At 68.4% G+C, this 56,638-nt stretch carries 53 protein-coding genes, 2 tRNA genes and 2 pseudogenes; 39 read left to right on the top strand and 18 right to left on the bottom strand.

Annotated features, from left to right (window positions below; genetic code table 11):
• The first annotated feature begins 58 nt into the window (after positions 1–58).
• Positions 59–916 carry a DoxX family protein gene (locus NF20_RS11970; protein ID WP_009978246.1) on the top strand — a complete coding sequence of 286 codons (858 nt, stop codon included), beginning with the start codon at positions 59–61 and terminating at the stop codon, positions 914–916.
• Positions 917–934: 18 nt separating this feature from the next.
• On the opposite strand, the gene NF20_RS11965 is transcribed toward NF20_RS11970, so the two are convergent.
• Positions 935–1,294, bottom strand: coding sequence for a PH domain-containing protein (locus NF20_RS11965; RefSeq protein WP_009978245.1), 360 nt, complete (start codon positions 1,292–1,294; stop codon positions 935–937).
• Positions 1,295–1,608: 314 nt separating this feature from the next.
• Here NF20_RS11965 and NF20_RS11960 point away from each other — a divergent pair, with 314 nt between their 5' ends.
• The 3 genes from NF20_RS11960 (at position 1,609) to ilvC (ending at position 5,047) form a co-directional block, all read left to right on the top strand.
• On the top strand, positions 1,609–3,477 hold the full coding sequence (locus tag NF20_RS11960) for an acetolactate synthase large subunit (protein WP_009978243.1): 1,869 nt from the start codon (positions 1,609–1,611) through the stop codon (positions 3,475–3,477).
• Complete coding sequence (ilvN, locus tag NF20_RS11955) at positions 3,477–3,983, top strand: acetolactate synthase small subunit (protein ID WP_003878744.1); 507 nt, start codon at positions 3,477–3,479, stop codon at positions 3,981–3,983. The genes NF20_RS11960 and ilvN overlap by 1 nt, the downstream gene beginning before the upstream one ends.
• 62 nt (positions 3,984–4,045) lie before the next feature.
• On the top strand, positions 4,046–5,047 hold the full coding sequence (gene ilvC / locus NF20_RS11950; RefSeq protein WP_003878743.1) for a ketol-acid reductoisomerase: 1,002 nt from the start codon (positions 4,046–4,048) through the stop codon (positions 5,045–5,047).
• Between the two features lie 69 nt (positions 5,048–5,116).
• On the opposite strand, the gene wrbA is transcribed toward ilvC, so the two are convergent.
• A complete protein-coding gene (gene wrbA / locus NF20_RS11945) occupies positions 5,117–5,716 on the bottom strand; it encodes an NAD(P)H:quinone oxidoreductase (protein ID WP_003875007.1) in 600 nt (199 codons plus the stop codon).
• Complete coding sequence (locus NF20_RS11940; protein WP_009978241.1) at positions 5,713–7,140, bottom strand: phytoene desaturase family protein; 1,428 nt, start codon at positions 7,138–7,140, stop codon at positions 5,713–5,715. Before NF20_RS11940 ends, wrbA begins: the two co-directional genes overlap by 4 nt.
• Before the next feature lie 29 nt (positions 7,141–7,169).
• Here NF20_RS11940 and serA point away from each other — a divergent pair, with 29 nt between their 5' ends.
• Positions 7,170–8,756, top strand: coding sequence for a phosphoglycerate dehydrogenase (gene serA, locus NF20_RS11935; protein WP_009978240.1), 1,587 nt, complete (start codon positions 7,170–7,172; stop codon positions 8,754–8,756).
• Positions 8,757–8,805: 49 nt separating this feature from the next.
• Positions 8,806–9,816 carry a 3-isopropylmalate dehydrogenase gene (locus NF20_RS11930; RefSeq protein ID WP_009978239.1) on the top strand — a complete coding sequence of 337 codons (1,011 nt, stop codon included), beginning with the start codon at positions 8,806–8,808 and terminating at the stop codon, positions 9,814–9,816.
• Here NF20_RS11930 and NF20_RS11925 read toward each other — a convergent pair.
• Positions 9,716–11,020, bottom strand: a complete 1,305-nt coding sequence (locus NF20_RS11925) for an MFS transporter (RefSeq protein ID WP_024636799.1) — start codon at positions 11,018–11,020, stop codon at positions 9,716–9,718. The genes NF20_RS11930 and NF20_RS11925 overlap by 101 nt on opposite strands.
• 186 nt (positions 11,021–11,206) lie before the next feature.
• On the opposite strand from NF20_RS11925, the gene NF20_RS11920 reads away from it, so the two are divergent.
• From NF20_RS11920 to NF20_RS11905, 4 genes are all read left to right on the top strand, one after another.
• On the top strand, positions 11,207–12,013 hold the full coding sequence (locus NF20_RS11920) for a fumarylacetoacetate hydrolase family protein (protein WP_003878741.1): 807 nt from the start codon (positions 11,207–11,209) through the stop codon (positions 12,011–12,013).
• On the top strand, positions 12,010–13,488 hold the full coding sequence (gene gltX, locus NF20_RS11915) for a glutamate--tRNA ligase (RefSeq protein WP_023861067.1): 1,479 nt from the start codon (positions 12,010–12,012) through the stop codon (positions 13,486–13,488). The genes NF20_RS11920 and gltX overlap by 4 nt, the downstream gene beginning before the upstream one ends.
• 151 nt (positions 13,489–13,639) lie before the next feature.
• Positions 13,640–13,711, top strand: a tRNA-Gln gene (locus NF20_RS11910).
• Between the two features lie 83 nt (positions 13,712–13,794).
• A tRNA-Glu gene (locus NF20_RS11905) sits at positions 13,795–13,867 on the top strand.
• 17 nt (positions 13,868–13,884) lie between these two features.
• Here the strand turns inward: NF20_RS11905 and NF20_RS11900 are convergent.
• A complete protein-coding gene (locus NF20_RS11900) occupies positions 13,885–14,397 on the bottom strand; it encodes a pyridoxamine 5'-phosphate oxidase family protein (protein WP_003875014.1) in 513 nt (170 codons plus the stop codon).
• A gap of 103 nt (positions 14,398–14,500) precedes the next feature.
• The gene (locus NF20_RS11895) at positions 14,501–15,202 is read right to left on the bottom strand and encodes an IclR family transcriptional regulator (protein ID WP_003875015.1); all 702 of its coding nucleotides are present in this window, start codon (positions 15,200–15,202) and stop codon (positions 14,501–14,503) included.
• Positions 15,203–15,288: 86 nt separating this feature from the next.
• On the opposite strand from NF20_RS11895, the gene leuC reads away from it, so the two are divergent.
• The 3 genes from leuC to NF20_RS11880 all read left to right on the top strand — a co-directional run bounded on the left by leuC (position 15,289) and on the right by NF20_RS11880 (position 18,191).
• Positions 15,289–16,719, top strand: a complete 1,431-nt coding sequence (leuC, locus tag NF20_RS11890; RefSeq protein WP_019733041.1) for a 3-isopropylmalate dehydratase large subunit — start codon at positions 15,289–15,291, stop codon at positions 16,717–16,719.
• Positions 16,720–16,744: 25 nt separating this feature from the next.
• A complete protein-coding gene (gene leuD, locus NF20_RS11885) occupies positions 16,745–17,341 on the top strand; it encodes a 3-isopropylmalate dehydratase small subunit (protein WP_011725707.1) in 597 nt (198 codons plus the stop codon).
• A gap of 211 nt (positions 17,342–17,552) precedes the next feature.
• Positions 17,553–18,191, top strand: coding sequence for an HU family DNA-binding protein (locus NF20_RS11880; RefSeq protein ID WP_009978231.1), 639 nt, complete (start codon positions 17,553–17,555; stop codon positions 18,189–18,191).
• A 94-nt stretch (positions 18,192–18,285) separates the two neighbouring features.
• Here NF20_RS11880 and NF20_RS11875 read toward each other — a convergent pair whose 3' ends face one another.
• The 3 genes from NF20_RS11875 to cofC form a co-directional block, all read right to left on the bottom strand.
• Positions 18,286–19,233, bottom strand: coding sequence for an NUDIX hydrolase (locus NF20_RS11875; protein WP_019733493.1), 948 nt, complete (start codon positions 19,231–19,233; stop codon positions 18,286–18,288).
• A gap of 84 nt (positions 19,234–19,317) precedes the next feature.
• Positions 19,318–21,510 (bottom strand): RNA degradosome polyphosphate kinase, encoded by a 2,193-nt coding sequence (locus NF20_RS11870; protein ID WP_019733494.1) that lies wholly within the window; start codon positions 21,508–21,510, stop codon positions 19,318–19,320.
• A gap of 89 nt (positions 21,511–21,599) precedes the next feature.
• Positions 21,600–22,262 (bottom strand): 2-phospho-L-lactate guanylyltransferase, encoded by a 663-nt coding sequence (cofC, locus tag NF20_RS11865; protein WP_019733495.1) that lies wholly within the window; start codon positions 22,260–22,262, stop codon positions 21,600–21,602.
• A 125-nt stretch (positions 22,263–22,387) separates the two neighbouring features.
• Between cofC and NF20_RS11860 the strand changes: the two genes are divergently transcribed.
• Together NF20_RS11860 and NF20_RS11855 are read left to right on the top strand one after the other, a co-directional pair.
• The gene (locus NF20_RS11860) at positions 22,388–23,443 is read left to right on the top strand and encodes an NAD(P)H-dependent glycerol-3-phosphate dehydrogenase (protein WP_023865132.1); all 1,056 of its coding nucleotides are present in this window, start codon (positions 22,388–22,390) and stop codon (positions 23,441–23,443) included.
• 31 nt (positions 23,444–23,474) lie between these two features.
• A complete protein-coding gene (locus NF20_RS11855) occupies positions 23,475–24,584 on the top strand; it encodes a D-alanine--D-alanine ligase family protein (RefSeq protein ID WP_011725704.1) in 1,110 nt (369 codons plus the stop codon).
• On the opposite strand, the gene NF20_RS11850 is transcribed toward NF20_RS11855, so the two are convergent.
• Entirely contained in the window at positions 24,581–25,096 is a 516-nt protein-coding gene (locus NF20_RS11850; protein WP_224111125.1) for a DUF3515 domain-containing protein, read from the bottom strand. The genes NF20_RS11855 and NF20_RS11850 overlap by 4 nt on opposite strands.
• Before the next feature lie 141 nt (positions 25,097–25,237).
• Between NF20_RS11850 and NF20_RS11845 the strand changes: the two genes are divergently transcribed.
• Together NF20_RS11845 and NF20_RS11840 are read left to right on the top strand one after the other, a co-directional pair.
• Complete coding sequence (locus NF20_RS11845; protein ID WP_011725702.1) at positions 25,238–26,185, top strand: thiamine-phosphate kinase; 948 nt, start codon at positions 25,238–25,240, stop codon at positions 26,183–26,185.
• A 52-nt stretch (positions 26,186–26,237) separates the two neighbouring features.
• Positions 26,238–26,921, top strand: coding sequence for a uracil-DNA glycosylase (locus NF20_RS11840; RefSeq protein WP_011725701.1), 684 nt, complete (start codon positions 26,238–26,240; stop codon positions 26,919–26,921).
• A gap of 128 nt (positions 26,922–27,049) precedes the next feature.
• Here NF20_RS11840 and NF20_RS11835 read toward each other — a convergent pair whose 3' ends face one another.
• Genes NF20_RS11835 through NF20_RS11825 form a run of 4 tightly spaced genes read right to left on the bottom strand, consistent with a single transcriptional unit; the run spans position 27,050 to position 29,693 of the window.
• Positions 27,050–27,880: an oxidoreductase gene (locus NF20_RS11835; protein ID WP_011725700.1), complete on the bottom strand. Its 831-nt coding sequence runs from the start codon at positions 27,878–27,880 to the stop codon at positions 27,050–27,052.
• Between the two features lie 2 nt (positions 27,881–27,882).
• Positions 27,883–29,127, bottom strand: coding sequence for a DUF1214 domain-containing protein (locus NF20_RS11830; protein WP_009978216.1), 1,245 nt, complete (start codon positions 29,125–29,127; stop codon positions 27,883–27,885).
• Entirely contained in the window at positions 29,120–29,245 is a 126-nt protein-coding gene (locus NF20_RS28175) for a hypothetical protein (RefSeq protein ID WP_255250784.1), read from the bottom strand. The genes NF20_RS11830 and NF20_RS28175 overlap by 8 nt, the downstream gene beginning before the upstream one ends.
• Positions 29,246–29,249: 4 nt before the next feature.
• The gene (locus NF20_RS11825) at positions 29,250–29,693 is read right to left on the bottom strand and encodes a nuclear transport factor 2 family protein (protein ID WP_009978214.1); all 444 of its coding nucleotides are present in this window, start codon (positions 29,691–29,693) and stop codon (positions 29,250–29,252) included.
• Positions 29,694–29,777: 84 nt separating this feature from the next.
• Here NF20_RS11825 and NF20_RS11820 point away from each other — a divergent pair, with 84 nt between their 5' ends.
• On the top strand, positions 29,778–30,668 hold the full coding sequence (locus NF20_RS11820) for an SDR family NAD(P)-dependent oxidoreductase (protein ID WP_011725698.1): 891 nt from the start codon (positions 29,778–29,780) through the stop codon (positions 30,666–30,668).
• 11 nt (positions 30,669–30,679) lie between these two features.
• Complete coding sequence (locus tag NF20_RS11815; protein WP_033712642.1) at positions 30,680–31,498, top strand: mycofactocin-coupled SDR family oxidoreductase; 819 nt, start codon at positions 30,680–30,682, stop codon at positions 31,496–31,498.
• Positions 31,499–31,511: 13 nt separating this feature from the next.
• Here the strand turns inward: NF20_RS11815 and rpmB are convergent, their stop codons facing one another.
• On the bottom strand, positions 31,512–31,706 hold the full coding sequence (gene rpmB, locus NF20_RS11810; protein ID WP_003875033.1) for a 50S ribosomal protein L28: 195 nt from the start codon (positions 31,704–31,706) through the stop codon (positions 31,512–31,514).
• A gap of 475 nt (positions 31,707–32,181) precedes the next feature.
• On the opposite strand from rpmB, the gene NF20_RS11805 reads away from it, so the two are divergent.
• The 4 genes from NF20_RS11805 (at position 32,182) to NF20_RS11790 (ending at position 37,591) form a co-directional block, all read left to right on the top strand.
• Complete coding sequence (locus NF20_RS11805; protein WP_003875034.1) at positions 32,182–32,844, top strand: transglycosylase SLT domain-containing protein; 663 nt, start codon at positions 32,182–32,184, stop codon at positions 32,842–32,844.
• A gap of 87 nt (positions 32,845–32,931) precedes the next feature.
• Positions 32,932–34,659, top strand: coding sequence for a DAK2 domain-containing protein (locus NF20_RS11800; RefSeq protein ID WP_011725695.1), 1,728 nt, complete (start codon positions 32,932–32,934; stop codon positions 34,657–34,659).
• A gap of 2 nt (positions 34,660–34,661) precedes the next feature.
• Complete coding sequence (gene recG, locus NF20_RS11795) at positions 34,662–36,878, top strand: ATP-dependent DNA helicase RecG (RefSeq protein ID WP_011725694.1); 2,217 nt, start codon at positions 34,662–34,664, stop codon at positions 36,876–36,878.
• The gene (locus tag NF20_RS11790) at positions 36,875–37,591 is read left to right on the top strand and encodes an HNH endonuclease family protein (RefSeq protein WP_023896292.1); all 717 of its coding nucleotides are present in this window, start codon (positions 36,875–36,877) and stop codon (positions 37,589–37,591) included. Before recG ends, NF20_RS11790 begins: the two co-directional genes overlap by 4 nt.
• Positions 37,592–37,594: 3 nt before the next feature.
• Here the strand turns inward: NF20_RS11790 and NF20_RS11785 are convergent, their stop codons facing one another.
• A complete protein-coding gene (locus NF20_RS11785; protein WP_162096997.1) occupies positions 37,595–38,440 on the bottom strand; it encodes an aldo/keto reductase in 846 nt (281 codons plus the stop codon).
• Between the two features lie 332 nt (positions 38,441–38,772).
• Here NF20_RS11785 and NF20_RS11780 point away from each other — a divergent pair, with 332 nt between their 5' ends.
• The 5 genes from NF20_RS11780 to coaD all read left to right on the top strand — a co-directional run bounded on the left by NF20_RS11780 (position 38,773) and on the right by coaD (position 42,558).
• Positions 38,773–39,894, top strand: coding sequence for an alpha/beta hydrolase (locus NF20_RS11780; RefSeq protein ID WP_011725692.1), 1,122 nt, complete (start codon positions 38,773–38,775; stop codon positions 39,892–39,894).
• Positions 39,895–39,989: 95 nt separating this feature from the next.
• Positions 39,990–40,757 (top strand): DsbA family protein, encoded by a 768-nt coding sequence (locus tag NF20_RS11775; protein ID WP_003875040.1) that lies wholly within the window; start codon positions 39,990–39,992, stop codon positions 40,755–40,757.
• Positions 40,754–41,389, top strand: a complete 636-nt coding sequence (locus NF20_RS11770; protein ID WP_011725691.1) for a vitamin K epoxide reductase family protein — start codon at positions 40,754–40,756, stop codon at positions 41,387–41,389. Before NF20_RS11775 ends, NF20_RS11770 begins: the two co-directional genes overlap by 4 nt.
• Before the next feature lie 10 nt (positions 41,390–41,399).
• A complete protein-coding gene (gene rsmD / locus NF20_RS11765; protein WP_033710562.1) occupies positions 41,400–41,954 on the top strand; it encodes a 16S rRNA (guanine(966)-N(2))-methyltransferase RsmD in 555 nt (184 codons plus the stop codon).
• Between the two features lie 121 nt (positions 41,955–42,075).
• Positions 42,076–42,558, top strand: coding sequence for a pantetheine-phosphate adenylyltransferase (coaD, locus tag NF20_RS11760; RefSeq protein WP_003875043.1), 483 nt, complete (start codon positions 42,076–42,078; stop codon positions 42,556–42,558).
• A gap of 60 nt (positions 42,559–42,618) precedes the next feature.
• Here coaD and NF20_RS27665 read toward each other — a convergent pair.
• Positions 42,619–42,870: pseudogene (locus NF20_RS27665) on the bottom strand (hypothetical protein); the annotation flags it as partial.
• A 323-nt stretch (positions 42,871–43,193) separates the two neighbouring features.
• Between NF20_RS27665 and NF20_RS11755 the strand changes: the two are divergent.
• Genes NF20_RS11755 through dszC form a run of 5 tightly spaced genes read left to right on the top strand, consistent with a single transcriptional unit; the run spans position 43,194 to position 49,134 of the window.
• A complete protein-coding gene (locus NF20_RS11755) occupies positions 43,194–44,555 on the top strand; it encodes a Mu transposase domain-containing protein (RefSeq protein ID WP_033717302.1) in 1,362 nt (453 codons plus the stop codon).
• Entirely contained in the window at positions 44,552–45,403 is an 852-nt protein-coding gene (gene istB / locus NF20_RS11750) for an IS21-like element helper ATPase IstB (protein WP_033717233.1), read from the top strand. The genes NF20_RS11755 and istB overlap by 4 nt, the downstream gene beginning before the upstream one ends.
• 58 nt (positions 45,404–45,461) lie before the next feature.
• The gene (locus NF20_RS11745) at positions 45,462–46,820 is read left to right on the top strand and encodes an LLM class flavin-dependent oxidoreductase (protein ID WP_033710402.1); all 1,359 of its coding nucleotides are present in this window, start codon (positions 45,462–45,464) and stop codon (positions 46,818–46,820) included.
• Positions 46,820–47,890, top strand: a complete 1,071-nt coding sequence (locus NF20_RS11740) for an ABC transporter substrate-binding protein (protein WP_023900526.1) — start codon at positions 46,820–46,822, stop codon at positions 47,888–47,890. The genes NF20_RS11745 and NF20_RS11740 overlap by 1 nt, the downstream gene beginning before the upstream one ends.
• Positions 47,887–49,134, top strand: a complete 1,248-nt coding sequence (gene dszC / locus NF20_RS11735; protein WP_023882538.1) for a dibenzothiophene monooxygenase — start codon at positions 47,887–47,889, stop codon at positions 49,132–49,134. The genes NF20_RS11740 and dszC overlap by 4 nt, the downstream gene beginning before the upstream one ends.
• Before the next feature lie 180 nt (positions 49,135–49,314).
• On the opposite strand, the gene NF20_RS11730 is transcribed toward dszC, so the two are convergent.
• Positions 49,315–49,983, bottom strand: a complete 669-nt coding sequence (locus NF20_RS11730) for a TetR/AcrR family transcriptional regulator (protein WP_011725686.1) — start codon at positions 49,981–49,983, stop codon at positions 49,315–49,317.
• A gap of 145 nt (positions 49,984–50,128) precedes the next feature.
• Between NF20_RS11730 and NF20_RS11725 the strand changes: the two genes are divergently transcribed.
• From NF20_RS11725 to NF20_RS11700, 6 genes and pseudogenes are all read left to right on the top strand, one after another.
• Complete coding sequence (locus NF20_RS11725) at positions 50,129–50,641, top strand: PaaI family thioesterase (protein WP_031344738.1); 513 nt, start codon at positions 50,129–50,131, stop codon at positions 50,639–50,641.
• Positions 50,642–50,700: 59 nt separating this feature from the next.
• Entirely contained in the window at positions 50,701–51,261 is a 561-nt protein-coding gene (locus NF20_RS11720; protein WP_005099718.1) for a TetR family transcriptional regulator, read from the top strand.
• Positions 51,262–51,335: 74 nt separating this feature from the next.
• Positions 51,336–51,761, top strand: a complete 426-nt coding sequence (locus NF20_RS11715; RefSeq protein WP_003882618.1) for a DUF6188 family protein — start codon at positions 51,336–51,338, stop codon at positions 51,759–51,761.
• 123 nt (positions 51,762–51,884) lie between these two features.
• A complete protein-coding gene (locus tag NF20_RS11710) occupies positions 51,885–55,112 on the top strand; it encodes an RND family transporter (protein WP_024455269.1) in 3,228 nt (1,075 codons plus the stop codon).
• Complete coding sequence (locus NF20_RS11705; RefSeq protein ID WP_019732906.1) at positions 55,112–55,708, top strand: TetR/AcrR family transcriptional regulator; 597 nt, start codon at positions 55,112–55,114, stop codon at positions 55,706–55,708. The genes NF20_RS11710 and NF20_RS11705 overlap by 1 nt, the downstream gene beginning before the upstream one ends.
• A gap of 198 nt (positions 55,709–55,906) precedes the next feature.
• Positions 55,907–56,638, top strand: a pseudogene (locus tag NF20_RS11700) (IS256-like element IS666 family transposase); the annotation flags it as partial.

Here is a 56,638-nt window from a genome sequence, read left to right as displayed (position 1 = left end):
CTGGCGAAAGCGCCGCTCAAATCCCCAATTCGGGGCCAACTGCCTTACCCTGACACCCGTGACCAGTCAACCGAATGACGCACATTGGCAGCGGCCCGGCGAATCCCCGGAGCCAACCCCGGGACGCCCCGCCTCGGCACGGCTGGTCGATCCCGAAGATGACCTGACCCCGGTCGGATACCCCGGCGACTTCAATCCGTCCACCGGGACCACCACCGTCATCCCCTACGGCGGCGCCGCAGCGGTCGCCGGCTCCGGGGCCGCGGGCTACCACCTGCTCGAACAGCAGGAGCCGTTGCCCTACGTCCAGCCGCATTCGGCGGCCCGGCACGCGGCCCCCGAGCCCACCGACGACGACGACGAGCACCACGACCGGTTGCTCGACGTCGGCCGGCGCGGAACCCAGCACCTGGGTTTGCTGGTGTTGCGGGCCGGGCTGGGCGTGGTGCTGGGCGCCCACGGGCTGCAGAAGCTGTTCGGCTGGTGGGGCGGCTCGGGCGTGACGGGACTCCGGAACTCACTGTCCGACGTCGGCTACCAGCACGCCGACATCCTGGCCTACGTCAGTGCCGGCGGCGAGCTGGTGGCCGGGGTGCTGCTGGTGCTGGGCCTGTTCACCCCGCTGGCCGCGGCGGGCGCGCTGGCGTTCTTGATCAACGGCCTGTTGGCGACGATCTCGGCGCGGCCGCACGCGCACACCTTCTCGTTCTTCCTGCCCCAGGGGCACGAATACCAGATCACCCTCATCGTGATGGCGACCGCGGTCATCCTGTGCGGACCGGGCCGCTACGGCCTGGACGCGCGGCGCGGCTGGGCGCACCGGCCCTTCATCGGGTCGTTCGTCGCCCTGCTGGCCGGCATCGCCGCCGGTGTCGGGGTGTGGGTGGCGCTCAACGGCGTGAATCCGATCGGCTGAGCGGCGTTTTCACCGGTTTCACTGGTACGGGTTGGGCACCCGGCCGGCGCTGGCCCGGGTCAGCTCCGGCAGCGTCGCGAACGTGACCGCCGGCAGGCGCAGCTCGTCGCCGCTTTTCAGGCGGGCGCGCGCCCAGGAACCACGATGGAAACGCAGCCCGTCGATGTCGTCCCAGCGCACCGTCCGGCTGTCCAGCAGCGTGCGCACGGTCACGCCGTGATCGTCGGCGACGGTCCGCAACCGCACGATCAGCGCCGAAAGCAGCACCGGCAGCAGCAGCAACGGCGCCGACGGCGGCCAGAGCATCACCGGTATCAGCAGGCCCAAGGTCAAAAACCCGACGGCCAGGTGCGCGACGGGTGACACCTTGATCACCACCGGGGCCGCAGCGGGCGGTGGGGACGGTACTGGGGACGACGAACCACGGGCCACCCGACCATCATTTCACCCTGAGCAGCGGGGCGCCCACGGCCACGGATTTGACTGCTGAGCTGTGCGAAGACTACCGTCGAGCGCTATGGATACCGCCGGAAAGCCCGGGATGCTCGTAGTAATTAGGCGCGTTGGTGCCTGAGTTGCCCGTCAGCATGTGAAGCAATCCAGCACCAACGCGCAACCCTCGTGCAGCACAAGCTGTCGGGGGTTTTTTGTTGCCCCGCGAGACTCCCAGAGTGAATAAGGACTGATCGACAGTGAGCGCTCCCACCAGGCGGCCCGCCCCCGACGCACCCGGCGCTGCCGGCATCGCCCCGGCCCCGCCGGCCCCGGCCGCGAAGCCTGCCGCCGGCAAGCCGAAACGCATTGGGCCCGAACAAGTTACTGGTGCACAATCGGTGATCCGATCGCTGGAGGAGCTCGGCGTCGAGGTGATCTTCGGCATTCCCGGCGGCGCGGTGCTGCCGGTCTATGACCCGCTGTTCGACTCCAAGAAGCTGCGGCACGTGCTGGTCCGCCACGAGCAGGGTGCCGGTCACGCCGCCAGCGGCTACGCGCACGCCACCGGCAAGGTCGGTGTCTGCATGGCCACCTCCGGTCCGGGCGCCACCAACCTGGTCACCGCGCTGGCCGACGCCCAGATGGACTCGATCCCCGTCGTCGCCGTCACCGGCCAGGTGGGACGCACGCTGATCGGCACCGACGCCTTCCAGGAGGCCGACATCTCCGGCATCACCATGCCGATCACCAAGCACAACTTCCTGGTCCGCTCCGGCAACGAAATCCCGCAGGTGCTTGCCGAGGCGTTCCACATCGCCGCCTCCGGCCGCCCCGGCGCGGTGCTCGTCGACATCCCCAAGGACGTGCTGCAGGGCCAGTGCACGTTCAGCTGGCCGCCGCGCATCCACCTGCCCGGGTACAAGCCGACCACCAAACCGCACAGCCGGCAGATCCGCGAAGCCGCCAAGCTGATCGCGGCCGCGCGCAAACCGGTGCTGTACGTAGGCGGCGGTGTCATCCGCGGGGAGGCCAGCGAGCAGCTGCGCGAACTGGCCGAGCTGACCGGCATCCCGGTGGTGACCACGCTGATGGCCCGCGGCGCGTTCCCGGACAGCCACCGCCAGCACCTGGGCATGCCCGGGATGCACGGCACCGTCGCGGCGGTGGCGGCCCTGCAGCGCAGCGACCTGCTGATCGCGCTGGGTACGCGGTTCGATGACCGGGTGACCGGCAAGCTGGACACCTTCGCCCCGGAAGCCAAGGTCATCCACGCCGACATCGACCCGGCCGAGATCGGCAAGAACCGGCATGCCGACGTGCCGATCGTCGGCGACGTCAAGGCCGTCATCGCCGAACTGGTCGAGATGCTGCGCCACGACGGGGCGCCCGGCAATCTCGACATCGCCGACTGGTGGGCCTACCTCGACGACGTCCAGTCCACCTATCCGCTGAGCTACGGGCCGCAGAGCGACGGCAGCCTCGGGCCCGAGTACGTCATCGAGAAGCTGGGCCAGATCGCCGGGCCGGACGCCCTGTACGTGGCGGGCGTGGGTCAGCATCAGATGTGGGCGGCCCAATTCATCTCCTACGAGAAGCCGCGCACCTGGCTCAATTCCGGCGGCCTGGGCACCATGGGGTTCGCCATTCCGGCCGCGATGGGCGCCAAGATGGGCCGTCCGGAGGCCGAGGTGTGGGCGATCGACGGCGACGGTTGTTTCCAGATGACCAACCAGGAGCTGGCCACCTGCGCCGTCGAGGGCATCCCGATCAAGGTGGCGCTGATCAACAACGGCAACCTGGGCATGGTGCGCCAGTGGCAGACCCTGTTCTACGAAGAGCGGTATTCGCAAACGGATCTGGCCACCCACTCGCACCGCATCCCGGACTTCGTCAAGCTCGCCGAGGCGCTGGGCTGCGTCGGATTGCGTTGCGAGCGTGAGGAAGACGTCGTCGACGTGATCAACGCTGCCCGGGCGATCAACGACCGGCCGGTGGTGATCGACTTCATCGTCGGCGCCGACGCGCAGGTGTGGCCGATGGTGGCCGCCGGCACCAGCAACGACGAGATCCAGGCCGCCCGCGGGATCCGCCCGCTGTTCGACGACGAGACCGAAGGGCACGCCTGATGAGTCCGCAGACGCACACGCTGTCGGTGCTGGTCGAAGACAAACCGGGTGTGCTCGCCCGGGTGGCGGCGCTGTTCAGCCGGCGCGGTTTCAACATCGAATCGCTTGCGGTCGGTGCCACCGAGCAGAAGGACATGTCGCGGATGACGATCGTGGTGTCCGCCGAGGAGACCCCGCTCGAGCAGATCACCAAGCAGCTCAACAAGCTGATCAACGTCATCAAGATCGTTGAGCTGGAGGACGGCAACTCGGTGTCGCGGGAATTGGCGTTGATCAAGGTGCGCGCCGACGCCGGCACCCGCAGTCAGGTCATCGAGGCGGTGAACCTGTTCCGCGCCAAGGTGATTGACGTTTCGCCGGAGGCGCTGACGATCGAGGCCACCGGTGACCGCGGCAAGATCGAGGCGCTGCTGCGGGTGCTGGAGCCCTTCGGTATCCGTGAGATCGTCCAATCGGGAGTGGTGTCGTTGTCCCGCGGTCCGCGCGGAATCGGCACGGCCAAGTAAGTTTTCAGCTGCAACGAGAAGGAGATAGTGAAGTGGCTAACCCGTCCGGGGAGACATTGCCGATGTTCTACGACGACGATGCGGACCTGACCATCATCCAGGGTCGCAAGGTCGGCGTCATCGGATACGGCAGCCAGGGGCATGCGCACTCGCTGAGCCTGCGCGACTCCGGCGTGCAGGTGAAGGTGGGCCTGAAGGAGGGTTCGAAGTCGCGCGCCAAGGTTTCCGAGCAGGGCCTCGACGTCGACACCCCGGCCGCGGTGGCCAAGTGGGCCGACGTCATCATGCTGCTGGCCCCCGACACCGCGCAGGCCGACATCTTCAAAAACGACATCGAGCCGAACCTGTCGGACGGCGACGCATTGTTTTTCGGTCACGGGCTCAACATCCACTTCGGCCTGATCAAGCCGCCCGCCGAGGTCACCGTCGCGATGGTCGCCCCCAAGGGGCCCGGCCACCTGGTGCGCCGCCAGTTCGTCGACGGCAAGGGCGTGCCCTGCCTGATCGCCGTCGACCAGGACCCGACCGGCAAGGGCGAGGCGCTGGCGCTGTCCTACGCCAAGGCCATCGGCGGCACCCGGGCCGGCGTCATCAAGACCACCTTCAAGGACGAGACCGAGACCGACCTGTTCGGTGAGCAGGCCGTGTTGTGCGGTGGCACAGAGGAATTGGTGAAGGCCGGTTTCGACGTGATGGTCGAGGCGGGCTACCCGCCGGAGATGGCGTACTTCGAGGTGCTGCACGAGCTCAAGCTGATCGTCGACCTGATGTACGAGGGCGGCATCGCGCGGATGAACTACTCGGTGTCCGACACCGCGGAGTTCGGTGGCTATCTGTCCGGGCCCCGCGTCATCGACGCCGGGACCAAGGACCGGATGCGGGAGATCCTGCGCGACATCCAGAACGGCGACTTCGTCAAGAAGCTGGTCGCCAACGTCGAGGGCGGCAACAAGCAACTCGAGCAGCTGCGCAAGGAGAACGCCGAGCACCCGATCGAGGTGGTCGGCAAGCGGCTGCGCGACCTGATGAGCTGGGTCGACCGGCCGATCACCGAGACGGCCTAGCGCTTTCGTCGACCGTCACGCTGGCGTGACACTCGGTCACCGGTGTCACGCTGGCGTGACGTTCGTCAGCTAGGAAGCCAGCCGTCCCGCCGTCTCGACCACCCGGCGGGCCAGATGGTCGAGGGCGTTCGCGGTGGGCTCGTCGAACTCGTGGATGTTGTCGTGGGTGGTGACCAGGCTTGCCCCGTACGGGTTGCCGTCGACGAACTTGGACGGATCGGTGTAGCCCGGCGCCACGATGATGCCCCCGAAATGCATCAGCGTGATGTACAGCGACAGCAGCGTGGTTTCCTGGCCGCCGTGCAGGGTGTTGGACGAGGTGAACGCCGCATACACCTTGTCGGCGAGCTTGCCTTGCGCCCACAGTCCGCCCAGCGAGTCGAGAAACGCGCGCAGTTGCGCGGCGGGCGAGCCGAAGCGGGTCGGGGAGCCGAAGATCACCGCGTCGGCCCAGACGATGTCGTCGCCGGTGGCCGCCGGAAGGTCTTTCGTCGCTTGGTAATTGGCCGTCCAGGCCGGATTGTGGGCGAACGATTCCGGGTCCTGGGTTTCGGCGACGTGCCGCAGCCGGACCTGCGCCCCGGCCGACTCGGCGGCCGCGGCGACGCGTCGCGCCATCGTGGTGCCATGTCCGGTGGCCGAGTAGTAGATGATCGCGAGTTTGGTCATGGAGCCAGCCTAGGCATGTCGAGGCCGAACTCGCGGCGCAACAGCGTGCGGGCGGCGTAGTAGCCGGCCATGCCGTGCACGCCCCCGCCGGGCGGGGTGGCCGCGGAGCACAGATACACCTTGGGAATCGGTGTGCTCCAAGGGTTTACCCGTGGCGTGGGCCCCGCGATCGCCCGCCACGCGGAGTTGCCGCCGATCCCGATGTCGCCGCCCACGTAGTTGGCGTTGTGATCGCACAACCGGGCGGCCGGTATCGCGCGCGCCGCGACCACGACGTCGTGGAAACCGGGCGCGAACCGCTCGACCACCGCGGTGACGGCCTCGGTGGCGTCGAGTGTGGACCCCGCCGGCACGTGGGCGTAGGTCCAGAACGGGCGACGGCCGGCGGCGTCGATGCGGCCGGGGTCGGCGACGTGCGGGGAGGCGGCCAGCACCATCGGCCACTGCGCGTGCCGGCCGGCGGCGATGTCGGCTTCGGCGCGGGCCATCTGCTCCCGGGTGCCGCCCAGGTGCAGGGTGGGGGCCTGCCGCAGCCGCGGGTCCGACCACGGGATCTCGTCGGAAAGCACGAAGTCGACCTTCGCGACGCCGGGCCCAAAGGTGTAGCGCTGCAACGCTTTCGCGTACCGGGGTGGCAGAGCGTCACCGTAGATCCGCAGCAGGGCGGTCGGCGCTGTGTCGTAGGCGACCACACCGCCCGGAGGTTTGGTGACCTCGGCGCCCGCGGTGAGTTCGCCGCCGTGCGCGCGCAGGTCGGCGATCAGCGCGTCGGTGATCGCCTGGCTGCCGCCGACCGGGATCGGCCAGCCGACCGAATGCGCCAGCGTGGCCAGCATCAACCCGGCGCCGGCCGCCGTCAACGACGGCATCCGCGAAATGATATGGGCGGCAACGCCGGTGAACAGCGCGCGGGCGTCCTCGCCGGCCAGCGTCCCCCAGGCGGGCGTGCCCTGGGCGAGCATCCGCAGCCCGAGCCGCAACGCCGACGTCGGCGAGTTCGGCAGCGAACGCTTGTCGCCCAGCAGCAGGGCCACCACGTCCTCGGAGCGGGCGACCAACGGGCCGAGCAACCGCCGGAAGGACGCGCCGTGCTCCAGTTCGGCGCAGGTGCGGTCCAGATCGCGGTAGGCGATCGCCGCCGGGCGGCCCGGCAGCGGGTTGGCGTAGGAGATCTCCGGCACCGCCAGTTGCACGCCGCGGGCGGGCAGGTCGAACTCGGCGAAGAACGGCGAGGCCAGTGCCAGCGGATGCACCGCCGAGCAGATGTCGTGCAAAACTCCCGCTGAGTCGGGGTCGGCCGCGGTGCGCGCGCCGCCACCGAAGGTCGGTTGAGCTTCCACGACCTGCACTTTCAGGCCGGCCCGGGCGCAGATGAGCGCAGCGGTCAGCCCGTTGGGTCCGCTGCCGACGATGGTGACGTCCACCCGTCAATTACAGCCGATAGGCTGGCCGGGTGAATCTGCCAGTTGTACTCATTGCCGACAAACTCGCCGAATCAACCGTCGCGGCCCTGGGTGACCAGGTCGAAGTGCGCTGGGTAGACGGGCCCGACCGGGAGAAGCTGCTGGCGGCCGTGCCGGAGGCCGACGCGCTGCTGGTGCGCTCGGCCACCACCGTCGACGCCGAGGTGCTGGCGGCCGCGCCCAAGCTGAAGATCGTCGCGCGCGCCGGGGTGGGCCTGGACAACGTCGACGTGGACGCCGCCACCGAGCGCGGGGTGCTGGTGGTCAACGCGCCGACCTCGAACATCCACAGCGCCGCCGAGCACGCGCTGGCGCTGCTGCTGGCCGCCGCGCGCGAGATCCCGGCGGCCGACGCCTCGCTGCGCGAGCACACCTGGAAGCGGTCGTCCTTCTCGGGCACCGAGATCTTCGGCAAGACGGTCGGCGTCGTCGGGCTGGGCCGGATCGGGCAGCTGGTTGCCCAGCGGCTCAGCGCCTTCGGCACTCACCTCATCGCCTACGACCCGTACGTGTCGCCGGCCCGCGCCGCGCAGCTGGGTATCGAGCTGTTGTCGTTGGACGAGCTGCTGGCCCGCGCCGACTTCATCTCCGTGCACCTGCCCAAGACCCCCGAGACGGCGGGGCTGATCGACAAGGACGCGCTGGCCAAGACCAAGCCGGGCGTCATCATCGTCAACGCCGCCCGCGGTGGCCTGGTCGACGAGGCGGCGCTGGCCGACGCGGTGCGCAGCGGCCACGTGCGCGCGGCCGGCCTGGACGTGTTCTCCAAGGAGCCGTGCACCGACAGCCCGCTGTTCGAGCTGCCGCAGGTGGTGGTCACGCCGCATCTGGGTGCGTCCACCACCGAGGCGCAGGATCGGGCGGGCACCGACGTCGCCGCGAGCGTAAAGCTCGCTCTGGCCGGGGAATTCGTTCCCGACGCGGTCAACGTCGCCGGGGGCACGGTGAACGAGGAGGTGGCGCCCTGGCTGGACCTGGTGCGCAAGCTCGGCCTGCTGGCCGCCACGCTGTCCGACGGCCCGCCGGTGTCGCTGTCGGTGCAGGTGCGCGGCGAGTTGGCGTCGGAAGACGTTGAGGTGCTGAAACTTTCGGCTCTGCGGGGGTTGTTCTCCGCCGTCGTGGAGGGGCCCGTGACGTTCGTGAACGCGCCGGCGCTGGCCGAAGAGCGCGGCGTCACCGCCGAGATCAGCACCGCCTCGGAAAGCCCCAACCACCGCAGCGTGGTCGACGTCCGCGCGGTGTCGCACGACGGCACCGTCGTCAACGTCGCGGGAACGCTGTCCGGGCCGCAGCTGGTCGAGAAGATCGTGCAGATCAACGGCCGCAACTTCGACCTGCGCGCCCGCGGCATCAACCTGGTGATCAACTATGTCGACCAGCCCGGTGCGCTGGGCAAGATCGGCACCCTGTTGGGCTCGGCCGGGGTGAACATCCAAGCCGCGCAGCTGTCCGAGGACGCCGAGGGCCCAGGCGCGACGATTCTGCTGCGGCTGGATCAAGACGTGCCGGCCGATGTGCGGTCGGCCATCGGCGCGGCGGTCGGCGCGAACAAGCTTGAGGTGGTTGATCTCTCGTGAACCGCCCCGGCGACGATGCAGAGGGTAGCGATGAGGAGGAGCGGCGCCGATGAAACTCGCGGTGATCGGCGGCGACGGGATCGGCCCGGAGGTGACGGCCGAGGCGCTCAAGGTGCTCGACGCGGTGCTGCCCGGTGTGGACAAGACCGAATACGACCTGGGCGCAAGGCGTTACCACGCCACCGGTGAGCTGCTGCCGGACTCGGTGATCGACGAGTTGCGCGCGCATGACGCGATCCTGCTCGGCGCCATCGGCGATCCGTCGGTGCCCAGCGGCGTGCTGGAGCGAGGTCTGTTGCTGCGCTTGCGTTTTGAGCTGGACCATCACATCAACTTGCGACCCGGCCGGCTGTATCCGGGAGTGAGCAGCCCACTGGCCGGAAACCCCGACATCGATTTCGTGGTGGTGCGCGAGGGCACCGAAGGCCCCTACACGGGGACCGGCGGCGCCATCCGCGTCGGCACGCCCAACGAAGTCGCGACCGAGGTCAGTCAGAACACCGCTTTCGGGGTGCGCCGGGTGGTCGTTGACGCCTTCGAGCGCGCCCGGCGGCGCCGCAAGCATTTGACGCTGGTGCACAAGACGAACGTGCTGACCTTCGCCGGCAAGTTGTGGTCACGCATCGTGGCCGAGGTCGGCCGGGACTACCCCGATGTCGAGGTGGCATATCAGCACATCGACGCCGCCACCATCTTCATGGTCACCGATCCGGGCCGCTTCGACGTGATCGTCACCGACAACCTGTTCGGCGACATCATCACCGACCTGTCGGCCGCGGTGTGCGGCGGAATTGGCTTGGCCGCCAGTGGAAATATCGACGGCACCCGGACCAATCCGTCGATGTTCGAGCCCGTGCACGGCAGCGCGCCCGACATCGCCGGCCAAGGCGTCGCCGATCCCACGGCCGCGATCATGTCGGTGGCGCTGCTGCTCGCCCACCTCGGCGAGGACGCCGCCGCTACCCGGGTTGACCGGGCCGTCGAACGATATCTGGCAACGCGTGGGAACGAACGGCCCGCCACCACCGAAGTCGGCGAACGGATTGCCGCCGCGCTCTAGTTTCCAAGCCGGGCGGCAGCAGCCGCGTCGGCACCAGCGGCATCGCCGCCAAGGGGAACAACGCGCACAACAGCCATGCCGGTGGATATTTCGCGGCCGAAATCAACGCGCCGAACAACGGCGGACCGGCGGCCGCCATCATCCGCTGGGTGGTGTTCTGGATGCCCAGGGCGCGTCCACTCCAATACGGCCCGGCGAATTCGGTGATCGCGGTGGCCTCCAGCCCGTTGTCGAGCACCGCGATCACCGAGATGGCCACCATCAGGCCGGCCTGCCACCGCGAATTGAGGTAGTCGGCCCAGGCCAACAGCAGCAGAACCAGCACCGCCGCGGCCGCGATGTAGCGGACGGGCCGCATCCGCGAGCCGAGCCGGTCCGACCAGCGACCCACCGCGACCCGGCCGAGCGCACCGAGCAGCTGGGAGAGCGTCACCAATGCGCCGGCGGCCGCGACGGACCAGTGCAGGTTCCGGATCAACCACACCAGCATGAACGTCACCGTCACCGTCTGCGGCATCATCATCAGGCCCGCCACCGCGTGAATTCGCCACAGCGTCAACGACCCTCGATACGGGCTGGCGAGTTCCTGATCGCTGGCGCTGGCGCGGGGCTTGCGCGGCGGGTCGACGATACCGATCACGCTGGCGACCGCGCCGAACACGCATGCCAGCGCGGTGAAGCGCAGTCCCGCCTGCGGACCGTGTTCGGCCAGCTCGGGAATGACCATGGCGCCCAACGCGATTCCCAACGGTTGCGCGGTTTGGCGGATGCCCATCGCCAGCCCGCGCTGGTGCGGGGGGAACCAGGCCGACACCAGTCGGCCGCCGGCCGTGTTGCAGCTGGCCGCCGCCATGCCGCCGAGAAACAGGTACACCGCGATCAGTACCATGGAGTGTGCCGACGACGCGGCGTAGGCGGCCAGTGCGGTCAGCGCCGAGCCGGTGGTCATCACCACCCGCTCGCCGACCCGGTCCAGCACGTAGCCCCACGCCACGAGCGTGACCACCATTCCCCAGCTGGGCATCGAGGCCAGCAGACCGGCTTCGTCGAGCCGAATCCCGCGCGCGCCTTGCAGCGACGGGATCAAGAATGCGACGCCGTTGATGAACAGAAAGGAACTCGCCGTCGCCAGCAGCGAAACGACCATGATCGACCAGCGGGTGCCGGCGCCGACGTCGGGCGTGGCGACGGGGTCGGTCTGCATTCCCCATGCTTGCATACCGCCGGGATATTTAGGGGTAGGACGTGTGCCGTTGCCGGTCATCGGTGCTTGGGGTCGACGGCCCGCCACGCCCGGCTACGCCGCGCTCGCGGCCGTCACGGGGCTCGATGGTGACGGCCCGCCACGCCCGGCTACGCCGCGCTCGCGGCCCTCACTAGGCTGAGCCAAATGCGCCTTGGTCGAATCGCCAGCCCCGACGGTGTCGCCTTCGTCAGTATCGAGGGCGAACTCGACAACCCCGCCGAGATGATCGCCCGCGAAATCGCCGAGCATCCATTCGGCACCCCCAACTTCACCGGCCGGTCGTGGCCGCTCGCCGACGTCCGGCTGCTCGCCCCGATACTGGCCAGCAAGGTGGTGTGCGTCGGCAAGAACTACGCCGACCACATCGCCGAGATGGGCGAGGCGACCGGCCCCGTGCCGGCCGACCCGGTGATCTTCCTCAAACCCAACACCGCCATCATCGGACCGAACGTGCCGATTCGGTTGCCGGCCAACGCATCACCCGTGCACTTCGAGGGCGAGCTGGCGGTGGTGATCGGCCGGCCCTGCAAGGACGTCTCGGCCGCCCAGGCCGCCGAGAACATCCTCGGCTACACCATCGGCAACGACGTGTCGGCGCGCGACCAACAACGATCCGATGGTCAGTGGACGCGGGCCAAGGGCCATGACACCTTCTGCCCGGTCGGGCCGTGGATCGTCACTGACCTCAATCCGCTGGACCCGGGCGACCTGGAATTGCGCACCGAGGTCAACGGCGAGGTCAAACAACGCAGCCGCACGTCGCTGCTGATCCACGACATCGGCTCCATCGTCGAATGGATCTCGGCCGTGATGACCCTGCTGCCCGGTGATCTCATCCTCACCGGAACACCGGCGGGCGTGGGTCCCATCGAGGACGGCGACACCGTCTCCATCACCATCGAGGGCATCGGTACCCTGACCAATCCCGTGGTCCGCAAAGGAAAATCGTGACTGCACCCGCAAACGTCCGGGTCCGATTCTGCCCGTCGCCCACCGGCACCCCGCACGTCGGCATGGTCCGCACGGCGCTGTTCAACTGGGCATACGCCCGACACACCGGCGGCACCTTCGTGTTTCGCATCGAGGACACCGACGCGGCGCGCGACAGCGAGGAAAGCTACTTGGCGCTGCTGGACGCGCTGCGCTGGCTCGGCCTGGACTGGGACGAGGGGCCGGAGGTGGGCGGCCCGTACGGCCCCTACCGGCAGTCACAGCGCGGCGAGATCTACCGCGACGTGGTGGCCAAACTGGTCGAGGCGGGCGAGGCGTATTACGCCTTCTCCACCCCGGAGGAGGTCGAGGCGCGGCACATCGCCGCCGGCCGTAATCCCAAGCTGGGCTACGACAACTTCGATCGCCACCTCACCGATTCGCAGCGCGCCGCCTTCCTGGCGGAGGGCCGCCAACCGGTGGTGCGGCTGCGGATGCCCGACGAAGATCTCGGCTGGGACGACCTGGTCCGCGGCAGCACCGTCTTCGCCGCCGGCTCCGTGCCCGACTTCGCGTTGACCCGCGCCAACGGGGATCCCTTGTACACGTTGGTCAACCCGTGCGACGACGCGCTGATGAAGATCACCCACGTGCTGCGCGGCGAGGACCTGCTGCCCTCGACACCGCGTCAGCTCGCGCTGTATCAGGCGCTGATCCGGATCGGAGTGGCCGAGCGCATCCCGCAGTTCGCCCACCTGCCAACGGTATTGGGGGAGGGCACCAAAAAGCTCTCCAAGCGCGACCCACAGTCCAACCTGTTCGCCCACCGCGACCGCGGCTTCATCCCCGAAGGGCTGCTCAATTACCTTGCGCTGCTGGGCTGGGCCATCGCCGACGACCGCGACGTGTTCAGCCTGGACGAGATGGTGGCCGCCTTCGACGTCGTCGACGTCAACTCCAATCCGGCCCGCTTCGACCAGAAGAAGGCCGACGCGCTCAACGCCGAGCACATCCGGATGCTGACCGCCGCGGACTTCGCCGCCAGGCTGCGCGACTACCTCGACGTCCACGGGCATCGCCTCGCGCTCGACGACGCGGCGTTCGCCACCGCCGCCGAGTTGGTGCAGACCCGCATCGTGGTGCTCGGCGACGCGTGGGACCTGTTGAAGTTCCTCAACGACGACGAGTACGCGATCGACCCGAAGGCCGCCGCCAAGGAGCTGGGGCCCGACGGCGCCGCGGTGCTGGACGCGGCGCTGCCCGCGCTGGACGCCGTGACGGACTGGGCGGCGCCGCAGATCGAGGCCGCGCTGAAGACCGCGCTCATCGACGGCCTGGGCCTCAAACCGCGCAAGGCGTTCGGGCCGATCCGGGTGGGCGCCACCGGGACGACGATCAGCCCGCCGCTGTTCGAATCGCTGCAGCTGCTGGGCCGCGACCGCAGCTTGCGGAGGTTGCGCGCGGCGCGGGAGCGGGCCGGTCAGCACAGCGCCTGAGCGACGAGCACCACACGTGCGGATGGCCCCGGCGAGTCTTTGGTAGTCTGCACTGCGGTTCACAAAGGCCGAAGAACGACTGGCGGCGGCGGTCCCCGAAGCGCTAACAAAAGCCTGAGATCGACGCTGACCAGCTGTTTTAGGCAGCCAATGGGGTATGGTGTAATTGGCAACACAGCTGATTCTGGTTCAGCCGTTCTAGGTTCGAGTCCTGGTACCCCAGCAAAACCCCGCCGTTCCAAGCGATTAGGTGGGCTTAGCGGGGTGAGCTATGCTGACACCTCGGATCGTCTGTGGATCGTGTCTGGCCCCGTCGTCTAGCGGCCTAGGACGCCGCCCTCTCACGGCGGTAGCGTGGGTTCGAATCCCATCGGGGCTACAAAACCAAGACCGCGGTCACCGGTCGGTGCCCAGCACCGCCGGCGCCGTCGATCCACCCACCGGCATGGGTGGCAAGCCGAGTTTGCGGTGATCCCAGGAACGCGCCCGGCGGGCCACGATGCGAACACACACCCGCTTGTTCATCATCTGCTCAACGAACGGCTTCATCTCGTCGGTGTAGGGACCGGTGTAGCGCTCGAAGACGCTGACCCCCACCCGGTGGGCGACGTCGGGATCGTCGACGAGTTCCGCCACCCCTTCGAACGACACGCCGCGCAGGGTGTCGTAGGTGTCGCCGTCCTCGATGAGGAAGCTCACCCGCGGGTCGCGCTTGAGGTTGATGGCCTTCTGCGACTTGGCCTTGGTCTCCAGCCAGATCTCGCCGTCGACGACGGCGTACCACATGGCGGTCAGATGAGGCTGCCCGTCCCGGCCGATGGTGGCCAGCGTGCCGGTGCGGCTCTTGACGACGAAGTCGGCGATCTCATCGTCGGACATGACGATGCTCGCGCGCTGATTGGTTCCCATGCCGGTCAGTCTGTCAGGTCCGCTGTGTCCCCTCGCGAGCAGACGCAAAAGCACGCGAAAGTCGTCCGAAAAGGGGACTTTTGTGTCTGCTCGCGAGAAAGAACTAGAGGCGGCGGGTGAGCGCTTCGGCGGCGGACACCAGATCGGCGGCCCAGCGCGCCCCGGGGCGCCGGCCGATCCGGTCGATGGGGCCCGACACCGAGATGGCCGCGATGACAGCACCGCGGCTGTCGCGCACCGGCGCCGACACGCTGGCCACCCCCGGCTCGCGTTCGGCCACGCTTTGCGCCCAGCCGCGCCGCCGCACCTCGGCCAGCGTGCGCTCGGTGAATTTCGCGTTCGCCAGCACCGCCTTCTGGGTGGCGGCGTCGCTGTGGGCGAGCAACACCTTGGCGCCCGACCCCGCGGTCATCGGCAGCCGCGCCCCGACCGGAACCGTATCCCTAAGGCCCGCAGCGGGTTCCAGTGCGGCCACACACACCCGGTCGGTGCCCTCGCGCCGGTACAGCTGCACGCTCTCTCCGGTGGTCTCGCGCAACAGCGGCAGCACCGCGCTGCCGGCGGCCAGCAGCGGATCGTTGACGTGTGCCGCCAGTTCGGTGACCGCCGGGCCGAGCCGCCAGCGCCCGTCGTCGCCGCGCGCCAGCAGGCGATGCACCTCGAGCGCGGCCGCCAACCGGTAGGCGGTGGCCCGGGGCAGCTCGGTCCGCTCGCACAGTTCGGCCAACCCACAGGGTGATTGGGCGACGGTGTGCAGCACACCCACCGCTTTGTCCAGGACGCCGATGCCGCTATGCTGTCTCACAAGGAGATACTAGCGTCTCGCATTATGAGATCACCAGCCCGACGGATCGGCGAGCCGCGGACAAAGCGAATTGAGGCGAGTTCGAGATGGGAATCGACGCGGGGACGACGGCCACGCCGCGCACGCTGGCCGAAAAAGTCTGGAACGACCACGTTGTGGTGTCCGGCGGGGCCAACGAGCCGGACCTGATCTACATCGATCTGCACCTGGTGCACGAGGTCACCAGCCCGCAGGCGTTCGACGGCCTGCGGCTGGCCGGCCGGCCGGTGCGGCGGCCCGATCTGACGCTGGCCACCGAGGACCACAACGTGCCCACCGTCGACATCGACAAGCCGATCGCCGACCCGGTGTCGCGCACCCAGGTCGAGACATTGCGCCGAAATTGTGCCGAATTCGGCGTCCGGCTGTACCCGATGGGCGACGCGGAGCAGGGCATCGTGCATGTCGTCGGGCCGCAGCTGGGCCTGACCCAACCGGGAATGACGGTGGTGTGTGGGGATAGTCACACCTCGACGCACGGCGCATTCGGCGCACTGGCTATGGGAATTGGCACCTCGGAGGTCGAGCACGTGCTGGCCACCCAGACGTTGCCGCTGCGGCCGTTCAAGACGATGGCGGTCAACGTCGACGGCGAGTTGCCGGCCGGCGTGACGGCCAAGGACATCATTCTGGCGCTGATCGCCAAGATCGGCACCGGCGGCGGGCAGGGGCACGTCATCGAATACCGCGGCAGCGCCATCGAATCGCTGTCGATGGAAGGCCGGATGACCGTGTGCAACATGAGCATCGAGGCCGGTGCCCGGGCGGGGATGATCGCTCCCGACGACACCACCTACGAGTTCCTGCGGGACCGCCCGCACGCCCCCAAGGGCGCGCAATGGGATGCGGCCATGCGCTATTGGCAGCAGCTGCGCACCGATCCCGGCGCGGTGTTCGACACCGAGGTCTATCTGGATGCCGCGTCGCTGAGCCCGTTCGTGACGTGGGGCACGAACCCGGGTCAGGGCGTGCCGTTGGCCGCCGCGGTACCGGATCCCGAACTGATGACCGATGATGCCGAGCGTCAGGCCGCCGAGATAGCGTTGGCATACATGGACCTTCGACCGGGCACGCCGATGCGCGACATCGCGGTCGACGCGGTGTTCGTCGGCTCTTGTACCAACGGTCGTATCGAGGATCTGCGGGTCGTCGCCGACGTGCTGCGCGGCCGCAAGGTCGCGCCGGGGGTGCGGATGCTCGTGGTGCCCGGCTCGATGCGGGTGCGCGCGCAGGCCGAAGCCGAAGGGCTGGGCGAGGTTTTCACCGCCGCGGGCGCCGAATGGCGGCAGGCGGGCTGCTCGATGTGTTTGGGAATGAATCCCGATCAGCTGGCGCCGGGGGAGCGGTGCGCGGCGACCTCGAACCGCAACTTCGAAGGGCGCCAGGGCAAAGGCGGCCGCACGCATTTGGTGTCTCCGGCCGTCGCCGCGGCCACGGCGGTGCGCGGCACATTGTCCGCTCCGGCCGATTTGGACTGACGTATTCGACCGTGAAGGGATGAGCATGGAAGCATTTCACACCCACACCGGCATCGGTGTGCCGCTGCGGCGCTCCAATGTCGACACCGACCAGATCATTCCGGCGGTGTATTTGAAGCGCGTAACCCGAACCGGTTTCGAGGACGGCTTGTTCGCCAGCTGGCGGTCGGATCCGTCATTCGTGCTCAACCTCAGCCCCTTTGACCGTGGCTCAGTCCTAGTCGCCGGACCGGATTTCGGGACGGGGTCGTCGCGCGAGCACGCCGTGTGGGCACTGATGGACTACGGGTTCCGGGTGGTCATCTCGTCTCGATTCGGCGACATTTTCCGGGGCAACGCCGGCAAGGCGGGTCTGCTGGCGGCCGAAGTTTCCCAGGACGGGGTGGAGCTGCTCTGGAAGCTCATCGAGCAGAGCCCCGGCTTGGAAATCACTGCCAATCTTCAAGATCGAAATATCACCGCGGGAACGACGGTGCTGCCGTTCAAGATTGACGACCACACCGCGTGGCGACTACTCGAAGGGCTCGACGATATAGCCCTTACGCTGCGGAAACTCGACAGAATCGAATCCTACGAAGCGGCGTATCCCGATTGGAAACCGCGCACTTCGCCCGTCGCGTGAACCGCTGAGCCGGGCCGAATTTCTGCTCGATGGGCTAACTAAACCGGCCCGATTTGCGACGCCCTCCACCGGTCAAGGGCGGCAACCGGATTGCGAAAACGCCGCCCGCCCCGCCGTGAAATTGCGCGTGGCTCTTGGAAATTTGCTGGGTGAGGGTTTACCGTGTCCACTAGTCGGTTCAAATCGAGGACCACTAGTGTCGGAGGGATTGATGAACAAGGCAGAGCTCATTGATGTGCTCACACAGAAATTGAACACGGACCGTCGGCAGGCGACCGCAGCGGTCGAGAATGTCGTCGACACCATTGTGCGTGCGGTACACAAGGGCGACAGCGTCACGATCACCGGGTTCGGTGTATTCGAACAGCGGCGGCGCGCCGCACGGGTGGCCCGCAACCCGCGTACCGGTGAGACGGTGAAGGTGAAGCCGACGTCCGTCCCGGCGTTCCGCCCCGGCGCTCAATTCAAAGCGGTTGTCTCTGGGGCACAGCGTCTCCCGTCCGAGGGCCCGGCCGTCAAGCGCGGCGTGGTCGGCGGCGCGGCCAAGAAGACCGCCGCCAAGAAGGCGCCCGCCAAGAAGGCTGCGGCGAAGAAGGCTCCGGCCAAGAAGGCCGCCGCCAAGAAGGCCCCGGCGAAGAAGGCTGCGGTCAAGAAGGCTCCGGCCCGCAAGGCCGCGACCAAGGCTCCGGTGCGCAAGGCCGCGACCAAGGCTCCGGCCAAGAAGGTTGCGGCGAAGAAGGCTCCGGCCAAGAAGGCCGCGACCAAGGCTCCGGCCAAGAAGGCCGCCAGCAAGGCTCCGGCTCGCAAGGCCGCGGCCAAGAAGACGACCGCGCGTCGCGGCCGCAAGTAGGCAGAGCACGTCCTAGACACGAATACCCTTCGGCCGGCAGCGGTGCCGCCCGGAGGGTATTCGTGTGCTAGCGAGCGGGCACGCCGCCGCGAACTCAGGCGCGCACGTTGGCGGCCAGCGCGCCGCCGATGTGATCGGCGGCCACCAGCCGGCCGGCCGACAACGACAGCACCCAGGTGCTGCCCTTGTGATTGCGCGACTTGTCGGGCCGCACCCCGTCGCGATCACACCACCACGCGATCAGGTCCGGAATCACCTTGCCCTGCGTGCAGACAACCGGTGTGCCTGGCTCCCCGGCGATCTCGAGCATCCGGTGCCGAGCGCGCTTGGGGTTCTTGGCGTACGCCTCCTCGGTGAGCGTGGTCTCGTTGTGCACCGGCACGTCGAGCTCCTCGGCCAGCGGTTGCACGGTCTGGTGGCAGCGGACCCGGTCGGCCGCGTGCACCTGCGAGGCACCGAACGCCAGCAGCTGCGGGACCAGCGCCTCGGCCTGCGCCCGGCCCCGCTTGTCCAGCGGCCGCTTGGCGTCGTCGCCGGAGAAACGAGATTTGCGCCCGGCCGTGCCGTGCCGCACCACCAGCACGGTGTGCGTGTCCGCGGGCTTTTTGCTGAAGTGCCGCAACACTTTTCGGTCTTGTGTGTAATTGAGCCGCTGCATCGCCTCGGTCACCGGCAACCAGAGCAACTGGTCGACCTCGTCGCCGGGTACGAATTCGCCGCCGGTGGCGCGCGCCGACCAGTAGTAGACCTTCTTGACGCCCTGCTCGATCGGATAGCGCACCGTGTCGAGCCTTCTGCCGAGCACGGCGCACTGGCCCGTCTCCTCACGCACTTCGCGCACCGCCGCCACCGGCGCCGTCTCGCCGGGGTCCACCTTGCCCTTGGGCAGTGACCAGTCGTCATAGCGCGGGCGATGGATGATCGCGACCTCGACGTCACCGCCGTCCGGCTCGGCGTCGCCGGGTCGCCACAGCACCGCGCCGGCGGCATAGACCACCCGGGTTCCGGCGCGTCGAGCAGTCGACGAATTCTGGGTCGGCACCTCAACTCCTGCAGGTCAATTCGGTCAAGTCGCACGCTGGATCACGCTGCGGCCGGAAAAACAACTCCGAACTCACCCGCAGGGCTAGGGACTGCGATGCCGCTCCATCAACGATACTTGGTGATCACGCACGGTATGGCCCTCTTGCGGCGACGGGGTCCACTGCCCGTCGGGTCCCAATTCCCAGCACCGGGTGGACGGATCCAGCGCGGATTCGAACAACTCGTCCAGCTGCGCGGTGAGCTTGGGATCCTTGACCTGCGCCAGCACTTCGACGCGGCGATCGAGATTGCGGTGCATCATATCGGCGCTGCCGATCCAGAATTCGTTGATGTTGCGGAAGTGGATGATCCGCGAGTGCTCCAGGAAACGTCCCAGAATCGAGCGCACGAAGATGTTTTCGGAGTAACCCTGCACGCCCGGGCGCAGCGCGCAGATGCCGCGCACCACGACCTCGACCCGCACCCCCGCCTGCGACGCCCGGTACAGGGAGTCGATCACCTGCTCGTCCACCAACGCGTTCATCTTCAACCGAATTCGGCCCTGCCCGCGTTCGCGGTGCGCGGCGATCTCGCGTTCGACGCGTTCGATGATGCCGGTGCGAATTCCGTGCGGCGCCACCAACAGATTGCGGTAGGAGACCTTACGCGAATAGCCGGTAAGTGAATTGAACAAATCGGTGAGGTCGGCGCCGATGTCCGGCGCCGCCGTCAGCAGACCGACATCCTCGTACAGGCGGGCGGTCTTGCTGTTGTAGTTGCCGGTTCCGATGTGGCAGTACCGGCGGATCGCCGAACCTTCGCGGCGCACCACCAGGCATGTCTTGCAATGCGTCTTGAGGCCGACGAGCCCGTAAACCACGTGCACGCCCGCTTGTTCGAGGGCGCGCGCCCAGCGGATGTTGGCCTGCTCGTCGAAGCGCGCCTTGATCTCGACCAGTGCCACCGCCTGCTTGCCGGCCTCGGCCGCTTCGATCAGCGCCCGAACGATCGGCGAATCACCGGAGGTGCGGTACAGCGTCTGCTTGATCGCCAGCACGTTGGGGTCGGCGGCGGCCTGCTGGATGAAGCGTTGCACGCTGGTGGAGAACGAGTCGTAGGGGTGGTGCACCAGCACGTCGCCCTCGCGCAGCGTCGCGAAGATGCTCTTGGGGGATTCGCGGTCGGCGAAGGCGGGGTGGGTGTCCGGGACGAACGCCGGATCCTTGAGCGCGGGGCGATCCAAATCGTAGATCTGCCACAGCGACGAAAGGTCGAGCAGGCCGGGCACTTCGATGACGTCGCCGGGATGCACGTCGAGTTCGCGCAGCAGCAGTTCCAGCATGCCCTCGGTCATGTCGTCGGCGATCTCGAGCCGCACCGGCGGGCCGAAGCGCCGCCGCGCCAACTCCCGTTCCAGCGCCTGCAGCAGATCTTCGTCGCGGTCCTCCTCGACCTCCATGTCGGCGTTGCGGGTGATGCGGAACGCGTGGTGTTCGACGATCTCCATGCCCGGGAACAGCAGCGGCAGGAACGCCGCGATCAGTTCCTCCATCGGCAGAAACCGGACGACGCCGCGGTTTTCGCCCTCGGCGCCCGCTCTCGGCGCCGCGAGTTCGACGAAGCGATCGACGTTGTTGGGCACCTTGACGCGGGCGAAGTGCTGGCCGCCGTCCTCGGTCTGGCGCACCATCACCGCCAGGTTCAGGCTCAGCCCGCTGACGAAGGGGAACGGGTGCGCGGGATCGACGGCCAGGGGCGTCAGGACGGGAAAGACCTGTTCGGTGAAATAGGTGGACAATTCGTCGCGCTCGGCCTGATCGAGATCGGCCCACGTGACGATGTGAATGCCCTCCTCGGCCAGCGCCGGGCGCACCGAGTCGAGGAACACCCGCGCGTGCCGGGTCGCGATCCGCTGGGTGTGCTCGCCGATCAGGGCGAGTTGTTTGCGCGGCGTCAACCCGTCGGCCGAGCGCACCGACAAGCCCATCTCGTCGCGCCGCTTCAGCCCGGCGACCCGCACCATGTAGAACTCGTCGAGGTTGGAGGCGAAGATGGCCAGGAACTTGGCCCGTTCCAGCAGCGGCAGCGAGTTGTCGTCGGCCAGCGCCAGCACCCGGGCGTTGAAATCCAGCCAGCTCAGTTCCCGGTTGAGATAACGGTCCTCCGGCAGGTCGGTCATCGCGGCCGGGGTCGCCGCGGGTGGCGCCCCCACGGCCGAGTCGCCCGAATGCCACAGGTTCTCGTCGGGTCGAGTCTCAGCGTCGATTTCAGTCACATTGCGATCATGGCGCATCACGCGCGGCTGCTGCTAGCGCCCGCGGGACATCCATTCGCCGTTGGGCCGCCGTTCACCGGCCGGACAGATTCGGCCGCGGTGAGCGAAAATCAATGCGCGGCGATGGCCCGGGCCGTCGCGGCCCCCACCCCGAGGCGGCGGGCGGCGGCCAGATCGGTGGGGGTGTCGACGTCACAGCGCAGGCCGGGCCAGGCGCCGGTCAGCTCGATCGCGCCCGAACTGCGGTGCCGCGCCGACGAATCGGAGCCGAACCGGGGATCGAGCCGGGTGCCGAACGCGAACAGCGCCGCGGTGCCGGTGGCCAGCCGGTCGGCGACGAAGCTGCGCCGGTGCGCACGCGCGGCGGCCACCGCCTCGGCCAGCTCCTGGGACTGCAGCGCCGGCAGATCCCCTTGCAGCGCAACGATATTGGTAAAGGAACCGCTCACCGCGCGCTCCGCGGTGGCGATGGCGTTGTTGAGCGGATCCGGATGCCCCTCCGGGGTCGGGTCGGCCAGCACGTCGGCACCCAGCCCGGCGGCCGCCGCCGCGGCGGCCTCGTCGGGCGTGATCACGGTGATCGAACCCAGCGACCGGACCCGTGTGGCGGCGGTCAGGGTGTCGGTCAACATGGCCAGCACCACGCTTTCGCGGGTGCGCGCCGAGAACACCGGGGCCAGCCTGGTCTTGGCCGCGGCCAGCCTTTTGACCGCAATGATCAGGGCGACATCGCCCGCACCGTCGTGCCCGCCGTCGGCTCGTGTGCCGCTCATGAGATGTCATCCTGCCAGCGCCGGCGCGCAGCCGGCTTGCGTGACGCCCGGTCGGCCGCTGATCTAGGGTGTAGCGGCTGCAAGTGCCGCGTGAGCTACATCGACCACGGACAAGGGGGTGGTACATGGCCGGCCCAGGGGGCGGTCCGAAGGCCGGTGCGGCCGGCGCCGTCACGGTCATGGGCGCCGGGGCGTGGGGCACCGCGCTGGCCAAGGTGCTCGTCGACGCCGGCGGCCCCGGAACAGAGGTCACGCTGTGGGCCCGCAGGCCCGAGCTCGCCGAACGGATCAACGCGACCCGATCCAACCCCGACTACCTGCCCGGGACGTCGTTGCCGCCGGGCATCCACGCCACCGCGGACGCCGGCGAGGCGCTGCGGGACGCGACGACGGTGCTGCTGGGCGTGCCGGCGCAGGCGATGCGCGCCAACCTCGAGCGCTGGGCGCCGCTGCTGCGGGACGGGGCGACCCTGGTCAGCCTGGCCAAGGGCATCGAGTTGGGCACCCTGATGCGGATGAGCCAGGTCATCGTCTCGGTGACCGGTGTCGACCCGGCTCAGGTCGCGGTGATCTCGGGACCGAACCTGGCCAGCGAGATCGCCGCGTGCCAGCCCGCCGCGACGGTGGTGGCGTGCAGCGACTCCGGCCGCGCCGTCGCCCTGCAGCGCATGCTCAACAGCGGATACTTCCGGCCCTACACCAACAGCGATGTGGTCGGCACCGAGATCGGCGGGGCGTGCAAGAACGTGATCGCGCTGGCCTGCGGGATGGCCGCCGGCGTGGGCCTCGGCGAGAACACCGCGGCGGCCATCATCACCCGGGGGCTGGCCGAGATCATGCGGCTGGGCATCGCGCTCGGCGCCAAGGGCGCGACGCTGGCCGGGCTGGCCGGGGTGGGCGACTTGGTCGCCACCTGCAGCTCGCCGCACTCCCGCAACCGTTCGCTGGGCGAGCGGCTCGGCCGCGGGGCAACCATCGGTTCGGTGCTCGCCGGTACCCCCGACGGCGGCGACGGGCACGTCGTCGAGGGCGTGACGTCCTGCCAGTCGGTGCTGGCGCTGGCCGCCAGCTACGACGTGGAAATGCCGCTCACCGACGCGGTGCACCGGGTCTGTCACAAGGGGCTGTCCGTCGACGAAGCGATGGCGCTGTTGCTGGGCCGGCGCACCAAGCCCGAATGACCTGGCCGCCACCCGGTAGCCTGTTCAGATTGTGAATGCCAGCCAGCGGGTCCGCGTCGCCGTCGTCTTCGGCGGGCGCAGCAACGAGCACGCCATCTCGTGCGTCTCGGCCGGCAGCATCCTGCGCAACCTCGACCCGCGGCGGTTCGAGGTCGTCGCGATCGGCATCACCCCGCAAGGCTCGTGGGTGCTCACCGACGGCGACCCGGCCGCGCTGGCGATCAGCGACCGGCAACTGCCCGAGGTGACGTCCGCGTCGGGGACCGAGCTGGCGCTGCCGGCGGATCCGGGGCGCAGCGGCCAACTGGTTTCCCTTCCCCCCGGCGCCAGTGAGGTGTTGGCCTCCGTCGACGTGGTGTTCCCGGTGCTGCACGGCCCGTACGGGGAGGACGGCACGATCCAGGGGCTGCTCGAACTCGCCGGGGTGCCCTACGTGGGGGCCGGCGTGTTCGCCAGCGCCGCGGGCATGGACAAGGAATTCACCAAGAAGCTGTTCGCCGCCGAGGGATTGCCGATCGGCGACTACGCGGTGCTGCGTCCGTCGCAGTCCACGCTGTCGCTGCAGGACCGCGAGCGGCTGGGCTTGCCGGTGTTCGTCAAACCCGCCCGGGGCGGCTCCTCGATCGGCGTCAGCCGGGTCTCGAGCTGGGACGAGCTGGACGCCGCCGTGGCCGCCGCCCGCGACCACGATCCCAAGGTCATCGTCGAGGCGGCCATCGCCGGCCGGGAGCTGGAGTGCGGGGTGCTCGAAATGCCCGACGGCACAGTGCAAGCCAGCACGGTCGGTGAGATCCGGGTGGCCGGGGTGCGCGGGCGTGAGGACTCGTTCTACGACTTCGCAACCAAATACCTCGACGACACAGCCGAATTGGACGTGCCCGCCAAGGTCGACGACGAAATCGCCGACGCGGTGCGCGAATTGGCGATCCGCGCATTCAAGGCCGTTGACTGCCAAGGGCTGGCCCGGGTGGACTTCTTCCTCACCGAGACCGGGCCGGTGCTCAACGAGATCAACACGATGCCGGGCTTCACCACCATCTCGATGTACCCGCGGATGTGGGCGGCCAGCGGCGTGGACTACCCGAGTCTGCTGGCCACCATGGTGGAGACGGCCCTGACCCGCGGCGTCGGGCTGCGCTAGCCGGCGGGCGGTCCGGGGTTGACCGGCGCCGCCGCGATGCGCTGCTCGATCACGTCGGAGAGCCGCTGGATGGGCGCCGGGCCCGAGCCCGACGGCAGCGTGAGCGCCACATACACCGGGCGGTCCACCGTGTACCAGGTGGATCTGCCGGCGTCCCCGGCGGATTGCGGGTCGGGACGCACCGCGAACCACTGCACCCGGTCGACGACCTGGATGGGGGATCCGGCGACGAACTCGGCCGGGCGGTCCAGGCCGCAGCGCAGCACCACCGGCTCGCTGTCCGGCCCGGTCCGCCAGGCCGCGGCGCCGGCCGGGGCCGGCTGCTCGAGCGGGGCGCGCTGATAGTCGCCGAGCCGCTGCGGCAGCGCGTCCAGCAATGCGCGGCAGGCGGCGTCCCCGGCGTGCGGCGCCGGAAAGGCCGCTACGGCAACGGGTTGCGGCGGCGCCTCGCGGGTCGCCGCGATCGCCAGGATCACCCCGATCGTCGTCACCGCCAGCGCGACCGCGACCATGATCACCGCCCGCGGGGGCCCGCCGTCGGCCTCCGATTCGGTTGCCACCGCCCGCGCACCTCCTTGTCTGTCGGGCCACTGTTACCCGGCTTCCCAGTATTGGCGGTCGGCCCGCCCGGGCGACAGCCCTATGGTGGTGGCGTGCGGGACGAATCGACGCTGCGGCAACTCGGCGAATTCGGCGTCATCGACCGGCTGGTGGCCGGGCGCCGGCAGCCGGCCGCGGTGACCCTCGGGCCCGGCGACGACGCCGCGCTGGTGACGACCGGCGACGGCCGCGTGGTGGTGTCGACCGACATGCTGGTGCAGGACCGGCATTTCCGGCTCGACTGGTCGACGCCGCACGACATCGGCCGCAAGGCGATCGCGCAGAACGCCGCGGACATCGAGGCGATGGGCGCGCGGCCCACGGCGTTCGTGGTGGGCTTCGGCGCTCCCGGCCAGACCGCGGCGGCGCAGGTGGACGCGCTAGTGGACGGCATGTGGGACGAGGCGCAGCGGGTGGGGGCCGGCATCGCCGGCGGCGATCTGGTCAGCTGCCCGCAGTGGGTCATCTCGGTCACCGCGCTCGGCGAGCTGGACGGGCGCTCCCCGGTGTGCCGCGCCGGCGCCGAACCCGGCGCGCTGATCGCCGTGGCCGGCGACCTGGGCCGATCCGCGGCGGGATTTGACCTGTGGCGCAATCAGATTGGCGGGTTCGACGAGCTGCGCCGCCGGCATGCGGTGCCGCAGCCGCCCTACGGCCAGGGTGCGGTGGCCGCGGCCGGGGGAGCGCAGGCGATGATCGACGTCTCCGACGGCCTGATCGCCGACCTGCGGCACGTCGCCGAGGCGTCCGGGGTGGGCATGGACGTGTCCACCGCGGCGCTGGCCGCCGACCGTGACGCGGTGGCGGCCGCGGCGGCCGCGGTGGGCGTCGACGCCTGGCCGTGGGTGCTGACCGGCGGTGAGGACCACGCCCTGGTGGCCTGTTTCCCCGGGCCCGCGCCGGCCGGCTGGCGCATCATCGGGCGGGTTCTCGACGGCCCGGCCCGGGTGCTGGTCGACGAGCGGGAGTGGAGCGGCCCCGCCGGCTGGCAGTCGTACTAGGGTGGCCCGGTGATCTCAAAGTGACCGATCCCGCGGCCGGCGGGGGCCGGCGATGACGGCGCGCCCGCTGAGTGAACTCGTCGAGCCCGGCTGGGCGCGTGCGTTGCAGCCGGTGGCCGAGCAGGTCGCCCGGATGGGGCAGTTTCTGCGGGCCGAGATCGCGGCCGGGCGCCGGTACCTGCCGGCCGGCCCAAACGTGTTGCGCGCGTTCACCTATCCCTTCGACGAGGTCAAGGTGCTCATCGTCGGGCAGGATCCCTATCCGACGCCGGGACACGCTGTGGGGCTGAGCTTTTCGGTGGCACCCGACGTGTCGCCGCTGCCGCGCAGCCTGGCCAACATCTTCCAGGAGTACACCGCGGACCTGGGCCACCCGCCGCCCTCGTGCGGCGACCTGACGCCCTGGGCGCAGCGCGGCGTGCTGCTGCTGAACAGGGTGCTCACCGTGCGCCCCAGCAACCCGGCGTCGCACCGGGGCAAGGGCTGGGAGCCGGTGACCGAGTGCGCCATCCGGGCGCTGACGGCGCGCCAGCAGCCCCTGGTGGCCATCCTGTGGGGCCGTGACGCCTCGACCCTGAAACCGATTCTGGCCCAAGGTAATTGCGTGGCCATCGAGTCGCCGCACCCGTCTCCGCTGTCGGCGTCGCGGGGGTTCTTCGGGTCACGGCCGTTCAGCCGGGCCAACAAGCTGCTGGCCGAGATGGGCGCCGACGAGATCGACTGGCGGCTGCCCTGACGCTCGCGGTTGGGCCGGCGCCCGTCACGCTGGCGTGACGCGCGGCCGTGGCCGTCACGCTGGCGTGACGCTGGGCCGGCGGCCGTCACGCTGGCGTGACGCTCGCGGGCCGCAGCGGCGACAGCGGCCTACGCGCCCGGGAAGTTCACGTCCTTGGTGACGGCCTCCCACTCGTCGATCGACGCCGACATCGCGGCGATCTTGTCCCGCATGGCCTTGAGCACGTCGCGTCCGAGCAGCAGCCGCAGCGGCGGCTCGTCCAGCCCGGTCACCATCAGCACCGCCTCGGCCACCTTGCGCGGGTCGCCGGGCAGGTGGTCGGCGAACTGTTTGATCAGGTCCTTGCGCGCCGCGACGTCGGTGTAGTCGGCGATCGGCGTGCCGGACTCCTTCATCGATCGGGTGGCCCAATCGGTGCGGAAGGCCCCCGGCTCGATCGCGGTCACCTTGATACCCAACGGGCGGACCTCGGCGGCGAGCGCCTCGGTGACGGCCTCCAGCGCGAACTTGGTCGACGAGTAGTAGGCGTTGGGCGGGTTGGCCACCAGGCCGGTCATCGACGAGATGTTGACGATGTGCCCGCAGCCGCGGGCGCGCATGCCCGGAAGCACCGCCTTGATCATGTCGACCGCACCGAAGTAGTTGACGTCGAACAGCTTTCGCACCTCGGCGTCCTCGCCCTCTTCCACCGCCGACAGGTAGCCGTGCCCGGCGTTGTTCACCAGCACGTCGATGCCGCCGAACGCCGCGTCGGCCGCGGCCACCGCGGCGGCGATCTGGTCGCGGTCGGTCACGTCGAGCGCGACCGGCAGCGCCAGCTCGCCGAATTCCTCGGCAAAACCCCGAACGGCGTCGGCCCGTCGTGCCGTCACCACCACGCGGTGGCCGGCTTGCAGTGCCGCACCGGCGATTTCGCGGCCGAGGCCGGTGGAGCATCCCGTGATCAGCCAGCGTGCCATCGCTAGATCGTCCCTTCGGGTAGGCGGCGCAGATAGCCGGCCCGGCGCTGCGCGAGTTCGGCGGCCCGCTGCTGCGGGCTCACCCGCGGCAGGTGCGCCACCTCGGTGTCGAGCCGGTCCAGCTTGACGACGCGGCCGCGGGCGCCGAGGTCTTCGCGGGGGCCGTGCTCGCCGAACTCGGCCATCCGCAGCGTCAGGATGGCCTCGCGCAGGCCGTCGGAGTCGATCCAGTTGGCCACGCCCGGATCGGTGGGCGCGATCACGTAGGTGTAGCTGCCGTCCTCGTTGGCGACCGACTGCGCCTTGTTGAGGCTGCCGGTGCGGTCGACGATGTCCAGGGTGGTGCCCCAGATGTTGCTCAGCGGCACCGTGAAGTATTCCGCGCCACCATCATTCACCTCGACGACGAACGCCTCGTCCGGTGCGAGGTCGAAGCGGCCCATCACGTACGCCTGGTTGCGCATCGCGCCGGCCTTCTCCGCCGACCAGGCCAGATCGAAACGGTTGGCCGGCATCTTGTACACGCCGTGGCTGAGCTTGCCGGTGAAATCGGCGAAGTAGGCCATCATCGCCGCGGTCGCCTCGGCCTGCTCGTCGAGGGTGCGCGCCGGTGTCGCCGGCGGGCCACCGAGCCGTTGCACCTCGAAGTAATTGGGGTCGTCGCGGTCCCAGTCCAGCAGCACGTCGCGGATGTAGAACTCGTGCGCCGCAGCCGACGTCCGCACATGATTGGGGCGGCCGTTGGCGGGTTGCGCGTCCACGGTGATGGTGAAGCTGCCGTCCGGCTCGACCCGCATGGTGCGGCCGTTGAGCACGTCGATGGTGCCCATCCGGGCGTCCCACAGCGTGAAGTAGTTCTCGGTCATCCGGTGTTCGCCGACCCGCCCGTGGATCTCGTAGCGCTCCTCACCGGAGATCGGGATTACCCGGTACACGCTGTCGGGATTGTCGATGCCCCAACGTGATCCGGGAACCCGGCGGCCGTCCACGGGATGCGCCAGCCGGGTGATGCAGCTGACCTTCGGCCGCAGCTTGTCCTGATTGGACGACCAGATCGCCGCCGAGAACATCACCTCGGCGAACGCGTCGTCGAACCGTGCGCGCATCGCGTCCGACGCGTTGGCCCGGCCCAGCCAGGTCTGCGCCACCGACCGGTAGGCGGCCCTGACGGTCGGGTGCTCGATCAAATCGAGCGCGGCGAGTTCCTGCTCGTGCTGGGAGCGGGTCGCGACCGGGTGCTCAGGCATCCGCTGTTCCTCCAATATATTCACCAAAACGCTTGCGGTACAAGGTAAATGGCTCGTCCACCTGCTCGGGCCGCAGCCCGTAGTCGGCCAGCACGGCGTCCGGGTCGAAGGGCTTCACCTGGTCAGAACTTCAGATGGTGGCTGACGTCGCCGACCTGGTCGACGAACATGGTCCGGCTCTCGAAGCACCAGGCGCCGTCCACCCGGTGGAACGTGTCCTGGTAATGCCCGGTGACGATGACCTGCAACGGCAGCTCGGGCGTGGCCTGGGTGACGCAGTAGTAGGAGGTGCTGCGCGCGGTGCCCCGCTCCTCGTCGATGTCGAGCTGCACGTTGGTGGTGTTGTGTTTGGTCTTCGGGGTGCCGTCCTCGTAGATGCGGGTGGCCATCTCGTACATCTGGCGCACCCGGGCCGAGCCGGCGAACACCGTTTCCGGCGGGCCGTCCTGCACGCCGCAGATCCGGCCGTGTTCGAAGAGCCGGGCCACCCCGTCCAGGTCGCCGCCGTCGAGCAGCTGCGCGTAGGTGTAGATGAGGTTGGTGATCTCGGTGGCGCTGTCAGTCATGTCGAACCGCCTCGGGAGTCGTCGGCTCTTATGTTGGCAGAACCGGTCCAACTTACATAGAACCGACCATTACTCTGGTTCGCCGTGACCATACCGTGGACCCCGGACCGGCTGGGCGACCTCACCGGCAAACGCGTGATCGTGACAGGAGCCACCAACGGCGTCGGGCTGGGCACCGCCCGTGCCCTGGCCAAGGCCGGCGCCGAGGTGATCCTGGCCGTGCGCAACACCGAACTCGGGAAGCAACGCGCGGCCCAGATGGGCGGGTCGACCGCCGTGGAAAAACTCGACCTGGCCGACCTGTCGTCGGTGCGCGCCTTCGCCGACCGGATCGAGGCGCCGGTGGACATCCTGATCAACAACGCCGGCGCCCTGACCGACCGGCGCACCGAGACGGTCGACGGCTTCGAGATGACGCTGGGCACCAACCTGCTCGGGCCGTTCGCGCTGACCAACCTGCTGCTGCCCAAGGTGCGCAGCCAGATCATCAACGTCGGCTCCGACGCGCACCGCTCGGCGACGCTGCACCTCGACGACCTGCATCTGCGCCGGCACAAGTGGACCCGGCTGGGCGCCTACGCGCAGTCCAAGCTCGCGGTCATGCTGTGGGGGCTCGAGCTGGACCGCCGGCTGCGCGCGGCGGGGTCGCCGATCGTCACCCAGCTGACCCACCCGGGTTGGGTGGCGTCGAACCTGTCCAACCTGGGCGACGCGCCGCTGAAGGCGGCGGCGCACAAGGCGGTCAAAATGGTGGCCGACCGGCTGGCCAACGACATCGACGAGGGCGCGGCGCCCACCCTGTACTGCATCAGCGAGCCGATCCCGCCCGGCAGCTACGTCGGGGTCAGCGGCAGGTTCGGGCTGCGCGGCGGCCCGGTGCTGATCGGGCGCACCCCGCTGGCCTGCGATTACGACACGGCCGCGCGACTGGTGGCCTTCGCCGAGCGCGAGACCGGCACGGAACTGAGGGTCTAGGGAGGTCGGCCATGGGCGAATTCGACAACACGGTCGCCGTCGTCACCGGCGCCGCGCGCGGGCAGGGCCGCAGCCACGCCGTCGCGCTGGCGCAGCAGGGCGCCGACGTCATCGTCGTCGACATCTGCGCCGACCTGCCGGCCATTCCCTACGCCCTGGGCACCGACGCCGAGCTCGCCGAAACCGTGCGGCTGGTCGAATCCGCAGGCCGCGCAGCGGTTCCGGTGATCGCCGACGTCCGCGACCTGCAGGCGTTGCGGGTCGGGGTGCAGGCGGGCATCGACCGGCTCGGCGACATCGACGTCGTCGTCGCCAACGCCGGGGTGGCCATCGGCGTCACCGAGGCCGAGTCCGAACCGGTGTTCAACACGATCGTCGACACCAACCTCAAGGGCGTGTGGCACACCATGCTGGCGACGGTGCCCTCGATCGTGCGCAAGGGCCGCGGCGGCTCGGTGGTGCTGGTCAGTTCGTCGCAGGGTCTGACCGGGCGCGGCGGCGACGGCAGCGCGGCGATGTTCGCCTACGCCGCGTCCAAACACGGTGTGGTCGGCCTGATGCGCTCGGCGGCGAATGCCTATGCGCCGCAGAAGATTCGGGTGAACTCGGTACACCCGAGCGGGGTCGCGACGCCGATGATCCTCAACGATTTCGTGGTGAACCGGATGCTGGAGAATCCGAACCCGGCGCTGTCGCAGACCCTGCTGCCCGAGGTGCCGCTGGTCGAGTCGCGCGACGTCACCGAGGCGGTGCTGTGGCTGGCCGGGCCGCGGTCACGCTACGTGACGGGGGTGGCCATCCCGGTGGACGCCGGCCACGTCGCCATGTGAGCGACGGGACTGGTCAGCCCCGGACGACCTTGCCGGCCTTGATGCACGAGGTGCACACGTTGAGGCGCTGCTTGTTGCCGCCCGGACGGGCGACCGCGTGCACCGTCTGGACGTTCGGGTTCCACCGGCGGCTGGTGCGGCGGTGGGAGTGCGACACCGACTTGCCGAAGCCGGGGCCTTTCCCGCAGATGTCGCACACAGCGGCCATGGTTCAAGCTCCTCAAATCTCGGGGTCCGGCTCGGCGGTCTGCCTCCGCGGCCGGGACGGCCCGGGTTCGCCCGGGCCCAACCGAGGATACCGACTGTCGGGGCAACCACCAAAACGCTGACGTGCGGTCACTGTGCGCTGGAGCCATGCCCGCCGCCGACATGGAGTCGATCACAATACCGGCTCGCAGCGAGGTTGCCGGCGCGCGCGGTCGTTAGGATGGCGGCGCCGCCGATGGTCGGCGCGGTCGCTGCCTGTACCAGGCGCGGAAGGCGCGCCGGTTGGGCTGAAGTCTTCTTCCCGGCGGTGCCGGCCCGCGCGGAGCTGCGGATGAGGCTGGGAAGCAAATATCGGCAGTTCGAGGGGAGTGCGCGGGGTGGTTGCGCGCGCCGAAAACACCGCCGGTCCAGCCCGCGCCGAAACCCGGCGTGGCTCTCCGGTGGACGTACGACGGTGGGTTTTGAGGCTGCGCCGAATGGCGACGGCCTACGCGGTGGTGGCGGCCCTGGGCAGTCTCGCCATCGGTAGCGAGTCGGTCAATTGCCCGACGGCGGTGGGCGGGCAGTCCGACATCGGCCAGGGCGGCCCCGGCCCGAGAGCATCGCGAGCCCCTCGGGCCGCGCCGACGTGGTGGTGGCCGCCCGCGGAGCCCCGTCCCGCGGTGCACGAGGTGGCCGCCGTGCGTGGCGGTATCCAGCTGCGCCAGGTCGCGTTCGACGGTCGCGGAGCGTGGGCGGACGGCCCCGAGGCGATCCGCGGCTACCTCGAGGAGGCGCTGACGCGGATCGGGGTCACCGACGCGTCGGCCCGTGGCCGCTGGATCGACGGCATGATGACGATCGCCGACCACGAATCCCAGTTTCACTCGGCGGCGATCAACCTGGCCGACAGCAACGCGTATGGGCCGGCCCAGCTCGACGGCGGCCCGCTGCACGCCACGCGGGGCCCGTGGCAGCTGATGCCGGACACGTTCGCGGCCTTCCACCAGCCTGGGACGTCGAATTCGGCGTGGGATCCGGTGGCCGCCGCGTGCGCGTCGATGAACTATCAGATGAGCCGCTACGGCGTCAGCCCCGACGGCAGCAATCAGCGGCTGCTGGTGGGGCAGGCCAATCCCGGTATCCGGCAGGGTTATTAGCCGCGCCCGCGGTACCCGATCTTCCTCACCGGCGGGGAGTAACCGGGCGCAGCGCCCGCGTCGCCGGGCTACGCTGGCGCCCACCGGGTGGCGGCGCAGAGGAGGTGGGTAACCCTGGGCAGTTCGTGGACCTCGCACGATCGTCCGCTGGACGCGGCGGCCCTGCGGGACTGGGCGCACACCGCCGTCAGTGACCTGATCACCCACATCGACGAGATCAACCGGCTCAACGTCTTCCCCGTCGCCGACTCCGACACCGGCGCCAACATGCTGTTCACCATGCGCTCGGCGCTGGCCGAGCTGCAGGCGGCCGGCGGCCCCGGCTGCGTCGCCCGGGCCGCCGCGGCGCTGTCCACCGGCGCGCTGAACGGCGCCCGCGGCAACTCCGGGGTGATCCTGTCGCAGATCCTGCGCGGCGTCGCCGACGTCACCGCGACGGCCGCCGCCCGGGCCGGCGGTCAGCTGGCGCACATCGAGGCGGCCGTGCTGGGTGCGGCGCTGCAGCGCGGCGTGGAGCTGGTCATCGCCTCGATGGGTGGTGAGGAGATCCCGGGGACCATCGTCTCGGTGCTGCGCGCGGCCGCCACCGCCGTGGCGCAGTGCGCACGGGCCGGCGAGGGAGTCACCGCGGCGGTCATCGCCGCCGGCGACGCGGCGGTGATCGCCCTGGAGAAGACGCCCGAGCAGCTCGACGTGCTGGCCGACGCCGGCGCCGTGGACGCAGGCGGGCGGGGGCTGCTGGTGCTGCTGGACGCCCTGCGCACCACCATCACCGGGCAGGCGCCGGCCCGCACCGTCTACCGGCTCGCGCCGCGGACGGCCGCACCGGAGGCCGCCGCGCCCCGCCCGGCGCCGCAGTTCGAGGTGATGTACCGGCTGGACGACTGCGCGCCCGCGGCGGCCGACGCGCTGCGCGACCGGCTCACCGAGCTGGGCGATTCGGTCGGCATCGCCTCGGCGCCGTCGTCGGCCCAGCACACCTATTCGGTGCACGTGCATACCGACGATGCCGGCGCCGCCGTGGAAGCCGGGCTGGCGGCCGGACGGCTCAGCCGCATCGTGATCTCGGCGTTGAGCTCCGGCGGCCCCGGGCTGCCCGCGGGCGGCTGGACGCGGGAACGCGCGGTGCTGGCCGTCGTCGACGGCGACGGCGCGGCCGGCCTGTTCTCCGGTGAGGGCGCCTGCGTGCTGCAGCGTGACCCGGCCGCGGCCGACCCGGTGACCACGATCAGCGCGCACCAGCTGATGCGGGCCGTCGTCGACACCGGCGCCGCGCAGGTGATGGTGCTGCCCAACGGTTATGTGGCCGCCGAGGAGCTGGTCGCCGGCTGCACCGCGGCCATCGGCTGGGGCATCGACGTGGTGCCCATCCCGACCGAGTCGATGGTGCAGGGGCTGGCCGCGCTGGCCGTGCACGACACCGGCCGGCAGGCCGTCGACGACGGCTACACCATGGCCCGCGCCGCCGGGGCGGCGCGGCACGGCTCGGTGCGCATCGCCACCGAGACCGCGTTGACCTGGGCGGGGAGCTGCCGGCCCGGCGACGGCCTGGGCATCGCCGGCGGTGAGGTGCTGATCGTGGCCGCCGACGCGGTCGGGGCGGCGATCGGCCTGCTCGATCTGCTGCTGGCCTCGGGCGGCGACCTGGTGACGGTGTTGCTGGGCGCCGGCCTCGACGCCGACGGCTCGGATGCTCATGCCGGCGCGGTCGTCGACATCCTGGAAGAACACATGCACGACCATCACCCGGGCACCGAGCTGGTCACCTACCGCACCGGCCACCACGGCGACGTGCTGCTGATCGGGGTCGAATAGCGATGGCCTCGCTGACCGACCGGCTGGACTTCGTGGTGGGAGCCAAGGCCGCCGAACAGCTCGAGGAGTTGTTCGGCATCCGCACCGTCGACGACCTGCTGCGCCACTACCCGCGCAGCTACACCGAGGGGGCGAGCCGCTGGGGCGCCGACGACGAGCGGCCGCCGGCCGGCGAGCACATCACCATCATCGACACGATCACCGAAACCAAGACGTGGCCGATGAAGAAAACCCCGAAGAAGGTGTGCCACCGCATCACGCTGGGTGCGGGCCGCAACAAGGTGACCGCCACCTTCTTCAACGCGAACTACCTGAAAAAGGGCCTCACCGAGGGCACCAAGGTGATGCTCTCCGGCGAGGTGGGCTTCTTCAAGAACGTCATGCAGCTCACGCACCCGGCCTTCCTCATCCTCGACTCCCCGGACGGCCGCAACAAGGGCACCCGATCCCTGATGAACATCGCCAACGCCTCCGGCGCCAGCGGCGAAGAGGTGCTGGACGCCTACGAACGCCACTTCTTCCCGATCTATCCGGCCAGCACGAAAATGCAGAGCTGGGACATCTTTTCGTGCGTGCGCCTGGTGCTCGACGTGCTCGACCCGGTGCCCGACCCGCTGCCCGAGCCGCTGCGCGCGAAATTCGACCTGGTGTGCGAGGACCAGGCGCTGCGCGACATCCATCTCGCCGAGAGCGAGGCCCGCCGGCAGCGGGCACGCGAGCGCCTGACCTTCGACGAGGCCGTGGGTTTGCAGTGGGCGCTGGTGGCCCGCCGGCACGGCGAGCTCTCCGAATCCGGGCCGCCGGCCCCGCCCCGCCCGGACGGGCTGGCCGCGGAACTGTTGCGGCGCTTGCCCTTCGAGTTGACCGCCGGACAGCGGGAGGTGCTGGACGTGCTGTCCGACGGGCTCGCGTCGACCCGGCCGCTGAATCGGCTGCTGCAGGGCGAGGTGGGCTCCGGCAAGACCATCGTCTCGGTGCTGGCGATGCTGCAGATGGTCGACGCCGGCTACCAGTGCGCGCTGCTGGCGCCGACGGAAGTGCTTGCTGCGCAACATCTTCGGTCGATCCGCGACGTGCTCGGCCCGTTGGCGATGGCCGGCCAGCTGGGTGGGGCTGACAACGCCACAAGGTTGGCGTTGCTCAGCGGGTCGATGACCGCGGCGCAGAAGAAACAGGTGCGCGACGAGGTGGCCGGCGGCCAGGTGGGGATCGTCGTCGGTACCCACGCGTTGCTGCAGGACGCGGTGGAGTTCCACAACCTGGGCATGGTGGTGGTCGACGAACAGCACCGCTTCGGTGTCGAGCAGCGAGATCGGTTGCGCGCCAAGGCCCGTCCCGGGGTGACGCCGCATCTGCTGGTGATGACGGCGACGCCGATACCGCGCACCGTGGCGCTCACCGTGTACGGAGACCTGGAAACCTCGACGCTGCGCGAACTTCCGCGCGGGCGCCAGCCCATCACCAGCAACGTCATCTTCGTCAAGGACAAGCCCGCCTGGTTGGGTCGGGCGTGGCGGCGCATCGGCGAAGAGGTGGCCGCCGGGCGTCAGGCCTACGTGGTGGCGGCGCGCATCGACGAGAGCGACGACGACGGGGCGGCGGACCAGAACGCCAAGGCGCCCGAAACCGCCGAGGGGCTCTACGCCCGGCTGCGCTCCCAGGAGCTGGCGCAGCTGCGGCTCGGACTGATGCACGGCCGGCTCTCGGCCGAGGAGAAGGACGCCGTGATGGCCGCGTTCCGCGCCGGCGACATCGATGTGCTGGTGTGTACCACCGTGATCGAGGTGGGCGTGGACGTCCCCAACGCCACCGTCATGCTGGTGATGGACGCCGACCGGTTCGGCATCAGCCAGCTGCACCAGCTGCGCGGGCGGATCGGGCGCGGCGAGCATCCCAGCCTGTGCCTGTTCGCCAGCTGGGCCGCGCCGGACTCGCCGGCCGGCCGGCGGCTGACCGCGGTGGCCGAGACGATGGACGGCTTCGCGCTGGCCGACCTCGACCTCAAGGAGCGACGGGAGGGAGATGTGTTGGGCCGCAACCAGTCCGGCAGGGCGGTCACGCTGCGGCTGCTGAGTCTGGCCGACCACCAGGAGTACATCGAGGCCGCCCGCGACTTCTGCGTCCAGGCTTACGCCGGTAACCGCTTCGACCCCGGATTGTCGGTGCTGGCCGCACGATTCACCGACACCGACCGCATCGAATACCTGGACAAGTCATGAACGTCAACCGCAAGGTGCTGCTGTGGCTGGCCGCGGCCGCCGCGCTGGCCGTGCTGGTCGCCTACCAGGCCGTCGGCTCCTCGACCCGGCATACCGCCGAATACGCTGCGCGCGCGGACGTTCCGACCGTGCAGCCGGGCACCGACGTGCTGGCCGGCATCGCGGTGCTGCCGGTGCGCCAGCATCGCTACGACTACCTGCGCTCGGCGTTCGGCGACGCCTGGGACGACGACAACGATGCGCCCATGGGGCACAACGGATGTGACACCCGCGACGACATCCTCAACCGCGATCTCGTCGACAAGACGTATGTGTCGGTCAAGCGGTGTCCGGACGCGGTGGCCACCGGCACGCTGCACGACCCGTACACCAACAAGACCATCGCCTTCCAGCGCGGCCCCAAGGTCGGCGAGTCCGTCCAGATCGACCACATCGTCCCGCTCGCCTACGCCTGGGACATGGGCGCCTACGCGTGGCCGGGGCCCGAGCGGCTGCGGTTCGCCAACGATCCGGCCAACCTGCTGGCCGTCGACGGGCAGGCCAACCAGGACAAGGGCGATGCGGCGCCCGCGCAGTGGATGCCGCCGAACGCGGCGTTCCACTGCCAATACGCCATGCAGTTCATCGCGGTGCTGCGCGGCTATGCTCTGCCCGTGGACCAGGCGTCCACCGGTGTGCTGCGTCAGGCCGCGGCCACCTGCCCCACGGGGTAGCGGTTAGGAGCCCTCGTAGGTGTCGGGGTCCGGGCGCAGCCGGGTGCCGTCGTTGAGCGCGTTGATGGCATCCATGTGCTCGGCGGCCAGCTCGAAGTCGAACACGTCGAAGTCGCTGGCGATGTGCTCGGCGTTGGCCGACCGGAAGATCACCGCGTTGCCCAACTGCAGGTTCCACCGCAGCAGCACCTGCGACGCGGTCTTGCCGTATTCGGCGGCCACCGAGTTCACCGTCGGGTGGTCGTTCAGCTTGCCCAGCGCCAGCGGCGTGTAGGACTGGGTGACCACGTTGTGCTCGGCGTTGGTCTTGCGCAGCGCTTCCTGGTTGAGCAGCGGGTGCAGCTCGATCTGGTTGACCGCCGGGGTGACGAACGTGAGGTCGATGACCGTCGTCAGGTACTCCTCGGTGAAGTTGGAGACGCCGATCGAGCGGGCGTGGCCGTTGCCGCGGGACTGGATCATGCCGCCGAAGGAGTTCACGTAGGTGCCCAGCGCGGGGGCCGGCCAGTGAATCAGGTACAGGTCGACGTAGTCCAGCCCGAGCCGCTCCAGGCTGGCCTCGCAGGCGTCCATCGCCCCTTTGAAGCCCTGGTCGGAGGTGGCCAGCTTGGTGGTGACGAACAGCTCGGCGCGCGGGATCCCCGAGGCGGCGATGGCGCGCCCGACGGCGGCCTCGTTGCCGTAGGCCGCGGCGGTGTCGATGAGCCGGCAGCCGACCTCCAGCGCCGCCGACACCGCGCGTTCGGTCTCGTCATCCGACAACTCCGCGACACCGAGGCCCAGCACCGGCATCGTGTTTTCGTCGTTGAGAGCAATCGAGGGTGCGGCGGAGCCCGACTCGCCAGTCAATTCATTCACCTGCCTGTGAAGTCAAACGTTCGTGTGCATCGAGCCGGGGGCCGTCATCGCGCGAGGAGGTCAACGCCGTTTCGGCGCCGAAATCGAAATCGAACACGTCGAAGTTGCTCGCAATCCGTGAAGGCTTCACCGACTTTGGGATCACGATCTTACCGAGTGAGCAAATGTCTCCTCACCACGACCTGGGCAGGTGTCCATCCGCGCCCTTCAGCACCGGGCGGGCCACCACGTACAGTTAGCCTCCGTGACGACGGCGACGACGCGGCAGTGAACAACCGTTCGCCGTCGGGCGGTACCACGTTCGTGCGAGGGGGAGTAGCTCCATGACCAAGCCGCTGACCGACACCGCACCCGTCGACCCCGGCGTACAGCGCGGGTCGATGCCGCTGACCAACCGCATCCAGGGCGCAGTCACCAGCGTCGGGGTCAAGGTCATCCCGTGGATCCCGACCGCCGTGCGCCGCGGCCTGGTGCGCGGCCGCTCGGTCATCATCGACGGCAACACGCTCGACCCGACCCTGCAGCTGATGCTGTCCGGTCTGCGCGCCGTCGGCATCGACGGCCTGGTGGTCGACGACGACCCCGAGCTGTCCCGCGCCCAGATGCACGAGTCCACGGTGGGGTTCCCCGGCCCGCAGATCCACGTCGACGTCGCCGAACTGGCGCTGCCCGGCCCGGCCGGCGACATCCCGGCGCGGCACTATCGGCCCGCCGGCGGCGAGACCCAGGCCCCGCTGCTGGTCTTCTACCACGGCGGCGGCTGGTCGATCGGCGACCTGGACACCCACGACTCGCTGTGCCGGCTGACCTGCCGCGACGCCGGCATCCACGTGCTGTCGATCGACTACCGGCTGGCGCCCGAGCATCCCGCGCCGGCCGCCATCGACGACGCGTACGCCGCCTTCACCTGGGCGCATGAGCATGCCGGCGAGCTGGGCGCGATCCCCGGGCGGGTGGCGGTCGGCGGCGACAGCGCCGGCGGCAACCTGGCCGCCGTCGTCAGCCAGCTGGCCCGCGACGCGGGCGGCCCGGCACCGGTGCTGCAGTGGCTGATCTACCCGCGCACCGACTTCACCGCCCGGACCCGGTCGCTGAGCCTGTTCTCCCGCGGCTTCCTGCTGACCAAGCGCGACATCGACTGGTTCGAATCGCAGTACCTGCGGAACTCGGGGCTGGACCGGACGGACCCGCGGGTATCGCCGGCGCTGGCCGAATCGCTCGCCGGCCTGGCCCCGGCGCTGATCGCGGTGGCCGGCTTCGACCCGCTGCGCGACGAGGGCCAGAGCTACGCCGAGGCGCTGCGCGCCGCCGGCACCCCGGTGGACCTGCGGTACCTGGGTTCGCTGACGCACGGCTTCGCCAACCTGTTCCAGCTCGGCGGCGACAGCATGGTGGCCACCAGCGAGTTGATCTCGGCGCTGCGCGCGCACCTGAGCCGGGTCTGATCCGTGCGACGGGCGGCGCCGGTAATCTAGAGGCGCCTTGTCCGATCGCTTTGTCGGCAGACCGACAACTCGAGTGACGAAAGATCAGGGAACCCGTGGCCGACAACCCCAAACGTCCCCCGCGATTCGACATGAAGTCGGCCTCCGGCGGTAAGTCCGGGCGACTCGTCCAGATCGGCGGCACCGCGTTCGTCGTCATCTTCGCCGTCGCCCTGGTCTTCTACATCGTGACCTCGCACCACAAGAAGGCCGGGCCCACCGGCGCCGGCGACACCGTGCGGGTGACGTCGAGCAAGCTGATCACCCAGCCCGGCAGCAGCAACCCCAAGGCCGTCGTGACCCTCTACGAGGACTTCCTGTGCCCGGCCTGCGGCAACTTCGAGCGCACCTTCGGCCCCACGGTGTCCAAGCTGATCGACCTCGGCGCCATCGCGGCCGACTACTCCATGGTGTCGATCCTCGACAGCCCGCGAAACCAGAACTATTCGTCGCGGGCCGGCGCCGCGGCGCTGTGCGTCGCCGACGAGTCCCTGGACGCGTTCCGCCGGTTCCACACCGCTTTGTTCAGCACCGCCATCCAGCCCAGCGAGACCGGCAAGACGTTCCCGGACAACGCGCGGCTGATCGAGCTCGCCCGCGAATCCGGCGTGGTGGGCAAGGTTCCGGACTGCATCAACAGCGGCAAGTACATCGCCAAGGTCACCGGCGAGGCGGCGGCCGCCAAGATCCGCGCCACGCCGACGATCAAGATCAACGGCGAGGACTACGACCCGTCCACGCCCGATGCCCTGGTCGGCAAGATCAAGGAGATCGTGGGCGACATCCCGGGGCTGGACGGCGCGGTCGCGCCGGCCGCCATGTGACCGGTGCGGTGGCGACGGAAGCGACCGGCCTGACCCCGGATTCGCCGGCCGGGCCGGCAGTGCCGGCGCTGAGCGCCTGGTCGGTGCTGGTCGCCGGGGTGATCGGCCTGGTCGCGTCGGTGACGCTGACGCTGGAGAAGATCGACATCCTGCTCGACCCGGCGTATGTGCCGTCCTGCAACATCAACCCGATCCTGTCCTGCGGGTCGGTGATGATCACCCCGCAGGCGTCGCTGCTGGGCTTCCCCAACCCGCTGCTCGGCCTGGTGGCGTTCACCGTGGTGGTGGTCACCGGCCTGCTGGCGGTGACGAAAGTGGTTCTGCCGCAATGGTATTGGATCGGACTGACGGCGGGTCTGGTGGTCGGCGCGGTGTTCGTGCACTGGCTGATCTTCCAGAGCCTGTATCGCATCGGCGCGCTGTGCCCGTACTGCATGGTGGTGTGGGTGGTGACCATCGCGCTGCTGGTGGTGGTCGCCTCGATCGCCTACCGCCCTGCGCTGGGGGACAGCCGGTCCGGCCCGGGCTGGCTGCTGTTCCAGTGGCGGTGGTCGATCGTCGCGCTGTGGTTCACCGCGGTGTTTCTGCTGATCATGGTCCGGTTCTGGGACTATTGGTCGACGCTGCTGTAGGGGCGCGCGGATGACCCGGATCATCGGCGGCGTGGCCGGGGGGCGCCGCCTCGCCGTGCCGCCCCGGGGCACCCGGCCCACCACCGACCGGGTCCGCGAATCGCTGTTCAACATCCTGGCCGCGCGCCGCGAGCTGACCGGCCTGGCGGTGCTGGACCTCTATGCCGGTTCGGGCGCCCTGGGTCTGGAGGCGCTCTCCCGCGGCGCCGCGACCGCGCTGTTCGTCGAGTCCGACCCGCGCGCCGCGGCGGTGATCGCCCGCAACATCGACACCCTGGGGCTGCCCGGTGCGACGCTGCGCCGCGGCGCGGTCGCGGCCGTGCTGGCCGGCGGCACCGCGACCGCGGTCGATCTGGTGCTCGCCGACCCGCCCTACGACGTCGGCGCCGCCGAGATCGACGCCGTGCTGGCGGCGCTGGCCGCGCACGGCTGGGTGCGCGCGGGCAGCGTCGCGGTAATGGAGCGCCCCGCCGGCAGCGCGCCGCTGAGCTGGCCCGCCGGCTGGTCCGGTTGGCCGCAACGGGTATACGGCGACACTCGTTTGGAGCTGGCCGAGCGGCTGTGAGCGGGCGTGTACCGTCGTTCGTCATGGGCGCCGCTCCTCAGCATCGCTTTCGCTCTGCCTCGTCGTCGGCGCGCGTCATGGGCGCCGCTGCGAACTCTCCCGCCAGGCCGGGACGGCCCGCATGACCGGCGCCGTGTGCCCCGGGTCGTTCGACCCGGTGACGCTGGGCCACGTCGACGTCTTCGAGCGCGCGTCGGCCCAATTCGACGAGGTGGTGGTCGCGATCCTGACCAACCCCGCCAAGAAGGGCATGTTCGACCTCGACGAGCGGATCGCGATGATCGAGGAATCGACCACGCATCTGAGCAACCTGCGGGTAGAGGCCGGACAGGGGCTGGTGGTCGACTTCGTCAGGTCGCGCGGCATGACCGCCATCGTCAAGGGCCTGCGCACCGGCACCGACTTCGAATACGAGCTGCAGATGGCGCAGATGAACAAGCACATCGCCGGTGTGGACACGTTTTTCGTCGCGACCGCGCCGCGCTATTCGTTCGTGTCGTCGTCGCTGGCCAAGGAGGTCGCCATGCTCGGCGGTGACGTGTCGGAGCTGCTGCCCGAACCGGTCAACCGCCGCTTGCGCGAAAAGCTTTCCGGGCGTTCCTGAATCGGCTCGGTCGACACGTAAAGCATTGGCCCGCAAGGGTTTCGGTTAGACGCTACGCGCCTAATTCGTCGCCGGTGGTGGTTGGGGTTGGAAGGGGTCGTACCACCACCAGTCGGCGCGTTGGCCGAGGGGTCCGGGACAGGGTGGGACGGCGGGTGGGGGTCTGGTCGGTTTGCGGGCCAGTGATCCTGGTTTCAGGTGGCGCCCGGAGCTGTCGGTGACGAGGAGGGTGTCGGCGGGGCCGGTGATGGTGATCTCGCCGCGGTGGTGGGCGCGGTGGTGATAGGGGCAGACCAGGACCAGGTTGGTGACAAGTTCCTAATATACCCTCCTGGCAGCCGTCCGGTTACCCCGAGATAGGTAGGTGCCGGGCCACCGACGACACACTCCGGGGCCTTAAAAATCATTGGTCTCCTAACCCTGTTGGGGTCCAGGCTGGTGGTCGAGCATCGGTGTCCGGTATCTGATCCCCACGGAGGCACTGCTGATAATGGCTGATGACCGCGCTCGCTGAAATTCCCCACTGATGCTCATCGAAATTCCCCATCCGTGTGGCTCCGCCGAGAAGGGCGGGCCTCCTTCGATGCTGCTGGTGTCTGATGCCAGTTGCTTCGTTGAAGGAGGCCCGCTTTCTCATGCTCACATGGGAGGACGATGTGGAAGTACATGCTCTACGCAAACGTGGTTGGACGATCTCGGCGATCGCCCGCCATACCGGGTTCGACCGCAAGACGGTCCGCAGATACCTCACCGGTGAGGGCAAGCCTGGGGAACGGGCCCGGCCGGGCCCGGATCCGTTTGACCGGTTCGTCGACTACGTCACCGCGCGTCTGCTGGAGGACCCGCATCTGTGGGCCCGCACCCTGTTCGATGAACTCGAAGACCTCGGGTTCGGCCTGTCGTATCAGAGCCTGACCCGCAACATCCGCACCCGGAATCTGCGGCCGGTCTGCCAAGCCTGCCGCACTGCCACCGAACGTCCCAACGCGGTCATCACGCATCCGCCCGGGGATGAAACCCAATGGGACTGGCTGGAATTGCCGAATCCACCCGCGTCCTGGGGATGGGGCAAGACCGCCAATCTGTTGGTCGGTTCCCTGGCGCACTCGGGCAAGTGGCGCGCCGCCTTGTCTGCCTCGACCGACCAACCGCATCTGGTTGCGGCTCTGGACCGCGTCGTGCGCGGCCTGGGCGGGGTGAGCCGAGTGTGGCGGTTCGACCGGATGGCCACCGTCTGCGATCCCGGCAGTGGGCGGGTGACGGCGTCGTTTTCCGGAGTGGCCAAACACTACGGCGTGGCGGTGGCTATCTGCCCCGCCCGGCGCGGCAACCGCAAGGGCGTGGTGGAAAAGATCAACCACACCGCCGCCCAACGCTGGTGGCGCACCTTGGCCGACGAGGCCACCGTTGAACAAGCCCAGGCCAGCGTGGACCGCTTCGCCCGGGTGCGTGGTGACACCCGTATCCGGGCTACCGCCGATGGTCGCTCGTCGGTGGCCACCGTCGCCAAAACCGAACCACTGCAACCGGTGCCGACCGTGCCGTATCCGGTGATCGTCACCGAACAACGGACCGCATCGCGGCAAGCGTTGGTGTCCTACCGCGGCAACCGCTACTCGGTGCCCCCGGAGCTGGCCGCCGCCGCGGTGGTGGTCAGCCATCCGATCGGCGGTGAGTTCTGCGATATCGCCACCACAGGCGGGATCGTGATCGCGCGGCACCGCATGGCCACCGACGGGCTCGGGGTGATGGTCCGCGACAGCGGGCATGTCATCGCCCTGGACGCCGCCGCGCTGGCCACCGCGGCCACCGGGCGACCGCACCGCCGCAAGGAACGCATCCCACCCGGGCCGGTAGCCAAAGCCGCGGCCGCACAACTCATTCAACTCCAAGACGGTGGTTCCGTTGCTGCCGAACCCTGCACGCCGCCAACCGATTCCACTGTCATCGACCTCTCCGCTTATGAGCGGGCCGCCCAGAAAAGGACCCTGCAATGACCCCCACAGCACGCAGCCCCAAAACCACCCAGGCTGTCGTTGAGTCACCGTCGGCGGCGGCCAGCCGTTATCAGCAGCTGCGCTCGCATCTGGCCGAACTCAAACTGCACGCCGCCGCCGAAGCCCTCCCAGCAGTCCTCGACCAGGCCAGCGCCGACGGCCTCTCGCTCACGGTGGCCTTGGAACGACTGCTCGCTGTTGAGGTCGACGCCACCGCGGCCCGCAAACTGGCGGGGCGATTGCGGTTCGCCTGCCTACCGACCCCGGCCACCCTGGCCGACTTCGATATCGATGCCGCCGCCGGGATCGACCGGGCGTTGATCGATGAGCTGGGCACCTGCCGCTACCTGCAATCGGCGACCAACATTTTGTTGATCGGCCCGCCGGGCACCGGCAAAACACACCTGTCGGTCGGGTTGGCGCGGGCGGCCGCCCATGCCGGCTACCGCACCTACTTCACCACCGCCGCGGATCTGGCCGCTCGCTGCCACCGCGCCGCCATCGAAGGACGTTGGGCCACCACCATGCGGTTCTTTAACGGACCCACACTCTTGGTGATCGATGAACTGGGCTACTTACCGCTGCCGGCCGAAGCGGCCTCGGCGTTGTTTCAGGTTGTCTCCCAACGATATTTGAAGACCTCCATCGTGATCACCACCAACCGCGGCGTCGGCGCCTGGGGTGAAATCCTCGGCGACACTACCGTCGCGGCAGCCATGCTCGACCGCCTCCTGCACCGCTCGGTGGTCATCAACCTCGACGGCGAGTCCTACCGACTACGCGACCACCACGCCGCCGCCGAAACCCTGCGCCGCGCCACCACGGCAACCCGCCAACCGATACACTGACCCCCGCTCACAGGTGAGGAATTTCAGCGAGCACACCTGGGGACTTTCGACGAGCGCGATCACTGAACAACGCCAACTACATTTGGCCGGGTTTTTCTCGGCCGGCAACGTCACTCACGCGCATGGCGCGTGGCGCCATGTTGGTGCCACGAACGGATTTCTGACTGGCGAGTTCTACAAGCAGATTGCACGGACCCTGGAGCGGGGAAAGTTTGACCTGTTATTTCTTCCCGATGGCCTGGCCATCGAAGACAGCTATGGTGAGAACTTGGAGACCGGGGTCGGCCTGGGTGGCCAGGGCGCGGTGGCGCTGGAGCCGACCAGCGTGATAGCGACTATGGCTGCGGTGACGGAACGTTTGGGTCTGGGCGCTACGGTTTCCACAACGTACTACCCGCCGTATCACGTGGCTCGGGTGTTTGCCACGCTCGACAACCTGTCTGATGGCCGGATCTCGTGGAATGTGGTCACGTCGCTCAACGACTCGGAAGCACGCAACTTCGGCGTGGACGAGCACCTTGAGCACGACATCCGATATGACCGCGCTGACGAATTCTTGGAGGCAGTCAAGAAGCTATGGAGTTCTTGGTCCGAGGATGCCTTGTTGTTGGACAAGATTGGCGGTCGGTTCGCCGACCCCAAGAAGGTTCAATACGTCAATCATCGTGGCCACTGGTTGTCCGTCCGTGGCCCCTTGCAGGTTCCACGGTCACGCCAGGGCGAACCGGTGATCCTGCAGGCCGGCTTGTCACCGCGCGGGCGTCGCTTCGCGGGGCGCTGGGCCGAAGCAGTATTCAGCGTCTCGCCCAACCTCGACATCATGCGCGCGGTCTATCAGGACATCAAAGCTCACGTTGCGGCCGCGGGACGTGACCCGGAGCAAACAAAGGTGTTCACCGCGGTAATGCCAGTACTCGGTGAGACTGAGCAGGTGGCCCGTGAGCGTCTGGAATATCTCAATTCTCTGGTCCATCCCGAGGTGGGTTTGTCGACGTTGTCGAGCCATAGCGGTTTGGATCTCTCCAAGTATCCGCTGGATACGAAGTTTTCCGACATCGTCGCCGATCTCGGTGATCGTCACGTGCCGACCATGTTGCAGATGTTTTCTGCGGTGGCCGGTGGCGGTGCGGACCTGACGTTGGCCGAGCTGGGTCGACGATACGGCACCAACGTCGGGTTTGTACCGCAGTGGGCCGGAACTGCCGAACAGATCGCTGATCAATTGGTTAGTCACTTTGAGGCCGGGGCCGCTGACGGATTCATCATTTCGGCGGCGTATCTGCCTGGGATTTACGAGGAATTCGTCGACCAGGTGGTGCCGCTGCTGCAGCAACGTGGTGTGTTCCGTACTGAGTACGAAGGGGCAACGCTGCGTGAGCACCTTGGGTTGGCTCGGCCTGAAGTTGGGAGCATCTGATGACCACCACGGGCATAGATCGAGATATTCTTGCCTACAGCAATTGCCCGGTTCCTAACGCGTTGCTGACAGCGCTGGAGTCAAACCTGTTGGCTGGCAACGGTATTTCGCTGAATGTGCTGAGCGGCGCGCAAGCTGGGTTGCATTTCACCTACGATCATCCCGCCTACACCCGTTTTGGTGGCGAAATTCCACCTCTTATCAGTGAGGGCCTGCGAGCACCAGGACGCACCCGTCTGCTGGGCATCACACCTCTGGCCGGTCGGCAAGGGATCTATGTCCGTGCTGACAGCCCGGTGACATCACCCGAGCAGCTGCGGGGTCGGCGGGTGGGTGTGTCCGGCGCAGCGATCCGCATTCTCACCGGCGAGTTGGGTGACTACCGGCAATTGGATCCGTGGCGGCAAACACTGATCGCGCTGGGCACCTGGGAGGCGCGGGGACTTTTGCAGACCCTGCATATCGGAGGCATCGGGATCAGTGACGTCGAATTGGTGCGTATCGAAAGCCCTGGCGTCGACGTGCCCGAAGAGCGGCTGGAAGCAGCGGCCAGTGTCAAAGGCGCTGACCTGTTTCCCGACGTGGCCGCCCACCAGAGCGACATCCTGAGTAGTGGCAACGTTGATGCGCTATTCACGTGGTTGCCCTGGGCGGCGGAGCTAGAAGACCTCAGCGGCGCGCGGGTACTCGCCGATCTCGGCGACGACAAACGAAACCGGTATGCCAGTGTTTGGACGGTCAGCGCCCAGTTGGTTGACGAGCGACCCGACCTGGTGCAACGACTCGTCGATGCGGCTGTCCAAGCCGGCCGTTGGGCACAGGCCCACCCCGAGGACACCGTTGGCATCCATGCCGCCAACCTCGGGGTAGCACCTTCGGCGATCGGACGCGGTTTCGGCGCTGATTTCGCCCAACATCTGATCCCAACGCTTGACGACTCGGCGCTGGCCGTTGTCGACCAAACTCAACAGTTCCTCATCGACCACAATCTGCTCGACCGTCCGGTGGACCTCACACAGTGGGCAGCACCGCAATTCCTCACCCAATCCGCGACTGGAGAACAGCAATGACGTTGACCGATGACACCACCACGGCACAGAACAGTAGGCATGGCGACCCAATCGAGGTCGCGCGCGAGCTGACGCGAAAGTGGCAAACTACCGTCGTCGAGCGCGACAAGGCAGGTGGTTCGGCAACAGAAGAGCGTGAGGATCTACGCGCCAGTGGGCTGCTCTCGGTGACCGTTCCCCGGCACCTGGGCGGTTGGGGAGCCGACTGGCCTACCGCCCTGGAAGTGGTGCGCGAGATCGCCAAGGTCGACGGATCCCTTGGGCACTTGTTCGGATACCACCTCAGCACCCCAGCCGTTATCGATCTGTGGGGTTCACCCGAGCAAAAGGAACGCCTGCTTCGTCAACTGGCCGAAAACAATTGGTGGACCGGAAACGCCTCCAGCGAGAACAACAGCCACATCCTGGATTGGAAGGTGACGGCCACCCCGGCCGATGACGGCGGGTACTTTTTCAACGGCATTAAGCACTTCAGCAGTGGCGCCAAGGGCTCAGATCTGCTCTTGGTGTTCGGTGTGATACCGGAGGGTTTCCCACAGCAAGGTGCCATCGTAGCGGCGGCCATTCCCACCACCAGAGAAGGCGTTCAGCCAAACGATGACTGGCAGGCGCTGGGGATGCGGCGCACCGACAGCGGCACCACCGAATTCCACAATGTTGCGGTCCGTCCCGACGAGGTGCTCGGCAAACCCAATGCCATCCTCGAGGCGTTCCTGGCGTCCGGGCGCGGAAGCCTGTTCGGCCCGATCGTGCAGTTGGTGTTCTCCTCGGTTTACCTAGGGATCGCGCGCGGAGCGCTCGAGACAGCCCGCGAGTACACCCGAACGCAGGCACGTCCTTGGACGCCGGCCGGGGTCACTCAAGCCGTCGAAGATCCGTACACCATTCGCAGCTACGGCGAATTCGGCATCCAACTACAAGCCGCCGATGCTGCAGCCCGCGAGGCCGCACAACTCCTACAGGCCGCGTGGGACAAAGGTGACGCATTAACTTCGCAGGAACGCGGCGAACTCATGGTGCAGATTTCTGGAGTCAAAGCCATAGCCACCCAAGCGGCCCTGGACGTGACCAGCCGTATTTTCGAGGTCATCGGTGCCCGCGGCACCCACCCCAAATACGGATTCGACCGGTTCTGGCGCAACATCCGCACCCACACGCTGCACGATCCTGTCTCCTACAAAATCGCTGAAGTCGGAAACTACGTCCTCAACCAACGCTATCCGATACCCGGCTTCACTTCCTGACCCCGGCGTCGCGCTGCCGGGCACGCGTGAATTCGTCAGATCGGCGGGTCCGTCTTACCCAGTGGTGGCCGACGGTCCCGCCGTTTTGGGTGCAACAATGCGGTCGTTGGGTGACGGTGTGACCCAACCGGATGCGGCTGGCCAAGCGACGGAACGTGGTTCAGAGCAGTCTCATTAGCGCTATTGGTTCGGACTCGACGCCTCGACCCAAGCCGGTTGATCGCCGGTTTGCGCGGCAATGAAGCCTTCGACGATGCGGGTGCAATCTTGGTGGGTGATGACGCGTAGACCGGTCATTCGGGCAAAGACCAGAGGGCCAACAAGTTGACAGAGTGCGAGTTCAATGTCGAGTTCGCCGAGTTGATCGACGCTTTCGGGGCTGTACAGGATTTCGTCGAACGGCCGTCGGTATTGTTCGATCACACGCATCCGCAGAGTGCCGGCACCGGCGTGTTGCACAGTGTTTGGTTCGTGAGTCTCGGCGGGGCCCAACGCGGCCCAGGCCAGGGTGGTGACTTGTACGGGCGCTTCGGCGAACAGGTCGGCTTGGCGGGAGAGCAGTTCGATGAGCCGCTCACGGAGGGTGCCGCTGGTCGGGGCGGGCGGGATGACTTGGGGCAGAAGGCGTTCGAAGGTGGCCGCGAGCAGTTGCGAGGAACTGTTGAAATGGCGGTAGAGGGTGGTGCGGGCGACCTTGGAGGCTTTGGTGACCGCGTCGATGGTGACGGCTTCGATCCCACCGGTTTTGAGCAGGTTGGCCGCGGCGTCGAGCAGTCGGGTGCGTGATCGGGTGCGGCGCGGGTCGACGTCGTCCTCGTCGTCGGGTGTCTCCGCGGGCTGCGTCCCCACCTGACCTCCTGATGTGTTCCGATTGCCGGTGCGTTGCCCCCGCACTCCCGGTTATGGTACCGATAGTAGCGCAGCGAAACTGCTAGTACCGGCGGTCCCGGGTCGGGACGCGGTGGCGGGGCTGCCCGGGTGCGAGGAGGCCGTGATGGGTGTTGATCAGCCGCAGCGGTTGCCGTCGCACACGCCGACCTGCATGGGCTGCGGGTCGGACAATCCGCACGGTTTGCAGCTGGAGGTGTTTCGGTGCGGCGATGAGGTGTTCGCTGATCTGGTGTTCGATGAGCGCCATATCGGTGCGCCGGGGCTGGCGCACGGTGGCGCGATCGCCGCGGCCTGTGATGACGTGCTGGGTTTTTCGTTGTGGATCGCGGCCACCCCGGCGGTGACGCGCCGTTTGACGGTGGACTATCTGCAGCCGGTGCCGTTGGGATGTACGCATCGGCTGACCGCGCGGATCGCCTCCCGCGAGGGCCGGGCGTTGCATGTGGACGGGGTGGGGGTCGGTGTGGACGGTGTCACCCGGTTCACCGCCTCGGCGGTGTTCATCACGGTGGATGCGGCCCATTTCGCCGCCCACGGTGACATCAGCGGTTTCGGGGAGTTGTTCGCCGAGCTGACCCGCTACGGTGGCGCCGGCCCCGACGCGGGGTCGCGGTGAGTGCGCCCACCGCCGCACCCCGGGACCGGGTGCGGCACCCGCGCCGGCCGGCGGACTCGGTGTTGGTGCGTCGCGAGGCGATCCTGGATGCCGCGTGGGCGGTAGCCTCAGCACAAGGTTTTGACGGTGTGCAGATGCGTGCGGTGGCCGCGCAGGCCGGCATTGCCGCCAGCTCCCTGTATCGGCATTTCCGATCCAAAAGCCATCTGCTGGTGACGGTGCTGGCCCGCGAATTCGAACGTCTCGACACCGAATTCGATTGCACTACCGGTGAACTGGCGCCGCAGGCCCGGCTGGGGCGGTTGACCACCCACCTGCACATGGCCTGGCAGGCCAACCCGCACCTGACCGAGGCGATGGTGCGTGCGTTCGTCGTGGCCGACTCCGAGGCCGCCGGCGCGATCGAGCACGCTGTCGCGGTGATCGAGGACATGCTGGCCCGCGCCCTGGGCGGGCCCACACCCAGCGCGCATGACCGTGACGTGGCCAGCCTGATCGCCGACGTGTGGCTGGCCAACCTGATCGCCGTCATCGGCGGCCGGATCGATGCGGACCTGGCCCGCGAGCGCATCGACCGCACAACCCGACAGCTGGTGCACGGCACCGACACCACCACTTAGCGATACTAGTAGTATCGCTGCGCTACTCCCAGTACCATAAAGCGACACAATGACGTGTCGAAAGGGACCCGGGCATGCATACCCCCTGGATCGAGCGGTGCACCGTTCAGCGTGTCTCGTTGCGCGACGGATTGGTGCTCGACCTCGACGATTACAACGAATTGGTGATCGCCACCCCGATCCGGCTGACCCTGCCGCCGATCGGTTCGTCTTATCCCGAAGAGCAGGTCCTCATCGACCCGGGCAACGTCTCGGTCCAGCAGCGTCCGTTGCTGGACCTGGCCGGCGCGGTGTGCACGGGCGCGTGGTGCGACGAGGGCGGCGGGTTGCACCTGGGTTTTTCCCGCGGGCATCGCATCGATGTCGCCCCCCAGGAGGCCGCGACCTCCTGGGAGCTCTACGGCAAACGCCACGGCTACATGGCATGCCTGCCCCGCGGGCGGGTGCGGGTGGTGCGCCACGACCTGCCCGACGACGAATCTGAGGACACCGCAAGTTAATTCACCCCCACCGCGCCCAGCCCCAACCATGGCCCGAAAGGTCGGCGCGGCCCTTCCGATCCTCGTGTGGGACTATTAGTATCGTAGCGATACCGATAGTTTCGTTTCTTGGGAGGCGTGGGGATGGGCGATCGAACCGGAGATGCTGGGCCTTCCCGTGGCCGGCGCGGCGTCGATCTGTCCGGATCTTCGGAATACAGCGCCCGGCTGGGTCGGCTCGCGGCGTTCACGGTGGGCCACAAGGCATTAGTGATCGGTGGATGGATCGCGGCCGCGGTGGTGCTGGCGCTGCTGTTCCCGCAGTTGGAGACGGTGGTGCGCCAACAATCGGTCGATCTGATCCCGCGTGATGTGCCCTCGTTTCAGACCGTGGACCGCATGAGTGAGGCGTTCGGTGAGCAGGGGTCCAAGACGATGCTGTTCGTCGCGATGCAAGACCCGGCCGGTCTGACCCCCGATAATCAGCTGCGCTATCAGGATCTGGTAGGGCGGTTGCGCGCCGATCACGACCATGTCCTGCTGGTCCAGGATCTGCTGGCCGACCCGGTCACCAGAACCCAGGCGGTCAGCGGTGACGGCAAGGCCTGGTATCTGCCGGTCGGGGTGGCCGGCACGCTCGGTGATCCCACCGCGGCCGAATCCGTGCAAGCCGTGCGCGATCTCACCGACACGGCATTCGCCAACACGTCCACCACGGCCTATGTGACAGGGCCACCGGCCACGTTCGCCGATCAGATCGCCTCAGCCGAGCACGACCTGGTGTTCATCTCGATCGCCACCGCCGGGCTGATCGCGCTGATCCTGCTGATCGTGTACCGGTCGGTGTTCACCGCGCTGCTGCCGCTGCTGGTGATCGGGATCAGCCTGGCCGTCGGGCGTGGGGTGCTCTCTGCACTCGGGGAAATCGGCATGCCGGTCTCGCAGTTCACCGTGGCGTTCATGACCGCGATCCTGCTGGGCGCCGGCACCGACTACACCGTGTTTCTGATCAGCCGCTACCACGAACAACGCCGCGCCCAGGTGCCCGCCGAGCAGGCGGTCATCGCGGCCACCGCCAGCATCGGCCGAGTCATCCTGGCCTCGGCCGGCACCGTGGCCCTGGCCTTTCTGGCCATGGTGTTCGCCACCTTGAGTGTGTTCGCCGGACTCGGCCCGGCCTGCGCGGTCGCCGTGGCAGTCGGATTCGCCGCCACCGTGACCCTGCTGCCCCCGGTGCTGGCGCTGGCGGCCACCCGCGGCATCGGCGAACCCAAACCCGACCGCACCCGACGCTACTGGAACAGCGTGGCCGTGGCCGTGGTGCGCCGCCCGGTGCCGCTGCTGGTCATCAGCCTGACCATCCTGGTGGCACTGTCGGCGGCCGCGGCGACCATGACCATCAGCTATGACGACCGCCAAGGACAGCCCGCCACTACCGCCAGCAACCAGGGCTATCAGCTGCTGGACCGCCATTTCCCTAAAGACGTCGTCATCACCGAATTCCTCGTCGTGGAAAACCCGACCGACATGCGCACCGGCAAAGGCCTGGCCGACCTCGACGAGATGGCCTCACGCATCGCCCAAATCCCGGCCGTGACACGTGTTTCCGGGATCACCAGACCGGCCGGGCAACGCCTCGACCAAGCCCAACTGTCCTGGCAGAACGGACAAATCGGCGACAAGATGGCCGACTCGGTCGCCCAGGGCAACGACCGGCGCACCGACCTGGACAAGCTCACCCACGGCGCCGACCAACTCGCCGGCGGCCTGGCCCAACTCGACACCACCGTGCGCACCGCGCTCACCCCCCTGGGCGGTGTACTCACCCAAGCCGGCGCCGCCGGTGAGAGCATGCAGCGCTTCGGCCCGCTGCTGCAACAACTCTCAGCCACCGCACCCGAGGTCGACACCGCCATCCAAGCCGGCCCCGGCATCCGACCCCTGGCCGAACGCGCCCAGAACGCTATCGCCGCCCTCGACCCGCTCGTCACCGCACTCAACACCTCACCGTGGTGTATGACCACCCCGCAATGCGCCCAGATCCGCGACCAGGTCAGTATCCTGACCACCCTGCGCGACGACGGATTCTTCACCCAGCTCGCCACCCTGGGCGACCAGTACAACCCGGCCACCAACGCCACCGTCACCGGCACCCTCACCGAAGTTCAACACACCGTGGCCACCATGAACAACGCCTTCAAAACCCTCGGCAACCCCGAGAACCTGGCCGCTGACATCGGCCGACTCCAACACGGCATCAGCCAACTGGCCTCCGGCGCACGCGCCCTGGCCACCGGCGTGCACACCCTGGCCGACAGCAACATCCAAATGCTGTCCGGGATGAGTCAAATCGCGGCCCAACTGCAAAACTCCGCCCGCGCCACCGCCGGATCCGATGCCGCCACCGGCTTCTACCTGCCCCCCGAAGCCTTCGACAACCGCCAATTCGCCGACGTCGCCAAACATTTCCTCTCACCCGACGGCAAAACCGCCCGCTTCGCCATCGACACCAGCACGGACCCCTACAGCGGCGAGGCGATGAACCTGGCCCGCCAGATCACAGACGTCGCCAACACCGCCCGACCCAACACCTCCCTGGCCCAAGCCACCGTCTCGGTTGCCGGATTCCCCGCCGTCAACTCCGACATCCAACGCCTACTCTCATCCGACTTCACCCAGCTGGCCATCGCCACCCTGGTCATCGTCGGACTCATCCTCATCGCCCTGCTACGCGCCCTGATCGCCCCGCTATATCTGCTGGGCACCGTCGTGCTGAACTACCTGGCCTCACTAGGCATCGGAGTCATCGTCTTCCAATGGATCCTCGGCCACGAAATCGCTTGGCCCGTACCACTATTAGCGTTCATCATCCTCGTCGCCGTCGGCGCCGACTACAACATGCTGCTCGTATCACGACTACGCGAAGAATCCACCCACAACATCCGCGTCGGCGTCCTGCGCACCGTAGCCACCACCGGCTCAGTCATCACCTCCGCCGGCCTGATCTTCGCTGCCAGCATGTTCGGCCTGATGATCGGATCGGTAGCCATCATGATCCAAACCGGACTCATCATCGGCTGCGGACTACTGCTGGACACGTTCCTCGTACGCACCCTCACCGTCCCAGCCATCGCCACCCTGCTCCGCCAAGCCAGCTGGTGGCCACACATGAACCGTCACCCCGCATCGATGCCAGCTAAGCATCTCACCGGTGTGGGCGCGCTGAGCGCAACACGCGGACCGCACCTCCAGATATCGGCGAAGTGGGGTGGCGTCTCACCTGGGGGCGACCATGTACGAAGAATGGATGTGGGGACCGATAGTGGAAACGGGAAAGCAGCTGACCCAGAATCGCTCACATCCGACAATTGATGACCGCGACAACCAACCCGGACGTAGAACCTACTTCGTGGTCACCCAGAGAGACAGAGCTGCTGCGAGTAGCATTGGGTATCCTGCAGGATCGTGGGTACCACGGCCTAACAGTGGAGGCTGTCGCGGGCGCTGCTCATGCCAGTAAAGCCACCATCTACCGGCGCTGGCCCTCGAAATCTGAACTGATCCTAGCGGCCGTCATCGAAGGCACCCGTCAGAGCGCTGTTGCACCCAACACTGGCACCCTGCGCGGCGACTTGTTGTGTCTCGGCCAGATCATCTACAAACAGTGCCGAGACCACGCCAGCACCATCCGGGCAGTGCTTGTCGAGATATCCCGTGATCGCGCGCTCAACAACGTTATGCAAGACCGGTTTCTTCATGAACAGAGAACCCTGGTCCGGCAGGTCCTACAGCAGGCGATCAGCCGCGGCGAGATCGGCGCGTCAACAATCAACGAAGAGCTCTGCGACCTGTTGCCAGGCTATCTGATCTTCCGATGCATCTTTTCCAACCGCCCGCCGACCCATCTCACCATCGAAACTCTGGTCGACAATGCAATCCTCCCGAAACTCATCTCAGCAACTGAATAGCTCCCGCGACGTCGGAGCCACTGTTGTCAGGGAATGCGAGTTCCGCGCTGGAGCGGCCTAGGTGGAGCAATGATCAGAACCTGTGGATGAGCCTCGGCGGGGCGCGTGAGAAATGGGCGCACCTTCCCGAGGATGATCTGAAAGTCCAGTAGCTCTGATCAAGACCGGCGTTGGCGCGCTGGTTGGGAAGGTACGCCCATGCTCACGGTAGTTCACGACCAGGATTCCTCCAACGAGGACGCGTGCGGGTCGCGGTCGTTGCTCGATGAGATCGTCCGCGACGGTGCCCGCCAGATGCTGGCGGCGGCGTTGGCCGCCGAGGTCGCCGCCTACATCGACGCCCATGCTGGGGAGGTCGATGAGAACGGGCATCGGCTGGTGGTCCGCAACGGCTATCACCGCGAGCGTGAGGTGTTGACCGCGGCGGGTGCGGTGACGGTGATCGCGCCGCGGGTCAACGACAAGCGTATCGACGCCGATACCGCTGAGCGGCGGCGGTTTTCCTCGGCGATCCTGCCGGCGTGGGCGCGTAAGTCCCCGCAGATGACCGAGGTGCTGCCGCTGCTGTATCTGCACGGCTTGTCGACCAGTGACTTCGGTCCCGCGTTGGAACAGTTCCTCGGCTCGGGTGCCGGGCTGTCGGCCACCACGATCACTCGGCTCACCGCGCAGTGGCAGGACGAGGCCAAGGCCTTCGGCGAGCGCGATCTGTCGGGCACCGACTACGTGTACCTGTGGGTCGACGGCATTCATCTCAAGGTCAGGTTGGAGCAGGAGAAGCTCTGCTTGCTGGTGATGATCGGCGTGCGTTCCGATGGCCGAAAGGAGCTCGTTGGGCTGGCCGATGGGTATCGGGAGTCGACCGAGTCGTGGGCCGATCTGCTGCGGTCGTGTCGACGCCGCGGATGACCGCCCCGGTGCTGGCTGTCG

It is taken from the genome of Mycobacterium sp. MAC_080597_8934, from assembly GCF_000523975.1.
Taxonomy (GTDB): domain Bacteria; phylum Actinomycetota; class Actinomycetes; order Mycobacteriales; family Mycobacteriaceae; genus Mycobacterium; species Mycobacterium avium.
This window is presented reverse-complemented; position numbering and strand designations above follow the sequence as displayed.

What these genes read in the sequence shown, in the direction of transcription:
- ilvN (WP_003878744.1), top strand. Translation starts at nt 3,477, where the DNA reads ATGAGTCCGCAGACGCACACGCTGTCGGTGCTGGTCGAAGACAAACCG.
- ilvC (WP_003878743.1), top strand. Translation starts at nt 4,046, where the DNA reads ATGTTCTACGACGACGATGCGGACCTGACCATCATCCAGGGTCGCAAG.
- wrbA (WP_003875007.1), bottom strand. Translation starts at nt 5,716, where the DNA reads ATGACCAAACTCGCGATCATCTACTACTCGGCCACCGGACATGGCACC.
- NF20_RS11930 (WP_009978239.1), top strand. Translation starts at nt 8,806, where the DNA reads ATGAAACTCGCGGTGATCGGCGGCGACGGGATCGGCCCGGAGGTGACG.
- NF20_RS11925 (WP_024636799.1), bottom strand. Translation starts at nt 11,020, where the DNA reads ATGCAGACCGACCCCGTCGCCACGCCCGACGTCGGCGCCGGCACCCGC.
- NF20_RS11920 (WP_003878741.1), top strand. Translation starts at nt 11,207, where the DNA reads ATGCGCCTTGGTCGAATCGCCAGCCCCGACGGTGTCGCCTTCGTCAGT.
- NF20_RS11900 (WP_003875014.1), bottom strand. Translation starts at nt 14,397, where the DNA reads ATGGGAACCAATCAGCGCGCGAGCATCGTCATGTCCGACGATGAGATC.
- leuC (WP_019733041.1), top strand. Translation starts at nt 15,289, where the DNA reads ATGGGAATCGACGCGGGGACGACGGCCACGCCGCGCACGCTGGCCGAA.
- leuD (WP_011725707.1), top strand. Translation starts at nt 16,745, where the DNA reads ATGGAAGCATTTCACACCCACACCGGCATCGGTGTGCCGCTGCGGCGC.
- NF20_RS11880 (WP_009978231.1), top strand. Translation starts at nt 17,553, where the DNA reads ATGAACAAGGCAGAGCTCATTGATGTGCTCACACAGAAATTGAACACG.
- cofC (WP_019733495.1), bottom strand. Translation starts at nt 22,262, where the DNA reads ATGAGCGGCACACGAGCCGACGGCGGGCACGACGGTGCGGGCGATGTC.
- NF20_RS11860 (WP_023865132.1), top strand. Translation starts at nt 22,388, where the DNA reads ATGGCCGGCCCAGGGGGCGGTCCGAAGGCCGGTGCGGCCGGCGCCGTC.
- NF20_RS11850 (WP_224111125.1), bottom strand. Translation starts at nt 25,096, where the DNA reads ATGGTCGCGGTCGCGCTGGCGGTGACGACGATCGGGGTGATCCTGGCG.
- NF20_RS11840 (WP_011725701.1), top strand. Translation starts at nt 26,238, where the DNA reads ATGACGGCGCGCCCGCTGAGTGAACTCGTCGAGCCCGGCTGGGCGCGT.
- NF20_RS11835 (WP_011725700.1), bottom strand. Translation starts at nt 27,880, where the DNA reads ATGGCACGCTGGCTGATCACGGGATGCTCCACCGGCCTCGGCCGCGAA.
- NF20_RS11830 (WP_009978216.1), bottom strand. Translation starts at nt 29,127, where the DNA reads ATGCCTGAGCACCCGGTCGCGACCCGCTCCCAGCACGAGCAGGAACTC.
- NF20_RS11825 (WP_009978214.1), bottom strand. Translation starts at nt 29,693, where the DNA reads ATGACTGACAGCGCCACCGAGATCACCAACCTCATCTACACCTACGCG.
- NF20_RS11815 (WP_033712642.1), top strand. Translation starts at nt 30,680, where the DNA reads ATGGGCGAATTCGACAACACGGTCGCCGTCGTCACCGGCGCCGCGCGC.
- rpmB (WP_003875033.1), bottom strand. Translation starts at nt 31,706, where the DNA reads ATGGCCGCTGTGTGCGACATCTGCGGGAAAGGCCCCGGCTTCGGCAAG.
- NF20_RS11805 (WP_003875034.1), top strand. Translation starts at nt 32,182, where the DNA reads ATGGCGACGGCCTACGCGGTGGTGGCGGCCCTGGGCAGTCTCGCCATC.
- recG (WP_011725694.1), top strand. Translation starts at nt 34,662, where the DNA reads ATGGCCTCGCTGACCGACCGGCTGGACTTCGTGGTGGGAGCCAAGGCC.
- NF20_RS11790 (WP_023896292.1), top strand. Translation starts at nt 36,875, where the DNA reads ATGAACGTCAACCGCAAGGTGCTGCTGTGGCTGGCCGCGGCCGCCGCG.
- NF20_RS11780 (WP_011725692.1), top strand. Translation starts at nt 38,773, where the DNA reads ATGACCAAGCCGCTGACCGACACCGCACCCGTCGACCCCGGCGTACAG.
- rsmD (WP_033710562.1), top strand. Translation starts at nt 41,400, where the DNA reads ATGACCCGGATCATCGGCGGCGTGGCCGGGGGGCGCCGCCTCGCCGTG.
- coaD (WP_003875043.1), top strand. Translation starts at nt 42,076, where the DNA reads ATGACCGGCGCCGTGTGCCCCGGGTCGTTCGACCCGGTGACGCTGGGC.
- NF20_RS11755 (WP_033717302.1), top strand. Translation starts at nt 43,194, where the DNA reads ATGCTCACATGGGAGGACGATGTGGAAGTACATGCTCTACGCAAACGT.
- istB (WP_033717233.1), top strand. Translation starts at nt 44,552, where the DNA reads ATGACCCCCACAGCACGCAGCCCCAAAACCACCCAGGCTGTCGTTGAG.
- NF20_RS11740 (WP_023900526.1), top strand. Translation starts at nt 46,820, where the DNA reads ATGACCACCACGGGCATAGATCGAGATATTCTTGCCTACAGCAATTGC.
- dszC (WP_023882538.1), top strand. Translation starts at nt 47,887, where the DNA reads ATGACGTTGACCGATGACACCACCACGGCACAGAACAGTAGGCATGGC.
- NF20_RS11725 (WP_031344738.1), top strand. Translation starts at nt 50,129, where the DNA reads ATGGGTGTTGATCAGCCGCAGCGGTTGCCGTCGCACACGCCGACCTGC.
- NF20_RS11715 (WP_003882618.1), top strand. Translation starts at nt 51,336, where the DNA reads ATGCATACCCCCTGGATCGAGCGGTGCACCGTTCAGCGTGTCTCGTTG.
- NF20_RS11710 (WP_024455269.1), top strand. Translation starts at nt 51,885, where the DNA reads ATGGGCGATCGAACCGGAGATGCTGGGCCTTCCCGTGGCCGGCGCGGC.
- NF20_RS11705 (WP_019732906.1), top strand. Translation starts at nt 55,112, where the DNA reads ATGACCGCGACAACCAACCCGGACGTAGAACCTACTTCGTGGTCACCC.